Origin of the sequence: Delftia sp. WSY_16 (genome assembly GCF_043104415.1) — a bacterium.
In the GTDB taxonomy this organism is placed as follows: Bacteria; Pseudomonadota; Gammaproteobacteria; order Burkholderiales; family Burkholderiaceae_C; genus Comamonas; species Comamonas tsuruhatensis.
Genome location: NZ_JBICKS010000040.1, coordinates 678247 through 734051, shown reverse-complemented (window position 1 = coordinate 734051; position 55805 = coordinate 678247). Strand labels below are relative to the sequence as shown.

The window sequence follows — 55805 nt, the reverse complement described above, 5'->3', positions numbered from 1 at the left end:
GATCGCACCGGTACCCGCGCAGACCTGGCGCATACCGGACTGCCAGGATGCAAAAACCGCCCGCACAAAGAAAATGCCGCCAGGGCAGGGAGCGCTGGCGGCATGCCTTGTCACCCAGCGCAGGGCCAGGTGGCTGGGGTGGCGGTCAGACCACCTTGGCGATCGACTGGCAGACGTAGTCGATATTCTTACTGTTGAGCGCGGCCACGCACATGCGGCCCGTGTCCGTGCCGTAGACGCCGAACTCGGTGCGCAGGCGCACCATCTGGTCCTTGCTCAGGCCGGAGTAGCTGAACATGCCGATCTGCGTGGTGATGAAGCTCATGTCCTGCTGGACGCCGGCAGCCTTCAGGCCATCCACCAGCTTCTGGCGCATGGCCTTGATGCGCACGCGCATCTCGCCCAGTTCCTTTTCCCACAGTGCGCGCAGCTCGGGGTTGTTCAGCACGGCCGCCACCACGGCGCCACCATGGGTGGGTGGGTTGGAATAGTTGGTGCGGATCACGATCTTGAGCTGGCTCAGCACGCGGGCCGCCTCTTCCTTGTCGTTGGCGACCACCGACAGTGCGCCCACGCGCTCGCCGTACAGGCTGAAGCTCTTGGAGAACGAGGTCGAGACGAAGATGTTCAGGCCGGCGGCCACGAACTTGCCGATCACGGCGCCGTCTTCGGCAATGCCGTGGCCAAAGCCCTGGTAGGCCATGTCAAGGAAGGCCACCAGGCCCTTGGCCTTGACGGCGGCAATCACTTGGTCCCACTGCTCGGCCGTGATGTCGTAGCCGGTCGGGTTATGGCAGCAGGCGTGCAGCACCACGATGGTGCCAGGGGCCGCTGCGTTCAGGTCGGCCAGCATGCCTTCGAAGTTCACCTTGCGGTTGACGGCGTCGTAGTAGGCATAGGTGCCCACCTCGAAACCGGCGTTCGTGAAGATGGCCTTGTGGTTTTCCCAGCTCGGGTCGGAGATCAGCACCTTGGCAGCGGGGCTGATCTTCTTGAGGAAGTCGGCGCCGATCTTCAGGCCGCCGGTGCCGCCGATGGCCTGCACCGTGGACACGCGGCCGGACTTGACGACGTCGGACTCGGCGCCGAACACCAGGCCCTTGACTGCGGCATCATAGGCAGCGATGCCGTCGATGGGCAGGTAGCCGCGGGCCGTGGGCTTGTCCATCATCGCCTTCTCGGCGGCCTGCACGCACTCGAGCAGGGGCAACTTGCCGTTGTCGTCGAAGTACACGCCCACGCCCAGATTCACCTTGCTGGGGTTGGTGTCGGCAGCGAACTGCTCGTTCAGACCCAGGATGGGGTCGCGGGGGGCCATTTCGACGGCGGTAAACAGAGACATGAAGCGTCCTTGGGATGTCTTGGGAGGTGGAAAAAACGCGGCTAGCCCCAAGCTGCGGTAGGCTTTCGGGTTAACCCATGAATTCTAGCGATCTCGCCGGCCGATACCCACTTTTGCGAACCCACGTCATGCACGAAGTCTCTGATTCCTCTCCAGCACCTGCGGCCTCGGGCCAGTTCGTGCATTTCGCGGACTCCCCCTTCGAGCTGTTCCAGCCCTATCCACCGGCTGGCGACCAGCCCGCCGCCATTGAGAAGCTGGTCGAGGGCATCCAGGACGGTGAATCCTTTCAGACCCTGCTGGGCGTGACGGGCTCGGGCAAGACCTTCACCATGGCCAACGTGATCGCCCGCCTGGGTCGTCCGGCCATCGTCTTCGCACCCAACAAGACACTGGCCGCACAGCTGTACAGCGAGTTCCGCGAGTTCTTTCCCAAGAACTCCGTCGAGTACTTCGTCAGCTACTACGACTACTACCAGCCCGAGGCCTACGTGCCCCAGCGCGACCTTTTCATCGAAAAGGACAGCGCCATCAACGAGCACATCGAGCAGATGCGGCTTTCGTGCACCAAAAGTCTCATGGAGCGGCGCGACGTGGTCATCGTGGCCACGGTCTCGGCCATCTACGGCATCGGCGAACCCGAAAGCTACCACCGCATGATCATGACGCTGCGTACCGGCGACCGCATCAACCAGCGCGACGTCATCGCGCAGTTGATCCGCATGCAGTACCAGCGCAACGACCAGGACTTCAGCCGCGGCAAGTTCCGCGTGCGCGGCGACACCATCGATGTCTTCCCCGCCGAGCATTCCGAGCTGGCCATCCGCATCGAACTCTTCGACGACGAGGTTGAAAGCCTGCAACTGTTCGACCCGCTCACGGGCCGCGTGCGCCAGAGCATTCCGCGCTTCACTGTCTACCCCAGCAGCCACTACGTCACGCCGCGCGACAAGGTGCTGGCCGCCGTGGAAACCATCAAGCTGGAACTGGCCGAGCGGCTCAAGCAACTGGTGGGTGACGGCAAGCTGGTCGAGGCCCAGCGCCTGGAGCAGCGCACGCGCTTCGACCTTGAAATGCTCACCGAGGTCGGCCACTGCAAGGGCATCGAGAACTACACGCGCCACCTCTCCGGCGCAGCCCCGGGCGAGCCCCCCAGCACATTGACCGACTACCTGCCCAACGACGCGCTCATGTTCCTGGACGAGAGCCACCAGATGATCGGTCAGCTCAACGCCATGTACAGCGGCGATCGCTCGCGCAAGACCACGCTCGTGGAGTACGGCTTTCGGCTGCCGTCGGCGCTGGACAACCGGCCGCTGAAATTCGAGGAATTCGAGCGGCGCATGCGCCAGGTCATCTTTGTCTCGGCCACGCCGGCAGACTACGAAAAAACCCACTCAGGTCAGATCGTGGACCAGGTTGTGCGCCCGACGGGGCTGATCGACCCCGAAATCGAAGTGCGCCCAGCCACCAATCAGGTGGATGACGTGCTGCAGGAAATCCGCCTGCGCGTCGAGCGCGGGGAGCGTGTTCTCATCACCACGCTCACCAAGCGCATGGCCGAGCAGCTCACCGACTACCTGAGCGAAAACGGGGTCAAGGTGCGCTATCTGCACTCCGACGTGGAGACTGTGGAGCGCGTGGAGATCATTCGTGACCTGCGTCTGGGCGTCTTCGACGTTCTCGTGGGCATCAACCTGCTGCGAGAGGGCTTGGACATCCCTGAAGTCTCGCTGGTCGCCATCCTCGATGCCGACAAGGAAGGCTTTCTTCGCGCCGAGCGAAGTCTCATCCAGACCATCGGCCGCGCAGCACGCAACCTGCACGGCAAGGCCATCCTCTACGCGGACAGGATCACGGAGTCGATGAAGAAGGCCATCGGCGAGACCGAGCGCCGCCGCGCCAGGCAAATGGCGTTCAACGAGGAAAACGGCATTGAGCCCAAGCAGATTGTCAAGCGGGTGAAAGACCTGATTGATGGTGTCTACAGCGAAAAAAGCGGCAAGGAAGCGGAACGTCTGGAGGCCAATCAGCTCGAAAGAGCGCGTGTCGAGGACATGTCCGAAAAAGATGTGGCCAAGGAAATCAAGCGTCTGGAGAAGCAGATGCTCGAACATGCGCGCAGCCTGGAGTTCGAGCAGGCGGCGCGGGTGCGCGATCAGCTGGCACTGCTCAAGGAGCAACTGTTCGGAGGCTCTTCCGCGCAGGTTTCCTGAGGCGGTGCCTTGTCTGAAGCCTGTTGGCTCTTGTTACCCGACAAAATTGATGGGGAATGTGGTACACTCAGGGTCAACACTCAACAACAACAAAAACTTCGATGAAAAGAAGGGCTCTGAACCTTTTGAACAGGACGGAGTAAGGGCGGAGACTGTGCCCAACTCCAGTCAAATCGCTGGAGCGGGTGTTTCTGTAACGTACAAGCCTGACTGAAGGAGCTCGTAATGCGTCTCACCACCAAAGGCCGTTTTGCGGTCACTGCCATGATCGATCTGGCCCTGCGCCAGAACAATGGCCCTGTTACGCTGGCTGCCATCAGCCAGCGACAGCAGATTTCCCTGTCGTATCTCGAACAGCTGTTCGGCAAGCTGCGCCGCCATGAACTCGTCGAGTCCACCCGTGGACCCGGTGGCGGCTACACGCTGGCCCGCAAGGCTGGCGACATCACCGTGGCCGACATCATCGTCTCCGTGGACGAGCCCATTGACGCCACCCAATGCGGCGGCAAGGAAAATTGTCTGGGCGAAGCAGGCCGCTGCATGACGCATGAACTGTGGGCGGCATTGAATCAGCGCATGGTCGAGTTCCTCGATTCCGTGACGCTGCAAAAGCTCGTCGACGAACAATTGGCCAAGGGCATCCAGATCGAGGACAAGCCCGTAGTGCGTCGTGCAATTTCCACGGCTCCCGTGGTCAAGCCCATCCGCGTGAATGCACCGAACTCGGTATTCGCGCTGGGCAACGCCTTCGCCAAGTCCTGATCGACTTTTGACACCCTGAGGGCAGGGCGCCGCTGCGCATGGCTGTGTGGCGCGGTGCTGCCCGCCCGGATGGATTCACCGGAGTTCATCGCCTTCCCGATTTTTGCCAGCCGGAACTTTGATAAGAGCCAGTCATGGACATGACCCCGCATTTCCCCATCTATCTCGACTATGGCGCGACCACTCCCGTGGACCCTCGCGTGGTGGACGCCATGATTCCATGGTTGCGTGAGCACTTCGGCAACGCTGCATCGCGCAGCCATGCCTGGGGTTGGGAGGCCGAAGAGGCCATCGAGAAGGCCCGCGGCCAGGTGGCGGATCTGATTGGCGCGGATCCCCGTGAAATTGTGTGGACCAGTGGCGCGACCGAGTCCATCAATCTTGCCATCAAGGGTGCGGCGCACTTCTATCAAGGCAAGGGCAAGCATCTGATCACGCTCAAGACCGAGCACAAGGCCGTGCTCGACACCATGCGTGAACTCGAGCGCCAGGGGTTTGAAGTGACCTATATGGACGTGCAGCCTGATGGTCTGCTCGACATTGAGGCCTTCAAGGCCGCGCTGCGTCCCGATACCATCTTGGTGAGCGTGCTCTTCGTGAACAACGAAATCGGCGTCATCCAGGACATTCCCACGATTGGCGCGCTGTGCCGCGAGAAGGGCATCCTGTTCCATGTGGATGCCGCGCAGGCAACGGGCCGCGTGGAGATCGACATGTCCAAGCTGCCGGTGGACCTGATGAGCATGACCGCGCACAAGACCTATGGCCCCAAGGGCGTGGGTGCCCTGTATGTGCGCCGCAAGCCACGTGTGCGTCTGGAAGCTCAGATCCACGGTGGCGGCCATGAGCGCGGCATGCGCTCGGGCACGCTGCCTACGCACCAGATTGTCGGCATGGGCGAGGCCTTCCGCATCGCCAAGGAAGAGATGGTCGAGAGCAATGCCAAGGCCTATGCGCTGCAGCAGCGCCTGCTCAACGGTTTGAAGGATCTGGAACAGGTCTTCATCAACGGCAGCATGGAGCACCGTGTGCCTCAGAACCTGAACATGAGCTTCAACTTCGTCGAAGGCGAGTCGCTCATCATGGGCATCAAGGGGCTGGCAGTGTCGTCGGGCTCCGCTTGCACTTCGGCCAGCCTGGAGCCCAGCTATGTGCTGCGTGCCCTTGGCCGCAGTGACGAGCTGGCGCACAGCAGCCTGCGCATGACCATCGGCCGTTTCACGACCGAGGAAGAAATCGACTACGCGATCAGCACCATCCGCACCAATGTGGTCAAGCTGCGCGAACTCAGCCCGCTGTGGGAGATGTACAAGGACGGCATCGACCTCAGCACCATCCAGTGGGCGGCGCACTGAGCGTCGGCCGGCACGCGAATCAAGTATTGAAGAGGTAGACATCATGGCTTATTCCGACAAAGTGGTAGACCACTACGAAAACCCCCGCAACGTGGGTTCGTTCGACAAGAGCGACGAATCGGTGGGCACCGGCATGGTCGGCGCGCCTGCCTGTGGCGACGTGATGAAGCTGCAGATCAAGGTCAACCCCGAAACCGGCGTCATTGAAGATGCCCGTTTCAAGACCTATGGCTGTGGTTCGGCAATCGCCTCGTCTTCGCTGGTGACCGAGTGGGTCAAGGGAAAGACGCTGGATGAAGCGGCTGCGCTGAAGAACAGCCAGATCGCCGAAGAACTGGCCCTGCCTCCCGTCAAGGTGCACTGCTCCATCCTGGCCGAAGACGCCATCAAGGCCGCAGTGGACGACTACCGTGCCAAGCGCACTGCGGTGGTGGCCGCCTGATATGGCGATCTCGCTGACCGAGTCCGCGGCCCGCCATGTGAGCCGCTACCTGTCGCGCCGCGGCAAGGGCATCGGCGTGCGCCTTGGGGTCAAGACCACGGGCTGCTCCGGCCTGGCCTACAAGCTGGAGTATGTGGACGAACAGTTGCCCGAGGATGTGATCTTCGAGGACCACGGCATCAAGGTGCTGGTCGACCCCAAGAGCCTGGCCTATATCGATGGCACGGAACTGGACTTCGTGCGTGAAGGCTTGAACGAAGGCTTCAAGTTCCACAACCCCAACGAGCGCGATCGCTGCGGCTGCGGCGAGAGCTTTCGCATCTGACCGGCATTTGCCGGGGGGGCCAGGCTCTGGTGGCCTGGCGGCATGCCCGGCAGGCCCTGACTTTTCTACTCCCTCAAGAGGCCGCCATCGCTTCGGTGCTGGCGGCTTTTTATCGACATGAACCTGCAATCGGACGATTTCGAGCTGTTTGCGCTGCCGCGCCAATTTGCGCAGGAGCGCAGCACCATTGACGCGCGCTGGAAGGAGTTGCAGCGCGAGGCCCATCCTGACCGCTTTGCCTCGCAGGGCGCAGCTGCGCAGCGTGTGGCCATGCAATGGTCGGTACGCATCAACGAGGCCTATCAACGGCTGAAAGAGCCGCTCAGGCGAGCAGCCTATCTTTGCGAATTGCTGGGTGCACCCGTGCGTGCCGAGGACAACACCTCCATGCCCACCGCCTTTTTGATGCAGCAGATGGAATGGCGCGAGGCGCTGGACGATGCGCAGGACGAGGCCGCCTTGGATGCGCTGGACGGCGAAGTGTCGCAGGCCAGAAAGAGCATGCTGGCCGAATGCGGCCGCCAGCTCGATGAACTGCACGATGCCCAGGCGGCCGTGCAGCAGGTCAGAGCCCTCATGTTTGTTGCGCGATTTGCGCAGGACATAGAGCGTCGCCGCGATCAACTGGGACAATAGTCCGCGACCCGAACCTCCCACGAGAGTCCCTCATTCACAAGGCAGGCCGGCCGGCCCGGACCTGCAATTTCCCCGAGTATTTCCATGGCGCTTTTGCAGATTTCCGAACCCGGTCAGTCCCCCGATCCCCACCAGCGACGCATTGCCGTGGGTATCGACCTGGGCACCACCCATTCGCTGGTCGCCGCAGTCCGCAATGGCGTGGCCGAATGCCTGCCGGATGATCAGGGCCAGGTACTGCTGCCTTCCGTCGTGCGCTATCTGCCCCAGGGACGCCGCGAGATCGGCTACGCCGCGCAGGCGGCGCTGTCCACCGATGCGGGCAACACCATCGCCTCGGCCAAGCGCTTCATGGGCCGTACGCTGGCGGACATCGACGCGCCGGAGAAGCTGCCTTACCGCTTTGCTGAGCAAGAAGCCGGTCGTGGCGTGATCGGGATCGAGACCATCGATGGCACGAAGACCCCCGTGGAAGTCAGCGCCGAGATCCTGGCCACGCTGCGCTTTCGCGCCGAGGACACCTTCAACGACGACATCCATGGCGCGGTCATCACCGTGCCAGCCTACTTTGACGACGCGCAGCGCCAGGCCACCAAGGATGCGGCCAAGCTCGCCGGCATCAACCTGCTGCGCCTGATCAACGAGCCCACGGCTGCCGCCATTGCCTATGGCCTGGACAACGGCTCCGAAGGTGTTTACGCCGTCTACGATCTGGGTGGCGGCACTTTCGATATTTCGGTCCTGCGCCTGTCCCAGGGTGTGTTCGAGGTCGTCTCCACGGGGGGGGACTCGGCCTTGGGTGGCGATGACTACGATGCGGCACTGGCTGAGTGGGTGGCCCAGCAGACCGGCGTGGTTCCGCAGACCGCCGAGGACAAGGCCCGCTGGCGCATGGCGGCACGCCTTTGCAAGCAGGCATTGACGGATGCTCAGGCCGCCACGTTCACGGCAGAGCTGTCCACCGGCACTGTGCATTTCGATGTCAAGCGTGGCGACTTCGATGCGAGCACGGCCCATCTGACGGCGCGCTCGCTGGCGGCGGTGCGCCGCGCACTCAAGGACGCTGGCCTGACGCGCGACGAGGTGCAGGGCGTGGTCCTGGTCGGTGGTTCCACCCGCATGCCCCAGGTGCGCGAGGCAGTGGCCCAGTTCTTTGGCCGCGATCCTCTCGTCAACCTCAATCCCGATGAAGTCGTGGCGTTGGGCGCTGCCATTCAGGCCAATCAACTCGCGGGCAACAGTTCCAGCGGCGACATGCTGCTGCTGGATGTGATTCCCCTGTCGCTGGGTGTGGAGACCATGGGCGGTCTGGTGGAGCGCATCATCACGCGCAACGAGACCATTCCCACGGCCCGCGCCCAGGACTTCACCACCTACAAGGATGGGCAGACGGCCCTGGCCATTCATGTGGTGCAGGGTGAGCGCGATCTTGTGGCGGACTGCCGCAGCCTGGCGCGTTTCGAACTGCGCGGCATCCCGCCCATGGCAGCCGGCGCGGCGCGCATCCGCGTGACCTTCACCGTGGATGCCGACGGCCTGCTGTCGGTGGGTGCCAAGGAGCAGATCAGCGGCGTCGAGGCGCATATCCATGTCAAACCCTCGTACGGCCTCTCGGACGACGAGGTCGCCCGCATGCTGCAGGACGGCTTTGCCACGGCCCAGCAGGACATTCAGGCGCGCGCGCTGGTGGAGGCGCGTGTCGATGCCGACCGCATGCTCATGGCCACGGAGAGCGCGCTGCAGGCCGATGGCGATGTGCTGGCTGCAGACCAGCGCGCAGCCATCGACGCTCTGGTCGACGCCCTGCGCGCCAGCGTGGGCTCCGAGGATGCCGCCGTCATCGAGGCCGCAACACAGGCGCTGGCCAAGGGCACGGAGTCCTTTGCCGCCGAGCGCATGAACCGCAGCATCCAGCAGGCCCTGGCCGGCAAGAGCGTGCAATCCCTTTCCTGATTTCTGATCCGAACGCAGATCCGCCATGCCCGTTATCAAAATACTTCCCCACGCCGAATACTGTCCTCAGGGTGCCGAAATCGAGGCGCCTGCCGGCACCTCCATCTGCGAGGCACTGCTGGACAACAACATCAAGATCGAGCACGCCTGCGACATGAGCTGTGCATGCACCACCTGCCACGTGGTGGTCAAGGCCGGCTACAACTCGTTGAACGAGGCCGAGGAAGAGGAAGAAGACCTGCTGGACCGCGCATGGGGCCTGCAGCCGCAGTCCCGCCTGTCCTGCCAGGCCATCCTGGCGCGCGAGGACGTGACCATCGAGATTCCCAAGTACTCGCTCAACCACGCCAAGGAAAACCACTGAGGACCCAGCACATGTCGCGTCAAATCATTCTCGACACGGAAACCACGGGCCTGTCCGCCGACAACGGCGACCGGCTCATCGAGCTGGGGTGCGTGGAGATGGTCAACCGCAAGCTGACCGGCAACAACCTGCATCTGTACTTCAATGCGGGGCGCGACAGCCATCCGGACGCGCTGCGCGTGCACGGCATCACCACCGAGTTCCTCAAGGACAAGCCTCGCTTCGAGCAAAAGGTCGATGAGATCTGGGAGTATCTGCAAGGCGCTGAACTCATCATTCACAACGCGCCTTTCGATCTGGGATTCCTGAACAAGGAGCTGGAGCTTGCCAACCGCCCGCCGATCAGGCAGTGCGTGAGCGGCGTCATCGACACCCTGGTCATGGCCAAGGAAATGTTCCCAGGCAAGCGCAACTCGCTGGACTCGCTGTGCGACCGTCTGGAAGTGGACAACTCCGGGCGCACGCTGCACGGCGCCTTGCTGGATGCGGAACTGCTGGCCGATGTCTACATCAACCTCACGCGAGGCCAGGAGGCCCTGCTGATGGTGGAGGAGCCGGCCCAGTCCGAGGGCGGCCTGGTGGTCGCGCAGGTCGATCTGCGCAGCTTCAGGCTGCGCGTGGTGAGCGCCAATGATCAGGAGCTGGCCGCGCACGAGGACGTGATGGTGCAAATGGATAAATCGAGCGGCGGCAAGACAATTTGGCGCAGCTTCGAAAATCAGTCCTAGAAGTTATGACATAATCTAAGTCTTGTCGCGGTAACGACATATGGGTGATTAGCTCAGCGGTAGAGCACTGCCTTCACACGGCAGGGGTCACATGTTCGATCCATGTATCACCCACCATTTTTTCCAGGGAAGCGGGCCTCACAGCCGGCTTCATGGGTGATTAGCTCAGCGGTAGAGCACTGCCTTCACACGGCAGGGGTCACATGTTCGATCCATGTATCACCCACCAGTTTTTTCCAAGGAAGCATGGCCTCGCAGCCATGCTTCACGGGTGATTAGCTCAGCGGTAGAGCACTGCCTTCACACGGCAGGGGTCACATGTTCGATCCATGTATCACCCACCAATTTTTTCCAAGGAAGCACGGCCTCGCAGCCGTGCTTCACGGGTGATTAGCTCAGCGGTAGAGCACTGCCTTCACACGGCAGGGGTCACATGTTCGATCCATGTATCACCCACCATTCAAGCCCTCCTGAAACTTGTTCAGGAGGGCTTTTCCGTTTTGGTTGCTCCCATTTGTTCCAGGTCCTGGATATTCCAGTGCAGCCCGGTGATCTGCGGCGTATTCGTATCTGGCGCGGTCTGATAATCAGTGGCTGAACGACGAAAGGGCAGGCAGGATGAGCGAGCAGGTCGATTGCGTGGTGGTGGGGGCGGGCGTCGTGGGGTTGGCCGTGGCCAGGGCCCTGGCGTTGCAGGGCAGGGAAGTCATGGTGCTGGAGGCAGCTGAAGCCATTGGTACGGGTACCAGTTCGCGCAACAGCGAGGTCATCCATGCCGGCATCTACTATCCCCAGGGTTCGCTGAAGGCCCGGTTTTGCGTCGAAGGCCGCCAGCGTCTCTATGCCTATTGCGAGGAACGCGGCGTTGCCCACCAGCGCTGCGGCAAGCTCATCGTGGCAACGGATGAGGCGCAGCGCGGCCAGCTCCAGGCCATTGCGCGCAAGGCCGAGGCCAATGGCGTCAATGACCTGCGCTGGCTGGATGGCCCCGAAGCACGGGCCTTGGAGCCTGCGCTGCAGTGTGTGGCGGCAATGCATTCGCCCAGCACCGGCATCATCGACAGCCACGGCCTGATGCTGGCTCTGCAGGGCGATCTCGAAAACGCAGGCGGCATGGTGGTCTGCCATGCCGAGGTGCAGGAGGCCGCCGCAACGTCTGGCGGCGTGTGGCTGCGCACCGCCGACGGCACGCAGCTGCAGGCGCGTAGCCTGGTCAACGCGGCAGGCCTGAATGCCCCGTTGCTGGCGGCGCGCCTGCAAGGCTTTCCGCAGCAGTTGGTTCCACGCGCCTTCTATGCCAAGGGCAACTATTTCACACTGTCCGGGCGCGCGCCGTTCTCGCGCCTCATCTATCCCGTGCCCGAGGCTGCAGGTCTGGGCGTTCATCTCACGCTGGACATGGGTGGACAGGCCAAGTTCGGCCCCGATGTGCAGTGGGTGGAAAGCGCAAGCGATCTGCAGGTCGATCCAGCGCGCGCCGACGCCTTCTATGCAGAGATCCGCCGGTACTGGCCGGCCCTGGCCGATGGCGCGCTGGTGCCCGGCTACGCTGGCATCCGTCCCAAGATCAGCGGTCCTGGCGAGGCGGCGGCAGACTTCACGATCCAGGGACCGCAGGTCCATGGCGTTGCGGGCGTGGTGCAGTTGCTGGGCATCGAATCGCCGGGTCTGACCAGCTGCCTGGCCATCGGCGCACATGTGGCGAAGCTGCTGGCCTGATGGTCTGCCGGTCCACGACACACGGCCACGGCAGGCCTTGTCTGACAAGGCTCAGGCCCCCTCGCTTCCCGGAAGCCAGGGAACAATTGGATAAGATGCTTGCATGTAACAAGGGCCTGCCCATGTTGCGTGACAGGTATCGGGCGACATGATTGCCTGCTCCCCGCTGTATTTGTTTTCACCTCAATAGAAAGGCTCATCATGACGAAGTCGATCACTGAAACCGTCTCCACCGCGCAAGCCGATCTTGAAAAACTGGTCAGCGACCTGCGTGGCCTGCTGTCTGCCAAGGAGCTGGATGCCGTGCCGGAAATCCACATGCTGCGCCAGCGCATCGATGACGGCATGTCCAATGTGCGTGACTCGGCTGTGCGCGCCGCGCAGGAAGCGGCCCGCCAAGCCAAGGATGCCGCCTATGCGGCGGATCGCTATGCCCACGACGAGCCGTGGCGTGTGGCTGGCGCGGCCCTGGCTGTGGGCGCCTTGCTGGGCTTCATGCTGGGCCGTCGCTGATCAACGGCATGCCTGACCAGAAAAGGATGCCTGTGAACTGGATTTCCCTTCTGGGTTTGGATGCCTGGGTGGCGCGCTGGCGTGCTGCCGTGATCGAGCTGGCCATTGCCGCCGAGGACCGTACCGACCTGGCTCGGCTTGAATGGGTTCAGCACAAGCGCAGCATGCAGACCGTGGTCGTGCTGCTGATCGCGCTGGCCGGACTCAGCGTCGTGGTCATGCTCATGCTGTCCGTGGCGGTGCTGGTGCAGTTCTGGGACACGGAGCACCGCGTGATGGTGGCCTGGCTGCTGTTTGGCGGCTGGCTGGCTATCCTTGCAATTGCCTTGTGGCAGTTGCTTGCGGCCGTACGACGCCTGGCACGCCCTTTCATCCTCACCCGCAACGAGCTGAGCCAGGACTGGCAGGCGCTGAAGAAGAGGCTGTAACCATGGTCAATGCTTCCAATGCTTCCCAGTCCCGCGACGAGGTTGCGCCGCCCAGGCCCACGGGCCCCAATGCGGCGCTGTGGCCCACTTCCACCGTGGAGCAGCAGCAGGTGATGCAGCGCATTGCCCAGCAGCGCGAGCGCCTCAGGGCGCGCTCGGCGGCCGTGGCCCAGGCCCGGGCGCTGAGCCGTGCCGCCACACACGTGCGCCCGGATGCACCGCTGATCGAGCGCGTCGCAACGTTTGCGCGTCTGCACCCCGTGGCCGTGGGCGTGGCGGCTGCCGCTGCCTTGGTCATGGGGCCGCGCAAACTGATCCGCATCGGCACCACACTCATGCCTTTGCTGGTACGCCTTCAGCAGCGCAGGGGCTGAGATAAGGCCTTGCAAGGCTTCTTGCACAACAAACGCCCGGCATGCCGGGCGTTTTCTTTGGTCAGCACGCGGATAACGCGGCAGTCAACGCAGTTGCGCGATGGCCCGTGCGGCCTCTGGTACCAGGCAGGGGCCCCGATAGATCAGGCCGCTGTAGATCTGGACCACATCGGCGCCCGCCCGGATCTTGCTGACCGCATCTTCGCCGCTGAGAATGCCTCCCACGCCGATGATGGGGTAGCGGCTTCCCAGCGCAGAGCGCAGTTGGCGGATGACCTGGTTGCTGGCCTCCAGCACCGGCGCGCCGGAAAGGCCGCCCGTTTCCTCGGCGTGGGGCAGGCCCTTGACGGCATCCCGGCTGATCGTGGTGTTGGTGGCGATCACGCCGTCCATGCTGTGGCGCTGCAGCGTGGTGGCGATGACGCCGACCTGCTCCTCATCCAGGTCGGGTGCGATCTTCACGAACACCGGCGCCCGCTTGCCGTGCTGCGTGGCCAGTTGCTCGCGCCGCTCGGCAATCGCTCCCAGCAAGGCATCCAGCGCTTCGTCGCTTTGCAGGGCACGCAGATTCTTGGTGTTGGGCGAGCTGATGTTCACCGTCACGTAGTCGGCATGCGGGTAGACGCCATCGAGCGCCTTGAGGTAGTCGCTGGTGGCTTCTTCGATGGGCGTGCTGGCGTTCTTGCCGATGTTCAGCCCCAGCAGCATGGGCTTGCCCATGGCGCGGGCCTGTGAGCGCTTGACGTTGCTCAGGAAGGCATCGAGGCCTTCGTTGTTGAAGCCCAGTCGGTTGATCAGCGCATTGCGTTCGGGGATGCGGAACATGCGCGGCTTGGGGTTGCCGGGCTGCGCGCGCGGAGTCACGGTGCCCACCTCGACGAAGCCGAAGCCCATGGCGGCCAGCGCATCGATACAGCGTGCGTTCTTGTCCAGGCCTGCAGCCATGCCGACGCGATTGGGGAACCTGAGTCCGGCAAGCTCGACGGGATCACTCACCATGGGTTGGGCCCAGGCCTGCTGCAGGAGCGTGTTCTGCCCCTTTGCCATCAGGTTCATCGTGAGATCGTGGGCGGATTCGGGGTCCATGCCGAAGAGAAAGGGACGGGTCAGGGCGTAGGGGATCAAAGACATGGGGATAATCGAAGGATTACCTGGATTTTCCCTCATGACGACATCTGCTGCCTCTTTTTCCCAAGATGAACTCAAAGCCCTGGTCGGGCAAGCCGCTCTTGCCTACGTAGTGCCCGGCGAAATCGTCGGCGTCGGCACGGGCTCGACGGTCAACAAGTTCATCGATGCGCTGGCCACCATCAAGGACCAGATCCCTGGGGCCGTGTCCAGCTCCGTGGCCAGCACCGAGCGCCTGAAGGCGCTGGGCATCAAGGTGCTGGATGCCAACGAGGTGGACCGCCTGTCGGTATACATCGATGGCGCCGACGAGATCGACGGCCGGGGCTACATGGTCAAGGGCGGGGGCGCGGCACTGACGCGCGAGAAAATCGTTGCGGCGCTGGCCGAGCGCTTTGTCTGCATCGCCGATGCCTCCAAGCGCGTCGAGGTGCTGGGAGACTTTCCGCTGCCGGTGGAGGTGATTCCCATGGCTGCTGCCCAGATTGCCCGGCGTTTCGAGGCCAGGGGTGGCCGGGCCGAGATCCGCATGAAGGACGGTGCTCCTTTGGTGACGGACAACGGCCAGCACATTCTTGATGTGCGCGGCCTGAAGATTGCTGAGCCGCTGGCCTTTGAGTCCGAGGTCAACCAGTGGCCCGGCGTGGTCACCGTGGGCGTTTTTGCGCACCAGAAGGCATCGGTCTGCCTGCTGGGCACGCCTGAAGGCGTGCAGACGCTCGACTATTGAGGCAGGAACCCGGTCCTGGCCTCTCGGCTGCTAGCCGATGCTCTCGAACACCGCAGCGCCTGCGGTCCAGACGAGCAGGGCCATGCCACCGAGACACAGCGCGCGCAATGAAGCTTGCGTGCGCTGCTTTTTGATGCGCTGAATGAGCCAGGTGACGGCCGCCAGCCCGGCGTAGATGGCAAAGAAGCCAGCCGTCGTCATGTAGTAGGCCAGGCGGTTGAGACCGTTGCCCAGGCCTCCGTCATGCATGAACCACAGCGTGATCAGGCAGGGCACCAGCACCAGGCAGGTTAGCCGCAACGGCTCTCGCCACGAAGGCCTTGCCACCAGTACCCACCCGATGAGCGCAGGCAGGCCCACAAGAATGCCCAGCCTGGCCAAGGTCCAGGCCACGTCGGACAGCATGGAATCCACGGCCGGGCTCCTGACGGCGGCAGTGTCTGCCTAGAAGCTCAGGCCTGCGGGGTTGTCGCTGGTGCGTGCACCAGGCGCGGGGGCGGGTATGGGGGCGCGCCTGTTTGCCTGCTCCTCGGCGGTGGGTGCTGCGGCGGGCGCTGATGCGGTCGGTGCGGCAGGCTTGGGTGTGGTCAGGGGCTGCGCGGGTGGCTGCTTGTACTGGGCAGACAGCTGGGAGCTTGCGGGGTAGCCTGCGGCATCCAGGTACTGCGTCCATTCGCTGGAGGAGAAGCCGGTCAGAAACTGCTTGCCGATGGTGGCAAACGGCAGTCCGGTCTGCCCGCTGAGCTTGTTCAGGGCTGCCGCGTCCGCCTCGGTCTGCACCAGGCGCTCGGCATAGGGGATGCCCCGGGACTGCAGCAACTGACGAGCGCTATCGCAGGGCGTGCAATCGGACGAGGAGTACAGCGTCACTGGAAAGCGGCTCGCAATCTGGCGCAGCGCATAGGGCAGGCCTGCGTTGCTGTCCGGGGCGCCCGCCACTGCCTGGGCGGCGGGCGCTGCCTGCTGCTGTGCGCTTTGGGCGGGGCGGTCCGAGAAGGTGACTTTTCCGTCCGGCCCAACGATACGGTAGACCTGCTGTGCGGCGGCTGGCAGCGCGGCGGCAAGGCAGGCGAGGGCGAGGCATGGCATCAGGTGGCGCAGGGCGCCGTGGCCAAGGCTGGGAGAAGACTGCATGGACGATCTCGGTTTCGGAAGAAGGGTTTCGTGCCGGGGCGGCGACCACTCGCCGGATGGATGCCCGCACAGGAGTGCCTGCAAGCATAGCGTGCCATTCATCCTGGGCCATCTTCTGGAGTCGCAGGATGTGGCTGCGCGCATCCGGTGGAGTTGCCGGGCCAGGAAAAAGCGCCCCATCGGGGCGCTGCAGACCGGGTTGCCAGGCTCAGGCCTCGGCCATGCCCTGGTGGCGCAATAGCGCGTCCAGCTGGGGTTCGCGGCCACGGAAGGCCTTGAACGACTCCATCGCCGGGCGGGATCCACCGGCTTCAAGAATGGCCTCGCGGTAGCGGCGGCCTGTCTCGGGGTTGGGGGTTCCATCGGCCAGCATGGTTTCCTCGAAGGCCGCATAGGCATCCGCCGAGAGGACTTCGGCCCACTTGTAGCTGTAGTAGCCCGCTGCGTAGCCGCCTGCAAAGATGTGGCTGAAGGTATGGGCCGAGCGGCTGTAGGCGGGCGAGGGCAGCACGGCCACTTCGGCGCGAACCTGGGCCAGCAGCGGCATGATGTCGGCCTTCGGATCGTGCTCGGTGTGCAGCAGCATGTCGAACAGCGAGAACTCGATCTGGCGCAGCGTCTGCATGCCAGACTGGAAGTTCTTGGCCGCGATCATCTTGTCGTACAGTGCGCGCGGCAGTGGCTCGCCCGTGTCCACGTGGGCGGTCATGTGCTTGAGCACTTCCCACTCCCAGCAGAAGTTTTCCATGAACTGGCTCGGCAGTTCCACCGCGTCCCATTCCACGCCCGCGATGCCCGAGACATCGCGCTCGTTGACCTGGGTCAGCATGTGGTGCAGGCCATGGCCTGTCTCATGGAACAGCGTGATCACGTCATCGTGCGTGAGCAGGGCCGGCTTGCCGTCAACGCCGGTGGCAAAGTTGCAGACCAGGTGCGCGACCGGCGTCTGCAGCTTGTGGCTGTCGGGGCGCAGCCAGCGGGTGCGTACATCGTCCATCCAGGCGCCGCCGCGCTTGCCCGAACGTGCGGGCTGATCCAGGTAGAACTGGCCGACCAGTTGGGGGCCTTGCGGCGTGCTGCGCTCGATGCGATAGAACTCGACAGCGGGATGCCACACCGGCGCCACGTCGCGGCGGATGGCCACGTCGAACAGCGTCTCCACGATCTTGAACAGGCCGGCCAGCACCTTGGGGGCGGGGAAGTATTGCTTGACCTCTTGCTCGCTGAAGGCATAGCGCGCTTCCTTGAGCTTTTCCGAGATATAGGCCCAGTCCCAGGGCTGGGGATCGGCCAGGCCCAGTTCCTTGCGTGCGAAGCTGCGCAGGTCGGCGACATCCTTTTCGGCATAGGGGCGGGCGCGGTGCGCGAGGTCACGCAGGAAGTCGATCACCTGCTGCGGCGAATGCGCCATCTTGGGAACCAGCGAGATCTCGCCGAAGTTGCGGTAGCCCAGCAGCTGCGCCTCTTCCTTGCGCAGGGCAAGTATTTCGGAAATGTTGGCCGTGTTGTCGAAGCGGCGGGCATCGCCCTCTGCCTGGTCGGAGGCGCGTGTCACATAGGCGCGGTAGAGCTTCTCGCGCAGCGCGCTGCTGGTGGCGAACTGCATCACGGGCAGGTAGCAGGGCATCTTCAGCGTGAGCTTGAAGCCTTGCTTGCCTTCGGCTTCGGCGGCGGCACGGGCGGCCTGGCACACGTCCTGGGGCACACCGTCCAACTCATCGGCCGTGGCGTAGTAGGCAAAGGCATCGGTGGCATCCAGCGCGTTCTCGCTGAACTTCTGCGTGAGTTCGGCCGAGCGTTCCTGAATCTTGGCAAAGCGCAGCTTGGCTTCACCCTGCAGCTCCGCGCCAGACAGCACGAAATTGCGCATGGCATGGTCCCATGCGGCGCGCTGCTCCACGTTGAGCGTGGCAGGGTCGATGGCCTTGTACTTGGCGTACAGCCGCTCGTCGGCGCCCAGGCGCGTCCAGAACTCGGTGACCTTGGGCAGGGATTCGTTGTAGGCAGCGCGCAGCTCGGGTGTATCGGCCACGCTGTTGAGGTGGCTGACGGCGCCCCAGGCGGTCCCCAGCTTCTCGGTGGCGACATCGAGCACGGCGGAGATCGAATCCCAGCGCGCGGGGAAGTCAGGTGCCGTGACGGTCTCCAGGGCCTCGCAGGCCCCGGTCAGAAGATGGTCGATGGCCGGGCCGACGTCGGCGGGGCGGATGCGATCGAACAGGGGCAGGTCGGAGGATTCGAGGAGGGGATTGCTCATGCGTGTCAGATGCCGTCGGGTGCATTGAAATCAAGCGGCTCCCCGGGGAGCTGCCCGATGCTTGTCAGCTCCTGGTCAGCCGGCGGCGCGCTCGGCCGCCTCCATGGTGTTGACCAGCAGCATGGTAATCGTCATGGGGCCGACGCCGCCCGGCACGGGGGTGATGAAGCCGGCCACTTCCTTGACACCGTCAAAGTCCACGTCGCCGCAGAGCTTGCCTTCGTCGTTGCGGTTCATGCCCACGTCGATGACCACGGCGCCAGGCTTGCACATGTCTGCGGTCAGCACATTGCGCTTGCCCACGGCGGCGACCACGATGTCGGCCTGGCGCGTCATGGCGGCCAGGTCCGCCGTGCCGCTGTGGCAGATGGTGACGGTGGCATTGGCGGCCAGCAGCATCATGGCCATGGGCTTGCCGACGATGTTGGAGCGGCCGATGACCACGGCGTGCTTGCCGCGCAGGTCCTTCATGCCGATGGATTCGAGCATCTTCATGCAGCCATAGGGCGTGCAGGCCTTGAAGCCGACTTCACCCACCATCAGCGCGCCGGCGCTGGCTACGTGAAAGCCATCCACATCCTTGAGCGGCGAGATGGTCTCGATGACCTTGTGGTCGTCGATGTGGGCGGGCAGCGGCAGCTGGACCAGGATGCCGTGGATGTCGGGGTCGTTGTTCAGCGCCTCGACGCGGGCCAGCAGTTCGGCTTCTGTCATCGAGGCGTCGTACTTCTCCAGCACGGAATGAAAGCCTGCGTCCTCGCAGGCCTTGACCTTGTTGCGCACATAGACCTGGGAGGCCGGGTTGTCGCCGACCAGGACCACGGCCAGGCCGGGCGTGGTCCCTCGGGCCTTTAGGGCAGTGGCGCGCTGTGCGACTTCGGCACGCAGTTGGCGGGAGAGGGCGTTGCCGTCGATGAGTTGGGCTGTCATTGCAGTGGATACCAAAATAAAAATGCTGCTAGGGCTTGTTGGTCAAGCGCTAGCAGCCCTTTGAAAAAAGCAGGGGAGGCGTCGGTGCTTATCCTGCGACGGCCGCCTTGGCCGCCGCAGCGGTCTGGCCCTGGCCCAGGGCGATCTTGAGCAGGTCGGCCACGGTGTTGGCGTTGAGCTTTTCCATGATGTTGGCGCGGTGCGCCTCCACGGTCTTGATGCTGATGCCCAGGTCGTCGGCGATCTGCTTGTTCAGGCGGCCGGCGACGATGCGCTCGAGCACCTGGGCTTCGCGGCTGGTCAGCTTGGCCAGCAGGGCGTCGCGGCTGGCGGCCTGCTGGTGGCCGGCAAAGGCTTCGCGGGCATGGTCCAGCATGCGCTCGACCAGGTTCAGCAGTTCTTCCTCGTTGAACGGCTTCTGGATGAAGTCCAGTGCGCCCTTCTTCATGGTGTTCACCGCCATGGGCACGTCGCCGTGGCCGGTGATGAAGACGATGGGCAGGGGAGACTTGCGTTCGATCAGTCGGTCCTGCAGTTCCAGGCCGGTCATGCCGCCCATGCGGATGTCGACGATGAGGCAGGCGATTTCGCGTGGGTCGTAGCGCGAGAGGAAGGTCTCGGCCGAGTCGAAGCAGCGCACACGATAGTCCTTGCCCTCCAACAACCATTGCAGCGAATCACGAACCGCTTCGTCGTCATCAACTACGTACACAGTGCCTTTTTTGGGGATCAAGCTCATGCAATCGTCCTTGTTGTGGGTTCAATGGTCGCTGCCGGCGTTGTCGCGTCGCCCGGCGGGGCCAGCGGCAGCCAGAATGAAAATCGGCAGCCGACAACCTCGGAACCATTGTAGAGGTTCTCGGCACGCATACGGCCCTGGTGGGACTCGACAATGCTGCGGCACAGATTCAGGCCCATGCCCATGCCTTCGCTCTTGGTGGTGAAGAAGGCCTCGAAGAGGCGCTCCAGCACCTCGGGCGGCAAGCCCTTGCCGGTGTCCTGCACGTTGAATTCGATGACGCGCTGGTCCTCGATGGTGCGCGGCACCACGCGCAGTTCCACGTTGCGCTGGTGGCTGGGTCGGCCCGATTGCTCGATGGATTCGGCGCCGTTCTTCATGAGGTTGACCAGCACCTGCTCGATGAGGATGGTGTCGGCCATGATGGCCGGCATGCGCTCGGCCACGTGGTAGGTCAGCTGTACGTTGCGGCGGCGCAGCTCGATGCCGGCCAGCTCCACCGCCTCGCTGACCATGTCGGTGACCTGGGCCAGGGTGCGGTTGGGTTCGCTGCGCTTGACGAAGGAGCGTATGCGCAAAATGATCTGGCCCGCGCGCTGCGCCTGGTGGGCGGTCTTCTCCAGCGCGAACTTCATCTGCTCCTCGGTCAGCGTGCCTTTTTCGAGGCGCGTGAGCATGCCGCTGCAGTAGTTGCTGATGGCGGTCAGCGGCTGGTTGAGTTCGTGGGCCACGCTGGAGGCCATCTCGCCCATGGTGATCAGGCGGCTGACGGACTGGGCGTGCTCGGCCTGGCGATCGGCCTGCTCCTCGGCCAGGCGGCGCGGCGTGATGTCGGTGGCGATCACCATCTGCGCCAGGCGTCCGTCCACCCAGCTCAGGTAGCGCGAGCGCACTTCCAGCCACTTGCCCAGTTCGGGCAGATAGATCTCGGCGTTCTCGCTGCGTGCGCTGGTCAGCGAGTCGGTGGGCAGGCCCATCAGGCCATCCTCATCGTCCATGCCCTGCGGCTGAGAGCGCACGGGCAGCACGCCGGCCTGGGCGACGAGCTGCAGATGGCCATCGGTCTGCGAGCCGAACCATTGCCGGTACAGCTTGTTGGCGAACAGCAGCTCGGCGCTGCCAAGCGGGGCGACGGACACCGAGGCGTCCAGCGCCTCCAGCACGATGGTGAAGCGCTCGTAGGAGGCCGACAACTGCTCGCGGATGCGGTTGGGCTCGGTGATGTCGGTCATGGACGACATCCAGCCCGTGTGCTGGCCGTGGGCGTCGATCAGCGGCGAGACATACAGGCGCGCGTCGAACTGCGTGCCGTTCTTGCGCTGCACGCGCACCTGAAAGCCCCCGACGATGGTCTTGCCCGACAGCTCCTCGCGCAGCTTGGAGTGCAGGTTGTCGTAGTCGTTGTCGGGCCAGTAGGAATAGGGCGGCATCTGGCCGACGAGTTCGGATTCGCTCCATCCCGTCATCTGGCAGAAGGCGGCGTTCACGTAGGTGATGCGGCCTTGCAGGTCCAGCGCGCGCATGCCGGTGAGCACCGAGTTCTCCATGGCGCGGCGGAAATTGGTTTCGGCAACCAGGGCTTCCTGCGCGCGCTGGCGGCGTCGCGTGTGGCGCCAGGTGGCCAGCAGCAGCCATGCCGTCATCGCGCTGAGCGTGCCCACCAGCCAGAACAGGCCGCTGCCCACCACGCCCAGCGAGGTGCGGTAGGCCTGTGCGCGCAGCACCAGACTGTTGCCCACGGGGGCGACCGGAGCCTCGTCCTCATTGGCCACCGTGCGCCAGCGCAGCAGGTCGGTGGCATTTTGCTTGCGCGGCGTCAGCGGTGTGCCGGCCAGAACCTGGCCCCGGCTGTCGAGCATGGTCATGGCATAGCGGGCCATGATTTCGGTGGGCGTGCCGTAGCGCAGCAGGCTGTCCACGGAATACTCGCCCAGCAGCTCGCCGATGTAGCGGCCGTCCTGCGCCAGCGGCACATGCAGCTGCAGCAGCGGCGCGGCCTCGCCCTTGTGGGCCAGGCCTTGCACATAGATGGGCTGCTGCATCTCGCGCGCGAGCTGGTAGGCCTCCAGGGCGTCACCGGCGCGCAGGACCTCGCGGGGGATGCGCAACTGGTCGCTGCTCACGGTGGGGGCGGACTGGCTGGCCAGAATGCGGCGTTGGGAGTCGATCCAGGTGATGGACTGCAGTTCGGGATACTGGCTGATGAGCGCTTCGGCGCGGCTGGCGAAATCGGACTCGGCCAGATCGTGGTTGCTGATGTCGCGCGCCATGCGCATCAGTTGCTCCTGGCGCTCCAGCAGGCGCAGGCGCACGCGCTGCTGGGCATATTCCACGTCGCGGTGCAACGCTTCCTTCTCGCGGTCGATCTCCTCCATGCGCAGATACCAGAACGACGCGACGATGGCGGCCATGAACATCAGTACGGCGGCCAGCGGGGCGAGTGCCGCAAAGCGGTCCTGGCGCGTGGGGGAAAGACTGCGCCACCAGCTGCGCCACCAGCGCACTGGCGCGGCCACGCCTGCCATGGGGGCAGGGCTGTGCGTGCCGTGCTCGGAAGGGGAGGATTGCATGCGCCCAGTGTAGGGGAGAGTCTGACTGTTTTTAAGGAGTATTGGAGTCGCCACGCAGGCGCTTCGGCGACGTTCTTTGGGGTCTTCACTGTATGTGCGTTTGCAGCAAAATTTCAAATTATGAAATCAAAAAGCACCATTTGAAATTCGAAAAAAGTATGCGACACTCGCCGAGCATTGAGGCAGTGAATCGGTATCTTCAAGTTCGCCAGACAGGGTCTGTGCCGCGCAAGGCGTGGTGAACTACCCGCCTGCGATGGCGCGCTGCGCCGCTCACTGGTTCGACCCCAAGACGCTACCTTCTGCAAGGAGACATTCCCATGACAGCTCAGACTGACCCGCAAGGCAATGCAGGCGTTCCCGCCGGCCTGGACCAACAAGAATCGCGCGAATGGATGGACGCACTGTCGGCCGTCATCGACCGTGAAGGCGCCGAATATGCGCACAAGCTGATCGAGGACCTGCTCGAACATGCACGCCAGAACAGCGTGGACATGCCCTTCTCGGCCAACACCGGCTACGTGAACACCATCGAGGCCTCGCAGGAAGCGCGCTGTCCCGGCAACCTGGAAATCGAAGGCCGCCTGCGCGCCTACATGCGCTGGAACGCCATGGCCATGGTGGTCAAGGCCAACCGCCTGCACCCACCCGAAGGCGGTGACCTGGGTGGCCACATCGGCTCCTTCGCTTCGCTGGCCAACATGTTTGCGGCCGGCTTCAACCACTTCTGGCACGCCGAAAACGAAAACCACGGTGGCGACTGCCTGTACATCCAGGGCCACGTCTCGCCCGGCATCTATGCCCGCGCCTATCTGGAAGGCCGCATCTCCGAAGAGCAGCTGCTGAACTTCCGCCAGGAAGTGGACGGCAAGGGCCTGTCCAGCTACCCGCACCCCAAGCTGATGCCCGAGTTCTGGCAGTTCCCCACGGTGTCCATGGGCCTGGGCCCGCTGATGGCCATCTACCAGGCGCGCTTCCTCAAGTACCTGCACGCCCGCGGCATTGCCGACACCGAAAACCGCAAGGTCTGGGTCTTCTGCGGCGACGGGGAAATGGACGAGGTCGAGTCGCTGGGTGCGATCTCCCTGGCCGCCCGCGAAAAGCTGGACAACCTGATCTTCGTGATCAACTGCAACCTGCAGCGCCTGGACGGTCCGGTGCGCGGCAACGGCAAGATCATCCAGGAACTCGAGGGCGAGTTCCGCGGCTCCGGCTGGAACGTCATCAAGCTGCTGTGGGGCAAGGGCTGGGACGAGCTGCTGGCCAAGGACAAGGACGGCGTGCTCAAGAAGATCATGGCCGAGTGCAACGACGGCGACTACCAGTCGTTCAAAGCCAATGACGGCGCCTACGTGCGCAAGAACTTCTTCGGCCGCGATCCGCGCGCGCTGAAGATGGTCGAGCACATGAGCGACGACGAGATCTGGAACCTGCGCCGCGGCGGCCACGATTCGCAGAAGGTCTATGCGGCCTTCCATGCGGCCAATTCGCACAAGGGCCAGCCCACCGTGCTGCTGGTCAAGACCGTCAAGGGCTTCGGCATGGGCAAGATCGGTGAAGGCAAGAACACCGTTCACCAGACCAAGAAGCTGGGCGACGAGGACATCAAGGCCTTCCGCGACCGCTTCAACATCCCGATTCCCGACAGCCAGATCGCCGACCTGCCTTTCTACAAGCCGGCTGACGACACGCCGGAAATGCGCTACCTGCACGAGCGCCGCAAGGCCCTGGGCGGCTACCTGCCGCACCGCCGCGTCAAGGCCAGCGAGCAGTTCACGGCGCCTGCGCTGGACACCTTCAAGGCCATCCTCGAAGCCACGCCCGAAGGCCGTGAGATCTCGACCACGCAGGCCTATGTGCGTTTCCTGACGCAGCTGCTGCGCGACAAGGAAATCGGCCCGCGTGTCGTGCCCATCCTGGTGGACGAGGCACGTACCTTCGGCATGGAAGGCCTGTTCCGCCAGATCGGCATCTACAACCCCGCTGGACAGCAGTACACCCCGGTCGACAAGGACCAGGTGATGTACTACCGCGAGGACAAGGCCGGCCAGATCCTGCAGGAAGGCATCAACGAAGCCGGCGGCATGAGCAGCTGGATCGCGGCAGCCACGAGCTACAGCACGAGCAACCGGATCATGATCCCGTTCTATGTGTACTACTCGATGTTCGGCTTCCAGCGCATCGGTGACCTGGCCTGGGCGGCCGGCGACATGCAGGCGCGCGGCTTCCTGCTGGGCGGCACCTCGGGCCGCACCACGCTGAACGGCGAAGGCCTGCAGCACGAAGACGGCCACAGCCACATCCTGGCCAACACCATTCCCAACTGCGTGAGCTACGACCCGACCTTCGCCCACGAAGTCGCCGTGATCATGCAGGACGGCCTGCGCCGCATGGTGCAGGAGCAGGAAAACGTCTTCTACTACATCACGCTGCTCAACGAGAACTACGCCATGCCCGGCCTCACGCCCGGCACCGAGCAGCAGATCATCAAGGGCATGTACCTGTGCAAGCCCGGCCAGAAGGTGCCGGAAAGCGGCCTGCGCGTGCAGCTGCTGGGATCGGGCACCATCCTGCGCGAATCCTTCTTCGCCCAGGAACTGCTGCTGGCCGACTGGGGCATTGCCGCCGACGTGTGGAGCTGCCCCAGCTTCAACGAACTCACCCGCGACGGCCAGGAAGCCGACCGCTGGAACCTGCTGCATCCGCTGGAAACGCAGAAGGTGCCCTTCGTCACGCAGCAGCTGCAGTCGCACAATGGTCCGGTGATCGCATCCACCGACTACATGAAGGCCTACGCCGAGCAGATCCGCCCCTACATGCCCAAGGGCCGCACCTACAAGGTGCTGGGCACCGACGGCTTCGGCCGTTCGGACTTCCGCCGCAAGCTGCGCGAGCACTTCGAGGTGGACCGCCACTACATCGTGGTCGCCGCACTGCGCGCGCTGGCCGAAGAAGGCAAGATCAACGCCACCACCGTGGCCGAGGCGATCGCCAAGTACGGCATCAAGGCCGACAAGATCAACCCGCTGCACGCCTGAGTAAGAACGGGAGACACCTATGGCATTGGTAGACATTCAAGTTCCGGACATCGGCGATTTCGATGAAGTCGGTGTGATCGAAGTGCTGGTCAAGGCCGGCGACCAGATCAAGGCCGAGCAATCGCTGATCACCGTCGAGTCCGACAAGGCATCGATGGAGATTCCGTCCAGCCACGCCGGCGTGCTCAAGGAGCTGCGCGTGAACCTGGGCGACAAGGTCAAGCAAGGCAGCATCATTGCCGTGATCGAGACCGCAGACGCTGCGGCACCGGCACCGGCAGCTGCTGCCCCGGCTCCCGTGGCTGCGCCTGCATCTGCTGCGCCTGCATCTGCGCCTGCGCCGGCCGCTGCTCCCGCTGCCGCGCCTGCGGCCTCGGGCGCCGCCACGCAGATCGATATCAAGATTCCCGACATCGGCGACTTCAAGGACGTGGCCGTGATCGAGATGCTGGTCAAGGTCGGCGACACCGTGACGGCAGAGCAATCGCTGTTCACCGTCGAATCCGACAAGGCCTCGATGGAGATCCCCTCGCCCGCAGCGGGCACCATCACGGCGCTGACGCTCAAGATCGGCGACACGGTCAATGTGGGCGACGTGGTCGGCCAGATGAGCGTGCAGGGCGCTGCCGCGCCTGCAGCCCAGGCTGCGGCCCCGGCACCTGCTGCTGCAGCCCCTGCACCGGCAACTGCTGCCCCGGCCGCTGCAGCTCCGGTGGCTGCCGCTGCAGCATCGGCTCCTGCCGCTGCACCTGCACACAACCCCACCGTGGCGCCCACCGGCAAGCTGCCCCATGCATCGCCCTCCGTGCGCAAGTTCGCCCGCGAACTGGGTGTGCCGCTGGACGAGGTCAAGGGCTCGGGCAACAAGGGCCGCATCACGGCCGACGACATCCAGGCTTTCACCAAGTCCGTCATGGCCGGTGCCGTGCAGACCAAGGCCCAGGCTGCGGCGGCTCCCAAGGGCGGCTCCGGCGGCGGCGCCGGCCTGGACCTGCTGCCCTGGCCCAAGGTGGACTTCGCCAAGTTCGGCCCGGTCGAGCGCAAGGACCTGTCGCGCATCAAGAAGATCAGCGGCGCCAACCTGTCGCGCAACTGGGTCATGATCCCCCACGTCACCAACAACGACGAGGCCGACATCACCGACCTGGAAGCTTTCCGCGTCTCCACCAACAAGGAGAACGAGAAGAGCGGCGTCAAGGTGACCATGCTGGCCTTCGTGATCAAGGCGGTGGTCGCGGCGCTCAAGAAGTTCCCGGAGTTCAACGCCTCGCTGGACGGCGACACCCTGGTCTACAAGCAGTACTTCCACATCGGCTTCGCGGCAGACACGCCCAATGGCCTGGTGGTGCCCGTGCTGCGCGATGCCGACAAGAAGGGCATCCTGCAGATCAGCCAGGAAATGGGCGAGCTGGCCAAGAAGGCCCGCGACGGCAAGCTCGGCGCTGCCGACATGCAGGGCGGCTGCTTCTCGATCTCGTCGCTGGGCGGCATCGGCGGCACGAACTTCACCCCCATCATCAACGCCCCGGAAGTGGCCATCCTCGGCCTGTCCAAGGGCCAGATGAAGCCCGTGTGGGACGGCAAGCAGTTCGTGCCGCGCCTGACGCTGCCGCTGTCGCTGTCCTATGACCACCGCGTCATCGACGGTGCCTCGGCCGCGCGCTTCAACGCCTACCTGGGTCAGGTGCTGGCGGACTACCGCCGCATCCTGCTGTAAACGGAGGCCCGACACATGGCAATCATCGACATCAAGGTGCCCGACATCGGCGACTTCGCCGAAGTGGGCGTGATCGAACTGCTGGTCCAGCCCGGTGACACCGTCGCCAAGGATCAGTCTCTGATCACCGTGGAGTCCGACAAGGCCTCCATGGAGATTCCTTCCAGCCATGCCGGCGTGGTCAAGGAACTCAAGGTGCAGCTCGGCGACAAGGTCGCCGAGGGCTCCGTGGTCCTGACGCTGGAGGCTGCCGGCGAGGCGGCCACTGCGCCCCAGGCTGCCGCTGCGGCTCCTGCAGCCGCCAGCGCCGCGGCACCTGCCGTGCCGGCTCCAGCGGCCCCGGTCCCCGCTCCTGCGGCAGCAAGCTACGCTGGTGGCGCGGCCGACTATGACTGCGACGTGGTCGTGCTCGGCGGTGGCCCTGGCGGCTACTCTGCCGCCTTCCGCGCAGCCGACCTGGGCCTGAACGTGGTCATCGTCGAGCGCTACAAGACCCTCGGCGGCGTCTGCCTGAACGTGGGCTGCATTCCCTCGAAGGCGCTGCTGCACGTGGCGGCCGTCGTGGACGAGGTCAAGCACCTGGAAGTGGCAGGCGTCAAGTTCGGCGCGCCCGAGGTCAACATCGACCAGTTGCGCGGACACAAGGACAAGGTCATCGGCAAGCTGACCGGCGGCCTGGGCCAGATGGCCAAGATGCGCAAGGTCACCGTGGTGCGCGGCTACGGCAACTTCGTCGGTGCCAATCACCTTGAGGTGGAAGAGACCACGGGCGACGGCCAGGAAAAGACCGGCAGCAAGAAGATCGTGCAGTTCAAGCGCGCCATCATTGCCGCCGGCAGCCAGGCCGTGCACCTGCCCTTCATGCCCAAGGACCCGCGTGTGGTGGACTCCACCGGCGCGCTGGACCTGGCCAGCGTGCCCAAACGCATGCTGATCCTGGGTGGCGGCATCATCGGCCTGGAAATGGGCACCGTCTACTCCACGCTGGGCGCACGCCTGGACGTGGTGGAGATGATGGACGGCCTCATGCAGGGCGCCGACCGCGACCTGGTCAAGGTCTGGCAGAAGATGAACGCGCCGCGCTTCGACAACATCATGGTCAACACCAAGACCGTGGGTGCCGAAGCCACGCCCGAAGGCATCAAGGTCAGCTTCGCGCCCGCCAAGGACGGCATCACCGTGCCCGAGCCTCAGGTCTACGACCTGGTGCTGCAGGCCGTGGGCCGCACGCCCAACGGCAAGAAGATCGCCGCCGAGAAGGCCGGCGTGGCCGTCACGGACCGCGGTTTCATCGAAGTCGACATCCAGATGCGCACCAACGTGCCCCACATCTTCGCCATCGGCGACGTGGTGGGCCAGCCCATGCTGGCGCACAAGGCCGTGCACGAGGCCCATGTGGCCGCCGAAGTCATCGCCGGTGAACTGCAGGGCAACAAGGAGCTGGCCGCCAGCGCCTTCAATGCCCGCGTGATCCCCAGCGTGGCCTACACCGACCCGGAAGTGGCGTGGGTGGGCCTGACCGAGGACCAGGCCAAGGCCCAGGGCATCAAGGTCAAGAAGGGGGTCTTCCCCTGGACGGCATCGGGCCGCGCCATTGCCAATGGCCGCGACGAAGGCGTCACCAAGCTGCTGTTCGACGACAGCCCCGAGGCGCATGGCCATGGCCGCATCCTGGGCGGCGGCATCGTCGGCACGCATGCGGGCGACATGATCGGCGAGATCGCGCTGGCCATTGAAATGGGTGCCGACGCCGTGGACATCGGCAAGACCATCCATCCTCACCCCACGCTGGGCGAGAGCCTGGGCATGGCGGCCGAGGTGGCGCACGGCTCCTGCACGGACCTGCCGCCGCAGCGCAAGTAAGCGCAACGCCCGGCCTTCGGAACGGGCAAGGACACAAAGGCAGCTTCGGCTGCCTTTGTGCTTTGGGGGGTAGTACGGGTCGCAGGCCGGCTCAGGCCTGGGAGCGCAGCCACTGCAGTAACTGCGCGTGCACGCCATTCGGTGCAGGCGGGGCAGGGGACAGCAGGCAATAGCGCGATCCATCCTCCACAAAGCCCATGGGCGCCGCCAGCACGCCGCTGGCAATGTCGTCGCGCACCAGTTGCCAGGGGCCTATGGCCACGCCCATTCCGGCCACGGCAGCCTGGAGCGTGAAATAGAAATGTTCGAACTGCAGCTGCGGTCCCGAGGGCTGGGGCTGGCCGCTGTACTCGGCCCAGGTGGCCCAGGCGCCGGGGCGCGTGCGGCTTTGCAGCAAGGGCGCATCGGCGCGCAGCCTGGGCGTGTGCTCTTGCGCGGGGCGGTCGCACCATTGCGCCAGGCGATCGGGCCGGCAGACCGGGCCTATGCGCTCTGCGAACAGCGTTTCGGCATGGCAGCCTGCGGGAAGGGCGAAATCGTCGCGCCGTATGGCCAGGTCGATCCCGTCCGCAAACGAGAACGGGCCGCCGCCGGCCACCAGGTGCAGTTGCAGCTCGGGATGCATTTGCTGGAACTGTGGCCAGCGCGGAATCAGCCAGCGCATCAGCAAGGTGGGTTCGCAGGACAGCACCCAGCGGCGCGCATGCCGCGCGCGTGCGCGCAACTCCTGCGTCGCCTGGCGCATGCGCTCCAGGCCTTCATGCACGGCCTGTGCGAGATGGCGCCCAGCGTCGGTCAGGAAGACGCGGCGGCTGCGGCGGTCAAACAGGGTCACGCCCAGATCGTCTTCCAGCAGGCGCACGGCCCGGCTGATGGCGCCGTGGGTCAGATGCAACTCTTCAGCCGCCTTGCTGAAGTTCTCCCGTCGGGCGGCTGCTTCGAAGCAGCGCAGGGCCTGCAACGACGGCAGCCGCTTGCTGGGAGTCTGTGAATTGAGTTCACTAACTGTGTCAGAAAACATCGTTATGTATTTTTATGGAAGGCCAATACTATCCCGCGTTGCACTGAGTCGAACGGAGAATGCATGACCGAATGGATAGCTGTAGTCACCATTACCTTGCTGGCCGTGATCAGCCCCGGGGCGGATTTCGCCATGGTCACGCGCAACAGCCTGCTGCGCTCGCGCCGCGCGGGCATGCTCACGGCGCTGGGCATAGGCCTGGGCGTGCTGGTCCATGTCAGCTATACCTTGCTTGGGGTGGGGTTGCTGATGCAGCAGGCCACCTGGCTGTTCGATGTGGTCAAGCTGCTGGGTGCAGCCTATCTGATCTATCTGGGCGTGACCATGCTGCGCAGCCGGCCGGACGGAGAAATGGCCAGCCACCCGGCTGCCGTACTGTCCGACATGGCGGCGCTGCGCACGGGCTTTCTGACGAATGCGCTCAATCCCAAGACCACGGTGTTTGTGGTGAGCCTGTTCCTGCAGATCGTGGGGCAGGACACATCGCTGGCCACGCAACTGGCGTACGGCGGGTTCATCTCGCTGGCCCATGTGGGTTGGTTTTGCATCGTGGCGCTGTGCTTTTCCGCGCAGCGGGTTCGTGCCCGGCTGCTGGCCGTACGGCACTGGATAGACCGGGCCTTTGGCGGCATGTTGGTGGGCTTCGGTGTGTTGCTGGCCAGTGCCAAGCTGAGGCTGTGATGCCATGAAGGCCTGACAGGAATCGGTGGGGGAGGACGGGCGAAAGGCCGCAGCGCATGCGGCCTCTGCCCGGCATGCAAGGCCTGCGAGGTGCCATGGGGTGCCTCGCAGGCCAAGCTGTTTCTGGGGCAGCGGAAATGCCTGGCCGCGCAGCTGGAGCGCCTCACCTGGGCGTTCCAGTGCCACGGGCTATGTCGAATGCGCTGCCGATGCCCGCTGCCGCAAGCCGGTTGGTGGGCAGATGCCAGGGGCGCTGCTTGCGGGCGCCGCTTGGCCTATGCTTTCGATACTTCACACATCACCCACAGGGCGCACGGCATGTGCCCCCAGGAAACCGCATCCAATGGAAACAACAAGGCAGGGGGTGCATCCCTCATGGATCGTCGTGATGGCCGGCGTCAGCGCGGCCCTGCATGTAGGCAAGCTGCCGCCGGCCGTGCCGGTGCTGCAGCAGCAGCTGGGCGTGTCCCTGCTGCAGGCCGGCTTTCTGCTTTCCACCGTGCAGGTGGCCGGCATGCTGCTGGGCCTGGTGGTGGGCCTGGGGGCTGACCGCTGGGGACTGCGGCGCAGCATGCTGGCGGGCCTGCTGTTGATGGCGGGTGCCAGCGCCCTGGGCGCCATCGCCACGGGTTTTGCACCGTTGCTGGCCCTGCGCGCCGTGGAAGGACTGGGCTTTCTGCTGGTCGCCATGCCGGGGCCAGGCCTGATTCGCCGCTGCGTGGCGCCGCACGATCTGAGCGCGCGCATGGGCTGGTGGGGCACCTACATGCCGCTGGGCAGTGCCATCGGCTTGCTGCTGGGTCCCTGGGTGATGGCCTGGGCTTCCTGGCCGCTGTGGTGGCTGCTTCTGGGGCTGGTCTCTGCCCTGGCTTGCGCCGCCGTGTGGTACGGCGTGCCGGCAGACGGCCCGAAGGCACCCGTTGGCACCTCGGCGGCTGGCGGGGGGTGGCGTCCGCGCCTGGCGCTGACTTTGCGCAGCCCTGGCCCCTGGTGCGTGGCGCTGGGCTTTGCCGTGTATTCGGGACAGTGGATGGCCGTCATCGGCTTTCTTCCCACGGTCTATGCCGAGGCGGGCCTGGGAGCGGCGTTGTCGGGCACGCTGACGGCCGTGGTGGCGCTGGCCAACATGGTGGGCAATGTGGCATCGGGCCGTCTGCTGCAAGGCGGCTGGAGCGCATCGCGGGCGCTGCGCCTGGGCTTCGGCTGCATGGCGTTGTGCGCGCTGCTGGCCTATGTGCAATGGCAAGGCCAGCCGTTGGCACCTTTGTGGCTGCGATTTGCTGCGGTAGTTGTGTTCTCGGCAGCGGGGGGACTGATTCCGGGCACGCTGTTTTCCATGGCCGTGCGGCTTGCCCCCGATGAGTCCACTGTTTCGACCACGGTGGGCTTCATGCAGCAATGGTCCAGCGTGGGCCAGTTTGCAGGGCCGCCTCTGGTGGCGGCCGTGGCAGTGCAGGCGGGCGGATGGCAGTGGACCTGGGTGGTGACGGCGGCCATGTGCGCCATCGGCTGGTGGCTGGCCGGCGCCATTGCGCGCATCAGCGCGGCGCCTGCAAGGCAGCGCGAACGCGCTGCCGCCTGATCACGCGTCGCGCGAACCTGTGAGCGCCTTCAGGGCCTCTTCCATCTGTCGTGCGTGGTCCAGCGCGGGCAGCCAGGCCTCAGGCAGCGGTTGGGTGGGCGCCTGGGGGGCCGAGGCGGCCAACCTGGCCAGGGCGTCGTCGGGCTGCAGGGCCACCACGTTGCCATTGGCGGCCAGTTGCCGGCAGGCTTCGATCAGCCATTCACAGTGCAGGACGATGGCGCGCGGCATGAGGCCGCTGTCATGCGACATTCCGCGCACCAGGCTTTCGCCCAGCAGCAGCGCGCTGGCGTACAGGCGCACGGCATGGCGGTCGTAGCGCGCCGTGACGGTCTGCAGTGCCGCGCCACCCAGGCGTCCGCGCACGGACCAGCGGCTGGCGCTTTGCGCCTCCGCCATGGCGGTGCGCAGCGCGCTCAGCGCATCGCTGCTGCGCGTGAGCTGGCCCAGTGCCACGGTGGCGTCGGGTGTGTCGTGGGTGGCGGTGGCACGCAGCGTGGCGTCCAGCCCGTCGGCCAGCTGGCCCAGCAACGCGCTTGCCGAACGTGATACGGCACGCAGCGGATTGGCCGTGAAGATGACCTGGCTGAACATCAGGCCCACGCCTGCGCCGACCAGCACGTCGACCAGCCGGGTTTCGCCCGCCGCGCTGGGCCCCATGCTGAGGACCAGCACCACGGAAACGCCGGCCTGTATCGGAACCACAGGCGGCTGCCCCAGCATGGCGGCCAGCGACAGCGCGACCAGCGAGGCCAGGCTCAGCCGCAGCAGGGGAATGGTGTCGGGCAGCAGCCAGGCCAGTTCGCCGACGATGATGCCGATGGCGCAGCCCAGCACCAGGCCCCAGGTTTGCTTGAGATGGCTGGGCAGGCCGGGCGCCAGGCAGACCAGGGCGGTGACGGCGGCAAAGACGGGTCTGGGGTGGCCCAGCAGGTAGTGGGACAGTTCCCAGGCCAGCATGGCGCCCAGCGAGGCGGCGATGGCATCGCGCAGCGCCAGCCGCAGGCGGCCTGGCGCCGCGGCCATGCCGCTCTTGAGTGGTCCAGTGGTTGTTTTTGCTTTTGATTTTCGCCAGCGCACGAAGATGGTCCCTCCAGCTTGCGAAATCCAGGTTCGCAAATGCCCAAAAGCATAGCGGCCGATGCAGGGCAGGAGTGCAGGAAAGAGGCTTCTTGCTTGTAAGAAAGCAGCCCGTGCGAGGCGTGTTCAGCCGTGCCTGAGCAGGCCTTCGATGAAGCTCCATTCCTCGGGCGTGACCGGCGTGATCGACAGCCGATTGCCCTTTTGCAGCACACGCATCTGCGCCAGTTCAGGATGCGCGCGCAGCTCGGCAATCTGCAGCGTGCGTGTCTTGCGCAGCGCCTGCACGTCCAGCGTGAGCCAGCGCGGCTTGTCGGGAGAAGAATTGGGGTCGTAGTACGGGCTGGCCGGGTCGAACTGCGAGGCGTCGGTGCGCAGGTTGCCTGCAATGCGGGCGATGCCGTAGATGCCGGGCTCGGCGCAGCTGGAATGCCAGTACAGCACCCCGTCGCCGACCTGCATGGCATCGCGCATGAAGTTGCGCGCCTGGTAGTTGCGCACCCCGTCCCAGGCAATGGTGGCCTGTGGCGCGGCCAGCGCATGATCTATGGAGTATTCGTCGGGCTCGTTCTTCATGAGCCAGAACTGGCGGGCGGAGGGTGTGGGGGCTGCAGTCATGCAACGATTGTGGCAAATCCCCGGACGCCGTGGCGGCGTTCTGCGCGCGGCGGCAGGAGTGTGTCAGGGGCTGGACAATGGCCTTCAGCCGGGCGCCTTTCCCATGCCCGCGAACCACAGGAATCCTGCATGTCCGACCGCTCCACCTATGTCCCGCCCGCCGTATGGCAGCCTGCGCCCTCGGGCGGCACCTTCGCCAACATCAACCGCCCGGTCGCCGGGCCGACCCACGACAAGACACTGCCGGTGGGGCAGCAGCCTCTGCAGCTGTATTCGCTGGCCACGCCCAACGGCGTGAAGGTCACCATCATGCTGGAGGAGCTGCTGGCGCTGGGCCATGGCGGCGCCGAGTACGACGCCTGGCTGATCCGCATCAGCGATGGCGACCAGTTCTCCAGTGGCTTTGTCGAGGTCAACCCCAATTCCAAGATTCCCGCGCTGGTGGACCGCAGCGTGGAGCCGCCGGTGCGCGTGTTCGAGTCGGGCTCTATCCTGCTGTACCTGGCCGAGAAGTTTGGCGCGCTGCTGCCTGCCGAACCCGCTGCACGCACCGAGACGCTGAACTGGCTGTTCTGGCAGATGGGATCGGCGCCTTACCTGGGCGGCGGCTTCGGTCATTTCTATGCCTATGCTCCCGAAAAATTCGAGTACCCGATCAACCGGTTCACCATGGAAACCAAGCGCCAGCTGGACGTGCTCAATCGCCAGCTGGCCGAGCACGCCTTCATTGCGGGAGAGCACTACAGCATTGCCGACATCGCCATCTGGCCCTGGTATGGCGCACTGGTGCTCAACGAGGTGTACGGCGCGGCCGAGTTCCTGGCGGCCCATGAGTACACGCATGTGATGCGCTGGGCCCGCGAGATTGCCCAACGGCCGGCGGTGGTGCGCGGCCGCCGCGTCAATCGCACCTGGGGAGACGAGGCCACCCAGGTGCCGGAGCGCCACCGCGCCTCGGACCTGGGCTGATCGCCATTTACTGGGAGCGGCCCCAGGGGCCGCGGTCCGGCTGGCGCCAAAAGCGCGGGCGCTTGCCGGATGGCTCGGCCCCGGGCTCGCCCTCGCCCTTGCTTTTGCCGTGCTCATGCAATTGCTTGTCGGTCTGCTCGACCTTGCGGGCCGTGCGTTCCAGCTGCGTGGGCAGATGCGAGGGAATGTCGAGCTCCGCCTGCTCGACCACGCGAATGCAGTCCTGGATGTGGCGCTCTCCCAGGTAGCGCAGCGTGGCGTAACCCAGCGCGGCCGCTGCAGCCTGGCCGGCCAGCGGCACGTACTTTGCCGCTTGGGTTGCCGTCATGCGCATGCCGGCAGCGCGTGCCAGGCGCACCACCATGTCGCGCGTGATCAGCTTGCCGATCAGTACCGAGCCGACCATGGCCACGGCCTTTTGCACCTGCTCGCGCTTGCCGGGGTCCAGCCTGTCCAGCTGTTCGGGCGTGAGGCCGAACTCACGGTTGATGCGCGGCAGCAGGCGCGCCAGCAGGGCTGCGTCAACCAGCCAGTCCAGCCCCGGGATCGGCAGGCTGCTGGCTGCGGCTCCCACCAGCGCACGCCGGTGCAACAGCTTGCGCGCGCTCTCTGCGGCCTGCGCCACATCGTGGCGCGGTGGTGGAGGGGGAGGGGTCTTGTCCGATGTGCGAAAGATCATGCGTGCCAGTGGGTCCGGGGCAGATGTCGATCAGGAGAATGCGCCAGCCGGAGGAGGCGGCTGGCGCCGGTGCGGTCAGCGTGCGCTCTTGCTGCGCACCAGGCTGTAGATGAAGAGGATGACGATGGCGCCAACGATGGAGGCGATCCAGCCAGCGGGCTGCCCGGCTTCATACCAGCCCATGGCGACACCGACATAGCTGGCAAGAAACGATCCTGCCACACCAAGCAGGATGGTCATGATCCAGCCAAGGCTGTCGTCGCCGGGTTTGAGTGCGCGCGCCAGCAGGCCAACGACCAGGCCAACGATGAGGGTGCCAATCAAGGACATCATGCTTTTCTCCGAACTGAAGCTTCCATGCCGCGACTCTAGGGCCCGGCGCATGCCGGCCCTGTCGGACAGCGTCTCAACCTGGGACGAAGGCAGTGCAGTGCCCTGAAAAACAAAACGCCTGCATCTGCAGGCGCCTGGACTGGGGGAGGGCAGACAGCCCGCCGTGGTTACTGCAGCTGGCTTGCCTGCATCTGCATGGCCAAGGCAGCCTTGCTGGCATCCAGGCCCAGGCCGTCGGAGTCCTGCACGCGACGGGCGCCATCGAAGCGGCGGGCCCAGTAGGCGCTTTGCATGCTTTCCACGCGCACCTGTGCACCGGTGCGGGGGGCATGAATGAAGTTGCCGTCGCCGACATAGATGCCGACGTGGCTGAAGGCGCGGCGCATGGTGTTGAAGAACACCAGATCGCCGGGCTTGAGTTCGTTCTTGTCGATTTTTTCCGTGGCCTGTGCCTGCTGGTCAGCGCGACGCGGCAGGACCTTGCCCAGGGTCTCGGAGTAGATGGCACGGACAAAGCCGCTGCAGTCGAAGCCGGTCTCGGCGCTGTTGCCGCCGCGACGGTAGGGAACGCCGATGAAGCCCATGGCGGTCACGACCAGATCGGAGGTCTTTTCGGCGACGCTCTGTCGTGCTTCCTTGACGAAGTCGGAAGTGCGCTCCGCCATGTGGTGGCGGGCTTCGCGCAGCTGCGAGATGAGGCTGCGGTTGACCAGCAGCTGGTTCATATCGTCGTCACGCAGCTCGGGCGGAGCCGCGTGTGCAGTGGCGCTGACGAACAGGAGTGCGATAAGCCATCGGGACATGGGGCGCGAGATTACCACGCAAAAACGTAGGACAAATTCGATAAGACCCCCGAAGGCCCGGGTTTTTGAGCCACCTCAGGAATCGCCGGCGCCCGGCGGTGATGGCCCCCAAGCTGCGACAATAGCGGGCTGTCCTGTTTTCCGATAAGAAGGGCGGCCCGCGCCGCCTCGTATTCCAAGAAAGATCCGCCATGCTGCTTGAAGCCTCCGACTCCCAGCTTGTACTCGTCGATTACCAGGAGCGCCTGATGCCGGCCATCTTCGAGGGCCCGGCAGTCCTGGCCAATGCCGTGAAACTGGCTCGTCTGGCGCATCTGGTGGAAGTGCCGGTGTTCGGCACCGAACAGAACCCCTCGCGCCTGGGTGCCAACGATGCCCAACTGCGCGCGCTGTGCGACAGGACACTGTCCAAGATGCATTTCAGCGCCGTGTCCGAAGGACTGGGCGAGTGGCTGCGTCCGCCTGCACGTCCCCAGGGCGGCAATGCGCGCAGCCTGCCCAAGCACCTGCAAAAGCCCCAGCAGCAGGCGCCCGAGCGCAGCATGGTGGTGATTGCCGGCTGCGAAGCCCATGTCTGCCTGCTGCAGACGGCGCTGGAACTGCTGGAAGACGAGTTCGACGTCTGGGTCGTCACCGATGCCTGCAGCTCGCGCACCGAGCGCAACCGCGATGCTGCCTTCGATCGCCTGGCCGGCGCGGGTGCCGAACTGGTGACCACGGAGATGGTGGCCTTCGAGTGGCTGCGCAGCTGCGAGCACCCGGCCTTCAAGGATCTGCTGGCCCTGGTCAAGTAAGCGGCTGAAGCGATGGTTTTCCGTCGAGGCGCCTGCACGGCGCCTTTTTTTACGCCCGTCGCAAGGCGGGGCCATGAAAGACGAATGGGACGGAGGGGGCCGGCCCGGGTCGCTGTGCAGGATTTGTCAGCTTTGGGCAAGCGCATTATGAATAATTATGAATTCAGAAGCCGCCAATCCATGACAACGACAGGAGACAGACAATGGCCCCGCGTTTCGACGATTTCCACCGCCGCTCCATCCAGGAGCGCGATGCCTTCTGGGCCGAGCAGGCCGGCCGCATCGACTGGCATGTGCCGCCCCAGCGCATCTGCGACTATGACAACCCGCCGTTCGCCAGGTGGTTCGTGGGCGGCCAGACCAATCTTTGCCACAACGCCGTGGACCGGCACCTGGCCGAGCGCGCCGACCAGAATGCGCTGATCGCCATCTCCACCGAGACCGGCACCGAGAAGGTCTATACCTACCGCGAACTGCATGCCGAGGTGCAGCGCATGGCCGCCGTGCTGCAGTCGCTGGGCGTGCAAAAGGGCGACCGCGTCCAGATCTACATGCCCATGATTGCCGAGGCGGCCTTTGCCATGCTGGCCTGTGCGCGGCTGGGTGCCATCCATTCGGTGGTGTTCGGCGGCTTTGCGTCGGCGGCGCTGGCCTCGCGCATCGACGATGCCGAGCCCAAGGTCATCATCAGTGCCGACGCGGGCTCGCGCGGCGGGCGCGTCGTGGCCTACAAGCCTTTGCTGGACGAGGCCCTGCAACTGGCCAGCCACAAGCCAGCGGCCGTGCTCATCGTGGACCGTGGCCTGGCGCCTGCGCCCATGCGCGCCGGCCGCGACCACGACTGGACCAGCCTGCGTGCGCTGCACGCCGACGCCCAGGTCGCCTGCACCTGGGTGGAATCCACCGACCCCAGCTACACGCTCTACACCAGCGGCACCACGGGGCGCCCCAAGGGCGTGCAGCGCGACACGGGCGGCTACACGGTGGCGCTTGCCGCCAGCATGCCGCTGATCTTCGGGGCCGAGGCGGGCCAGACCTTTTTCTGCACCAGCGACATCGGCTGGGTCGTGGGGCACAGCTACATCATCTATGGGCCCCTGATCGCGGGCATGGCCACCGTGCTCTACGAGGGCCTGCCCATACGCCCCGACGCGGGCATCTGGTGGAGCATCGTGGAGAAGTACCGGGTCACCCACATGTTCTCGGCGCCCACGGCCATCCGCGTGCTCAAGAAGCACGATGCCGAGTACCTGCACCGCCACGATATCTCCAGCCTCAAGGCGCTGTGGCTGGCCGGCGAGCCGCTGGACGAGCCCACGGCGCAGTGGATCAGCCAGGCCCTGGGCAAGCCCATCATCGACAACTACTGGCAGACCGAGACCGGCTGGCCCATCCTCACGCTGTGCAACGGCGTGGAGCAGCAGACCACGCGCTTCGGCAGTCCCGGCAAGGCCGTCTATGGCTATGACGTGAAACTGATCGACGAGGCCACGGGCGAAGAACTGCTCGGCGCCGGGCAAAAGGGCGTGCTGGCCATCGAGGGACCGCTGCCGCCGGGCTGCATGCAGACCGTCTGGCGTGACGATCAGCGCTTCGTCAACACCTACTGGAAGAGCATTCCGGGCCGCATGGTCTACAGCACCTTCGATTGGGGCATTCGCGACGAGGACGGCTACTTCTTCATCCTGGGCCGCACGGACGACGTGATCAACGTGGCCGGCCACCGCCTTGGCACGCGCGAGATCGAGGAATGCATCTCCGCCCACCCCCAGGTGGCCGAAGTCGCCGTGGTCGGCGTGGCCGATACGCTCAAGGGCCAGGTGGCGCTGGCCTTTGCCGTGCCGCGCACGGCGCTGGAGGGCGAGGCCGAGCGCGCGGCTCTGCAGGCCGATGTGATGAAGCTGGTCGATGCGCGGCTGGGCGCCGTGGCCCGGCCCTCGCGCGTGGTCTTCGTCAGTGCGTTGCCCAAGACGCGCAGCGGCAAGCTGCTGCGCCGCGCCATGCAGGCCGTGGCTGAGGGGCGCGACCCGGGCGACCTCAGCACCATGGAAGACCCGGCTGCGCTGGCCCAGGTGCAGCAGCAGCTGTGAGGCAGGGCACGCGCCGCAACCGCTTGCAGCCGGGGTGATGTGCGCCGGCGCCCATGCCTGCCGCGCCTACAAGCCTGCCGCGCCTACAATCGCGCCTTGGGCCGCAGCCGGGCCAGGTCCCCAGGCTGCGGCGCCCTGTTTTCAACCGACGAGAAAGCGTTTTCGACGTGCAGGTCGCATCTTCCATCTTCAAAGCCTATGACATCCGCGGCATCGTGCCGTCCACGCTCAACGAGGAGGTCGCGCTCGGCGTGGGCCGCGCCTTCGGCATGGCGGCCCTGGCGGCCGGCGAGACCGTGGTGGCCGTGGGACGCGATGGCCGCCTGTCGGGACCCTCGCTGTCCGCGGCGCTGATCGCCGGGCTGACCGAGGTCGGCATCGAGGTGATCGACATCGGCCTGGCCACCACGCCCATGCTGTACTACGCAGCCAGCACGCTGGCGCGCTCGGGCATCCAGGTCACGGGCAGCCACAACCCCAAGGACTACAACGGTTTCAAGATGGTGCTGGCCGGCCGCGCCATCTACGGCGAGGAAATCCAGGCCCTGCGCCGCCGCGTCGAAAGCGATGACTGGACGATCACGGGCACCGGCAGCGTGCGCCGCGCCGATGTGCAGGCCGACTACCAGGCGCGCATCGTGGGTGATGTGAAGCTGGCGCGCCCCATCAAGATCGTGGTGGACTGCGGCAACGGCGTGGCCGGTGCCTCGGCGCCCGGCATCTTCCGCGCCCTGGGTTGCGAGGTGATCGAGCTGTTCTCCGAAGTGGACGGTGAATTCCCCAACCACCATCCCGACCCCAGCAAGCCCGAGAACCTGCGCGACGTGATCGAGGCGCTGCGCACCTCGGACGCCGAACTGGGCCTGGCCTTCGACGGTGACGGCGACCGCCTGGGCATCGTCACCAAGGACGGCCAGAACATCTTCCCCGACCGCCAGATGATGCTGTTCGCCAAGGACGTGCTCTCGCGCGTGCCGGGCGGCAGCATCGTCTACGACGTGAAATGCACGCAGCGCCTGGCGCCCGCCATCCGCGAGGCCGGGGGCGAGCCCGTGATGTTCAAGACCGGGCACTCCCTGGTCAAGGCCCGCATGAAGGAACTGGACGCGCCGCTGGGCGGCGAGATGAGCGGCCACATCTTCTTCAAGGAGCGCTGGTATGGCTTCGATGACGGCACCTACGCGGGCTGCCGCCTGCTGGAGATCGTCAGCCGCGAGGCCGACCCCAGCGCCTTGCTCAACGCGCTGCCCACCAGCTTTTCCACCCCGGAACTGAATGTGGCCTGCGCCGAGGGCGAGCCCCATCGCCTGGCCGCCGAACTGCAGGCCCTGGCCGCCGAGACCTTTGCCGCACCGGCCCAGGTCAGCACCATCGACGGCCTGCGCGTGGACTGGGCCGACGGCTTCGGCCTGATCCGCGCCAGCAACACCACGCCCGTGCTGGTGCTGCGCTTCGAGGGCCAGACCCAGGAGGCGCTGTCGCGCATCGAGACGCAGATGCTGGCGCTGCTGGAGCGCGTCAAGCCCGGCGCGCAGGTTGGCGGTGCCGCGCACTGATTTGCGCGCCAGGCGATGACTTCCCGCTCTCCCACGTCCTGGGCGCGCGCGCTGTACAGCGCTGTGACCTGGGCGGCGCAGCCGCTGCTGCGACGCAAGCTGCTGCGCCGCGCCGAGGCCGAGCCCGTCTATGCCGAGCACATTCCCGAGCGCTTTGGCCGCTACCAGCCGGCCACGCTGGGGCAGGACGGACGCGGCCTGTGGATCTGGATTCATGCCGTATCGCTGGGTGAGACGCGCGCTGCCGCCATCTTGCTGACCGCGCTGCGCGAGCGCCTGCCCGGCATGCGCCTGCTGCTGACCCATGGCACGGCCACAGGCCGCACAGAAGGCCGCCGGCTGCTGCAGTCCGGCGACCTGCAGGTCTGGCAGCCCTGGGATACGCCGGCGGCCGTGCGCCGCTTCGTGCAGCAGTTCAGGCCCGCAGTCGGCGTGCTCATGGAAACCGAGGTCTGGCCCAACCTGGTCGCCATCTGCCGCGAAGAGGGCGTGCCGCTGGCGCTGGCCAATGCGCGGCTCAGCGACAAATCGCTGGGCCAGGCACTGCGCGTGGCGCCGCTGGCGCGGCCCACCTATGCCGCCCTGGCCGCCGCCTGGGCGCAGACCGAGGACGATGCGCAGCGCCTGCGCCTGCTGGGTGCGCCCGTGCGCGGCGTGCTCGGCAACCTGAAATTCGATGCGCGTCCGGACGCTGCGCTGCTGGAGCGCGCCCGGCAATGGAAGTCCGGCCTGTCCCGCCCTGTGGTGCTGCTGGCCAGCAGCCGGGAGGGCGAGGAGGCCATGCTGCTGTCCGCCCTGCGCACGCTGGGGCCTGTGGGCCGGGCCGTGCAATGGCTGGTCGTGCCGCGCCATCCGCAGCGCTTTGACGAAGTGGCGGCGCTGCTGGCTGGCGGCGGCCTGCATGTCTCGCGCCGCAGCCAGTGGGTGGGTGGTCCGCCCTGCGGAGCTGCGGCGGATGACATCGACATCTGGCTGGGTGATTCGCTGGGCGAGATGGCCCTGTACTACGGCCTGGCCGACGCCACGCTCATGGGCGGCAGCTTTGCGCCGCTGGGTGGCCAGAACCTCATCGAGGCCCTGGCCTGCGACTGCCCCGTGGTGCTGGGGCCGCACACCTTCAACTTCAGCGAGGCCTCGGACCTGGCCTGCGAGGCCGGCGCCGCGCTGCGCGCACCCGACCTGGAGCACGGGCTGCGCCTGGCCGTGGACCTGGCCGGGGACCGCCAGTCCCACGCCCATGCCGTGGCCCAGGCGCGCAGCTTCCTGGACCAGCACCGCGGTGCAGCTCAGGCGACGGCACAGGCGGTGGCCGGGCTGTTGCAGTCCCAACCGTTGCGCTGAGCACTGGGTTTTCGGCTGGCGGTATCCGCAGGCCGGATCAGCCGGCGTCCTGCAGCACGGGCAGGCTCACACTCGCCAGCAGCCCTCCATCCTCCGCACTGAGCAGCTCGATGCTGCCGCCGTGCCGCTCGGTCACGGTCCTGGCGATGGCCAGGCCCAGGCCGCTGCCGCTTTGGCTCTGGTCGGGTACGCGGAAGAAGCGGTCGAAGACACGCTGGCGCCAGGCCTCGGCAATGCCCGGGCCACGGTCGCGCACCTGGAGCACGGCCTGGTCGCCCTGGCGCTGCAGGCGCACGCTGATGGTGGCGTGGGCGGGGCTGTATTTGATGGCGTTGTCCACGAGGTTGTCGATCAGCGAGACCAGGCCTTCGCGTTCGCCCATCACGCTCAGTGGCTCGCTGGCTTCCAGGGCCAGTTCCACCGGGCGGCGGCAGGCCAGGGCGTCGAGTGCGGCGAGCCGGTCTTCCAGCAGCAGGTCCAGGCGCAGCGGCTGCATGGCCATGCCGGGCGCTTCGGTCTCGCTGCGCATGAGCTGCAGCAGCTGGGCCACCATGCGGCTGGCGCGCTGGTTGCTGCGCAGCAGGCTGTCCATGAGTTCCTGCTGGCGCGGTTCGCTGCCAAGGCGCAGCAGGGCCTCGACGTTGACGTGCATGGCTGCCAGCGGCGTGCGCAGTTCGTGGGCTGCATCGGCGATGAGGTTGCGCTCGCGCTCGCTGCTGGAGCGCACGCGGGCCAGCAGGGCGTTGATGTCCTGCACCAGCGGCCGCAGCTCGGCGTGTGGCGGCGCATAGGTGAGCGCGCTGAGGTCGTCGGGGCCGCGTGTGGCCAGCTCGTCGCCCACGCGGCGCAGCGGGCGCAGCGCCGCGCGCACCGACCACCAGGCCGGAAAGGCCAGGAAGGGCAGGCTGATCAGCAGCGGCAGCAGGTAATAGCTGCGGGTGTTGAGGGTGATCAGCAGTTCCTTGAAGGACGGCAGCATCAGCGTGACTTCGGTCTGGCCCGAGGCCGAGCGCAGCGTGCTCATGCGCCAGGTCTGCCCTTCGAAATCTATGTCCTCGACCGTGTCCAGCACGCGGTTGCGCAGGGTGGGTGCCGGCGTGGGCGAGCGGTACAGGAGCTGGCCGCGCTGCCAGACCAGCAGCGTGGGCGTGAAGCGGATGTCGTCGTCTCCATCGCTGTATTCATGGCGCAGGGCCGTGTCCAGCGCGGCCAGGCTGTGCTGCTGGCGGTCCGGAAGGTCGGCCAGGTCCTCGGCCACTGCCATGACAAGTTCGTAGACAGGCTTGCTGACCAGCAATTCATTGTGGAAGTGGGCCATGTAGATGGCTGCCACCAGCAACGCGGTCCAGATCGCGGTGAGCACGCCCATCTGGGCCAGCAGCATCCGCCGGCCCAGTGTGGGCCGCAGCCAGCGGCGCCATCTCGGGCTGGCCTGTTGCCCCTGCACGGTCTGCGATGTCATGGTCAGGACAGGGGAGCCATCGGCTGCGAGTCGATGACATAGCCAATGCCGCGCACCGTGCGTATGAAGCCCGGCCCGATCTTGCGGCGCAGGTTGGAGACATGGACCTCCAGCGCATTGCTGCCGTTGGCGCTGCCTCCCGGGATGACTTCCTCCTCGATGCCGCTGCGCGTGACCACGCGGTCCATGCGCCGCAGCAGCAGGGCCAGCAGGTCGAATTCGCAGCGGGACAGCTCGACGTTCTGGCCTGCAACGCTGACACGGCGCGTGGGCTCGTGCAGCGACAGGCCGCGCAGATGCAGCGTTCCGTCGCCCTGCCCATAGCTGCGGCGCGCCAGGGCGCGCACGCGTGACACCAGTTCGGCAAGGGCAAAGGGTTTGACCAGATAGTCATCGGCGCCGCTGTCCAGGCCGTGCAGCCGGTCATGCAGGCTGTCGCGTGCGCTCAGGATCAGCACGGGCAGGCGGCGCCATTCGCGGCGCAGGCGCGCCAGCAGGCTGATGCCGTCGCCATCGGGCAGGCCCAGGTCCAGCAGCACCATCTCGAAGCTTTGCTGCTCCAGCGTGCGCAGCGCATCGGACAGGCGGCGCACCCAGACCACGTCCATGGCGTGATCGCCCAATGCGATGCGCACGCCATTGCCCAGATCCAGATCGTCCTCCACCAGCAGCAGTCTCATCGTGTGTTTCCTGTGCCGCTCCCATGCCGCGGACCGGCGCCTGCGGGAGGGCTGCCGCGAGTATCGGTCAAGGCGGGGACGATGCGCTTCAGCATCCCTTCAGGAAAGCCGGGGCAGGTCTTCAGGCGGGTTTGCCACAGTGGCCCGCTCGACAACTCCGAAGAAGGCAAGGCGCGCATGCCAAGACTCTCCCGCTGTTCCTTGCTGAGCCGCCTGGCGGTGCTGTGCGCGCTGGCTGCCTGGATTCTGGTCGTGGCGGGTTTGCGTGCCTCGGCTTTGCCAGAGCACAGGGCTGCGGCGCCAGGCGCGCGGCCCGCGGCGGCCGGGCATCAGCCCGGGGCACTGCCGGCCGTGCGGGCGCTTCAGGGATTCAAGGGGCTGGCGCGCGGAGCGACAGCGCATCGATGGCGCGCAGGTCGTCGTCGCTGAGCGTGCCGGCGGCCTGGCGCAGCTTGAGCTGGCCCAGCAGCACCTGGTAGCGCGCCAGGGCCAGGTCGCGCTGGGTCTGGTAGAGCTGGCTCTGTGCGTTGAGCACGTCGATGTTGATGCGCACGCCGACCTCGTAGCCAAGCTTGTTGGCGTCCAGCGCGCTCTGGCTGGACGCCAGCGCGGCCTCTAGCGCCTTGACCTGGGCCTGGCCCGACTGCACGCCGAAGAAGGCCGTGCGCGTGCTCTGCTCCACGTTGCGCTGGGCGTCGTCCAGCTGTGCCCGCGCCTTGTCTTCCAGCGCCAGGGTTTCCTTGATGCGGTTTTGCACGGCAAAGCCGGCGAACAGCGGCAGGTTCATGACCACGCCCACGCTGGCGGCATTGGTGCGGTAACTGGTGCCGATCTGCGGGGTGACCGAACCGTTGGGATAGCGGTTGACCACGTAGCCGGCCTGCAGGTCCACGGTGGGCTTGTGGCCGGCCTCGGCTTTCTTCGTTTCCAGCTGGGCGATGTCCAGCGCCAGGCGGGCCTGGCGCAGCTGGGGCTGGCCTTGCAGGGCGGTGTCCACCCAGGCCTGGGCATCGGCGGGCATCAGGGCCGGCAACTGCAGCGGCTGGGCCAGCGGGCGGGGCACGGTGCCCACGGCGCCGACGATCTGGTCCAGCACCAGGCGCTTGACGCGCAGGTCGTTCTCGGCGGCGATTTCCTGGGCACCGGCCAGGTCGAACCGGGCCTGGGCTTCGCGCGAGTCGGTGATGGTGGCCGTGCCGACCTCGAAGTTGCGCTTGGCGAATTCCAGCTGCTGTGCAATGGCTGCCTTCTGTGCCTTGACCACGGCCAGGCTGTCCTGGGCACCGAGGACATCGAAGTAGGCCTGGGCCACGCGAACCAGCAGGTTCTGCTCGCCGCTGTCCAACTGGGCGCGCGCCACGTCCACGCCGCGCTGGCCCTGGTCGTAGGCGATCTTGTTGGCCGGGCGGTACAGCGGCTGCTGGGCGCTGAGCTGCAGGTTCTGCTGGGGCGAGCGAAAGCTCCCCGGCAGCACGCTGACTTCCACATGCGATGTGTTGGCGCCCGCCTGCAGGCCCACGCTGGGCAGAAGGCCCGAGCGCGCCTGCTCGGCACGGCTGGCGGCGGCCTGGGCGTCGGCCTGCTGGGCCTGCCACTGGGCGTCGTAGCCGCGTGCCTTGGCGACCAACTCCGACAGGCTCTGGCCCGTGGCCGATGAGGCTGTCACGGCGGGCAAGCCCGATGCCGGGGCGGCAGGGACGGTGGACTGGGCCAGAGCGGTCCCCATGCCGCAGGCACACAGCAGCAAGGCAATCGGGCGAAGGGGCCAGGCGTGTGGGCGGGGCGGGGCGTAAGCGACAGGGGCAAGGGGCCGAAGCAGGGGCATAGAGGTCCTCGAATCAAAACACAGTCGTCACGAAGCACCGGGGACGGCGGGTTGGCCGTGTCCCGGGCTTCTTTTGCGTCTTGCCGCTCAGTAGCGCGGCACGCCTGGGTCGCGCTCGCGCGACCAGGCATCGATGCCTCCGCTGATATTGGCCACGGTCTCGAAGCCGTTGTTCATCAGGAAGGCAGCGACATGCATGCTGCGTGCGCCGTGATGGCACAGGCAGGCTGTGGGGTGATCCGGATCGAGTTCCTGCAGGCGCGAGGGAATCTCGCCCATGGGGATGCAGCGCAGCTCGAAGCCCTCGGGGCGTACGCTGGCCTGGGCCACTTCCCAGGGCTCGCGCACGTCCAGCACCAGGGGCAGGGCATCGGAGCCGCTGGAGTGCTGGGTCAGCCAATCGTTGAGTTGCGCGGGAGGCACTTGGGGAAGCATCGGAAAGATCCTTGCGGAATGGAATGGGGTTGCGGCAGCGGCCATGGTCCTGCGGGCATCGGCCGCTGCAGCGGGTTTCAGAATGTGAAGCGCGAAGGCTCTTCGAAATTGGCCAGGCGGGCGGTCACCACGTCCCAGGGCTGGCTCGTCTCGAACTGGTGGCCGTTCTTGCGCACCAGCGTGAAACGCATCATGGGCAGCTGGCCGACGATGGCCGCCAGGCGGCCGCCGTCGTTGAGCTGGGCCAGCAGGGCCTGCGGTACCTGGGCCACCGAGCCGCTGAGCACGATGGCGTCGAACTGGCCCAGGGCAGCCGCTGCCGTGGCGCCATCGGCCAGCTTGACCTCGGCATTGGTGATGCCGGCGCCCAGCAGGTTTTCGCGGGCCATCTCGGCCAGCTCGGGCACGATTTCCAGCGTCACGACTTCCTTGGCCTGGGCGGCCAGCAGGGCGGCCATGTAGCCCGAGCCGGCGCCGATTTCCAGCACGCGGTCGGTGGGCTTGATCTTCAGGTCCTGCAGCATGCGCGCCTCGATGCGCGGAGCCAGCATGCACCAGCCCTTGGCGGCGGCTTCCTCGGCCGGGGCGACCAGGGGGATTTCCAGGTCCATGAAGGCCAGGCCGGCATGCTCGGGCGGCACAAAATTCTCGCGGTGCACCTTGCCCAGCAGCGCCAGCACTTCTTCATCAAGCACGTTCCAGGGGCGGATCTGTTGCTCGATCATGTTGTAGCGCGCGTGCGCTTGGGCGCTGTGGTGTTCGGGCAGGCTGTTCAGGGGCAGGCTCATGGGGTATCTCCGGAGAAAGACTTGTCAGGACAAACCTTTGATTCTACGAGTCTCGCGGCAGGGTGGGGGCGCTGGCGGCGCCTTGGCCGGGGGCCGCATCGTGCTGGTTGCCGTTCCACAGACGCCGCAGCCACTGGGAGAAGTCGTCGAGGTAGCAATAGACCACGGGCACGACCACCAGGGTCAGCAGGGAGGAAGTCACCACGCCGCCGATCACCGACTGGCCCATGGGCGCACGCTGCTCGGAACCCTCGCTGAGCGCGAAGGCCAGGGGCACCATGCCGAAGATCATGGCCAGCGTGGTCATCAGGATGGGGCGCAGCCGCACGCGCGCCGCCAGCAGCAGGGCCTGCTCGCGCGGCAGGCCGTCGCGGATCTGGCCGGTGTCCGGGTCGCTGTGCGGCCCGCGCGCACGGATGGCGAAGTCCACCAGCAAGATGGCGTTCTTGGTGACCAGTCCCATGAGCATGACCACGCCGATGATGGAGAACATGGACAGGGCCGAGCCGAACATCATCAGCGCCAGCACCACGCCGATCAGCGTCAGCGGCAGCGAGGTCATCAGCGCCAGCGGCTGCAGGAAGCTCTTGAACTGGCTGGCCAGGATCATGTAGATGAAGATGATGGCCAGCGCCAGGGCGGACACGGCATAGCCGAAGGACTCGTTCATGCTCTTGGTGGCGCCGCTGAACTGCGTGCGGTAGCCGGGCGGCAGGGCGATGTCGGCCAGGGCCTTGCGGATGTCGGCCGAGACCTCGCCGCTGGAGCGCAGGTAGACGTTGCCGCTGAAGGCGACCTCGCGCGTCATGTCGCGGCGGTTGATCTGGCTGGGGCCGGTGCCGGGCGTGACGGTGGCCACCTGGTTCAGCCGCACGATGCGCATGTTGCCGTCGCCGGAGGTGGAGGGCAGGGCGAAGGGCAGGCGCTCCAGGTCCTGGGGCGTGCTGCGTGATTCGGGCGCCAGGCGTACCTTGACGTCATAGGTCTGGTCGTCGCTGGCGCGCCAGTTGCCCACGGTCTGGCCGGCCACCCAGGTGCGCAGCGCGGCGGCCATGGAGCCTACCGACAGGCCCAGGTCGGCGGCCGCATCGCGCCGCACGGTGATGTCGATCACGGGCTTGTCGGGCTTGAGGCTGCTGTCCAGGTCCACCAGTCCGGGAATGCCGCGCAGGCGTTCCATCACCACGCGGTTCAGGCGCTCCAGTTCGCCCAGGTCCGGGCCCTGCAGCGAGAATTCGACCTGTTTTTGCCCGCCCACGGGCTCGCGCTGGCCCACATGGGTGACGGTGATGCCGGGCACGCTTTGCAACTGCTCGCGCAGCACGCCCGACAGTTCGTCACCGCTGCGCTGGCGCAAATGGCGGTCCAGCAGGCGGATGTAGATGCTGGCGTATATCTTGCCCTGGGCCGTGCCGGTGTTGATGGTGGCCAGCGTGTAGCGGACCTCGGGCAGGGCGCGGATGATGGCATCGACCTGGCGTGCCTTGGCCTCGGTGGCCTCGATGGACGAGCCCACGGGCGTGTTGAAGCTCACCGTGGTCTCGGAGAAATCGGCCTTGGGCACGAATTCCGTGCCCAGCAGCGGCACCAGGAAGATGCTGGCCACGAAGATGGCCAGCGCCGCCGCCAGCGTGGCGATCTTGTGGCGCAGCGCCCAGCCCAGCACATCCTGGTAGAAGTGGGACAGCGAGTCGGTGGCGCGCTCGAACCAGGCCGTGACCCGGCCCAGCGTGCGGTCGTAGAGGCTGCGGCCGCGCTGCTCGCCATGGGCGTGGATGGTCGGGTCGTGCCAGACGCTGGACAGCATGGGGTCCAGCGTGAAGCTCACGAACATGGAGATCATCACGGCCGCCACGATGGTGATGCCGAATTCGTGGAAGAACTTGCCGATGATGCCGCCCATGAAGCCGATGGGCAGGAACACCGCCACGATGGACAGCGTGGTGGCCAGCACGGCCAGGCCGATCTCCTGCGTGCCGTCCAGCGCGGCTGCATGCGCGTCCTTGCCCATCTGCACGTGGCGCACGATGTTCTCGCGCACCACGATGGCGTCGTCGATCAGCAGGCCCACGCACAGCGACAGCGCCATCAGCGTGATCATGTTGATCGAGAAGCCGAACCAGTACATGAACAAAAAGGTGCCGATCAGCGCAATGGGCAGCGTCAGCCCCGTGATCACCGTGGAGCGCCAGGAGTTCAGGAACAGGAAGACGATGAGCACCGTCAGTGCCGCGCCCTCGATCAGCGTCTGGCGCACGTTGTTGACGGCCACGCGGATGGGGCGGGCGCTGTCGGCAATCGGCTCCAGCCGCACGCCGGCCGGCACTTCGGCGGCGATCTCGCGCAGCGTGGCGTTCAGGCCGTCCACGACTTCGATGGTGTTCTCGTCCTGGGCCTTCTGCACGGACAGCAGCAGGGTGCGGCTGCTGTTGTACAGGGCCACGGTCTCCAGCTCGCCCGCGCCATCCTGCACGCGGGCCAGCTGGCCCAGCCTCACGGGCGCGCCGCCGCGCTGGGCGACGATGATGCGCTCGAAGTCCTGCGGGCGCTTCATGCGCGCGTCGATCTGCACCACGCGCTCCTGCTCGCGCGAGCGGATGGCGCCCAGCGGCAGGTCCTGGTTCTCGCTGCGCACGGCGTTCACGATCTGGTCGGGCGTGATGGCATAGGCTTCCAGCGCCTCGGGCTGCAGGTAGATGTTGATTTCGCGCGGCGTGGCGCCCACCAGGTTGACGGCGCCCACGCCGCGCACGTTCTCCAGCCGCTTCTTGAGGACCTGGTCGGCCCAGCTGGTCAGCGCGACGGCATCGGGCGCCTTGGCGCCGGCATCGGCCTGGGGCAGCACGGCCACGGACCAGATGGGCGAGCTGGCCGGATCGAAGCGCAGCACGCGCGGCTCCTTGACCTCGTCGCGCAGGGTGGGGCGCACCGAGGCCACCTTCTCGCGCACGTCTTCGGCAGCGCGGCGGCCATCGACATGCAACTGGAATTCGATGATGACGACGCTGGTGCTCTCATAGCTGCGCGAGGTCAGCGCGTTGATGCCGGCAATGGAGTTGACGCCTTCCTCGATCTTCTTGGTGACCTCGGACTCCACGATCTCGGGCGAGGCGCCCGGATAGTCCACCGTGACCACGACCACGGGGAAGTCCACATTCGGGAACTGGTCCACCTTGAGTCGCTGGTAGGAAAACACACCCAGCACCATGAGGGCCAGCATGAGCATGGTGGCGAACACAGGGTTGGCCAGGCTGACGCGCGTGAACCACATGGTCAGCGGGCTCCGGGGGCTGGCGCAGCCTGGGGCTGCGGGGCCTGCTGCATTTGCTGCATCTGCACCGCCGTGCCTGCGCGCAGGCCGCCCACACTGCCGGCCAGCACCCTGTCACCGGCCTGCAGGCCGGTGGACACGGCAATCCAGGTGGCCCCATCCTGCGCGCTCTGGCTGCCCAGCGTGACCGGGCGGTGCTGCACGCGCAGCAGGGTTTTGTCCGGTTCGGACTCGCCCGCAGGCTGCAGCAACTGCACATAGGGCTGGGGCTGGTCGGTGCGCACGGCGGTCAGGGGCACGGCCAGCTGTTCGGTCTGCCCCGTGACGATGCTGCCCTGCAGGTACAGGCCCGGGCGCACGATGGGGATGGATCTGCCGGCGGCGCCTGCGTTGACCGGTGCAGCCTGCACACGCAGATAGACGGCCACGCTGCGCGAACCTGCCTGGGCGCTGGGGTTGATGCGTACCACGCGCGCGGGCACGGCGGCCACATCGTCGCCCGCGCCCTGGACCTGCAACAGGGCCTGCTGGCCGACCTGCACACGCACCGAATCGGCGGGCGCGAGCTGGGCCACCACCTCGAGCTCGGAGGGATCGACGATCTCCAGCACCCGCGTTTCCACGCCCACGCGCTCGCCGTCCTGCACCAGACGCTGGGCGACCTGCCCGTCCATTGGGCTGCGCAGCACGCTGTCGGTCACGCTCTTGCGTGCCACATCGGCGGCGGCCTGGGCGGCGGCCAGGTTGGCGCGGGCGGCGTCAAGATTGGATTGGGACGTGGCCAGTGCCGTGGTCGAGATGAAGCCCTGGGTGACCAGGGCCTGGTTGTTGTCGTGCTGGCGCTGGGCCAGCTGCAGCTGCGCCTGGGCCGCGTCGGCCTGCTGGCGGGCCTGGCGCCAGCGGGCCTCGACCTCGGTGGCGTCCACGCGGGCCAGTTCCTGGCCCTTGCGCACGCTGTCGCCCTCGCGCACCTGCAGGCCGCGCAGCTCGCCGGCCACATAGGCCTTGACCACGGCGCTGCGCACGGCCTGCACCACGCCGCTGACGGGCACGGTCAATTGCAACTGGCGCGGCTGCAGCTGCACCACCTCCTGCGGGCCCACGCGCACCGGCATCTCGCGCGGCTGGGTGGCCGCGGCAATGGCGGCCTGCTTGCTGTGCCGGGTGGATGCGGCGCGCCATGCGCTGGCGCCGATGGCGATCAGTAAGGCCAGGCCGATCAGCCAGCCGGTGCGACGCTTCATGGTGTGGGCGGGGAGGAGGGTGGTGTGGTGGCTGCAAGGGGCTGGCACATGCCATGCAGCAGGTAGTCGATCTGGGATTCCAGAAACCGCTCGGGATCGAAGTCGCCGTGCGGCAGGCAGCCGCCCAGCGAATGCTTCCAGATCATCAGGAACATCATCGGGGCGACCACGCAGTGCACGGACAGGTCCAGATCCATGGGCCGGAACTCGCCGCGCTCCACGCCGCGCTGCAGGATGCGCCGGATCAGTTCATGGCCTGGAAGAACCACCTCCTGGTGATAGAACTGCGACAGCTCGGGAAAATTACCCGCCTCGCTGAGCATGAGCTTGGTGATGCCCGACGCCTTGGTGCTGCCGATGCGTTCCCACCAGGACTTGAAGCAGTAGCGCAGCAGATCGGTTGAAGGCGCGCAGTAGTTGTCGAGCTCTTCGCTCCACTCGCCGAAGCGGCCCGCGATGCTGTGGCGCACCACGGCCTTGAAAAGCTCCTGCTTGCTCGCGAAATAGAGGAACAGCGTGCCCTTGGAAACCCCGGCCCGGGCGGCGACCTCTTCGACGCGGGTGGCGGCGTAGCCCTTTTCCACGAAGAGGTCGAGCGCGGCTTCCAGCAGCTCGCCCGGACGCTCGTGCTTGCGGCGGCTGCGCTTTCCGGAAGGCTCGGCGGGGGCGGGTGAAGAGGCGGGGGAGTCGGTCACGGAAAATTAATGACTGATGGGTTAGTTATCGTAACCGCAGAACCGTTCGTCGTCACCTGGCTTGTGCATGGGCTAACCTGTAGGCGCAACGGCCTGCATGCATTGCGTGTGGTCATTTTTTCGATTTCTCACAGAAAAGGCGCATATGACGACTGAAACCATTTATCTGGGCGGCGGCTGTTTCTGGTGCACCGAAGCCGTTTTCGACCGCGTGCGCGGCGTGAGCGACGTGCAAAGCGGCTACGCCAATGGCGATCTGGACGATCCCAGCTACGAAGACATCTGCACCGGGCAGACCGGCCATGCCGAGGTCATCCGCGTGCAGTTCGACCCTGCTGTGATTCCGCTGCGCGACCTGTTGACCGTGTTCTTCGGCACGCACGATCCGACCACGCTCAACCGCCAGGGCAACGACGTGGGCACGCAGTACCGCAGCGCGATCTACACCACGAATGACCATCAGGCGGAGGTCGCACGTACGCTGATCTCCGAGCTGGCCCAGGCGGGCGCGTATGACGCTCCCATCGTGACCGAGGTCCAGCCCCTGGCCAGCTACTGGCCCGCAGAGGACTATCACCAGGACTACTTCCTGAACCATCCCAGCCAGGGCTACTGCGCCTTCGTGGTGGGGCCCAAGGTGCAGAAATTCCGGGGTGCCTTTGCGCGCTGGGTCAAGCAATGAGTCCAGGTGCGCGGGCTGTGTAAGCGGTTGTGATTTGCGGGCATAATGCAACCCGGTTGCGATAACGGTGTCCTGTCGCGCTCTGCAGCCCGCTCTTGCATTGCCCATGTCATCGCCGACTCCCTCCCCCTTGCTCTTGCCTTGCGGCATGCGTTCGACCCGCGCCACGCGGGCCGTGCTGGCGCTGTGGGAGGCGCGCGCCGATGCGTTGTTGAGCGAGGCGGAGGTGGAAGCCGCCCTGCATGCCCAGGGCGTGCAGGTCAACCGCGTCACCGTCTACCGGCTGCTGGACCGGCTGGCCGCAGCCGGCGTGTTGCGCCGCAGCGTGGATGCGGCACGCGTGGCCCGGTACGGCAGGCCCCTGCAGGGCGCGGCCTGCGAAGGCGACGCCGCTGCGCACTTCGAGTGTGCGGATTGCCACAGCGCCTTTCGTCTGGGCGGCGAGGCAGGCGGGGGCGGTGAGCAACTGCAGGCCGCCTTGCTGCAATTGCGGCAGGCGCTGGCAGCCAGCGGCCTGCAGGGCCAGGCCATCGATGTGTCGGTGACGGGGCGGTGCCAGGTCTGCAGCGGCACCGGGCACTCCCGGAATGATCCGTCCGTGTGAGGTGGCCGTCTTCCCCTTTTTCTCTTGCATAGCCCTTCAGGATCTCGCATGACTTTTTCCCCCTTCCGTTCCGTTTCCCTGATCCTGGCCGCTGTCTTTCTGGCCGCTGCGGCCCAGGCGCACGATCACGGCCAAGACCATGACCATGCCAAGACCCCGGCGGACGCCAAGGCACAGGGTGGCTCGGTGCAACTGGATGCCCATACCCGTGCCGACATGGAGCGCCACCGCTCGATGGCCAAGGCCCACGAGGCCGCCGCACAGTGTCTGGCGGCAGGGCGTGACCATGCGCAATGCCACAAGCAGCTGCAGGCCGACTGCAAGGGCCTGGCGCTGGGCAAGTTCTGCGGCATGCGCCATGCGCATTGAGCGCGGCATTGCCCGCCGTGCACTGCTGTGAGCAGTCGCCCGTTTTTGTGACGGGATGCTGGAACCTGCCCCGCCAATTGGCGCATACACTCTGCGCTGCCTGACCCGCTTCTGATTCATCCATGCCCTTCAAACTCCCGAGTCGCCACTCGCCTGCGCCCGCCTCACGGCTTGCGTTGCGCGGTGCCGTGCCGAATCGGGGTTGGCTTTTGGCCTGGTTGCTGGTCTGGTCCATCGCACTGGCGCCGTTGTTGGGCCAGATGCACCGTGTGGTGCATGCTGGCGGCCTGGCCTCGGCCACGGCCCATGGCCCGGTCGAGGTGGTGGCCACCTCCTGCGCTGCACCCGTCGACTGGGTGCATGCGCTGTTCTCGGGCCACGGCCCGGCGGACTGCCAACTGCTGGACCAGTTGCACGAAGGCATGGCGGGGCCACCGCCCGCCGTGGCGCTGCCGCCTTTCTGGGGCGAACAGGCCGAGCCTGCCCAGCCGCCCATCGTGCGCGATGGCCGCGTGCTGGCGGCTTTCTTCGATGCGCGTGGTCCCCCGCATCCCATCACTGCCCGCCTGGCGGCTTGAACCTTGGGCGGCGGCGCTGCATGCGCCCGCCCATTGAAGCTGTTTGCGCGCGCCTTCCTGCATTGCACGCAAGAGGCGCTGTGCCCAGGTTGGACAGATCCTGAATGCATATCCGATCGGATGGCTGCGTGCGCCTGCATGGCGCACCCCGGTTGTCCGTTTCCGACGCCATTTTTTGCAGCGCCCGCATTCCCACGTCCCCGGGGCCGTGGCCGGCCGCTGCCGGGAAGACCAGTGATGAGAGTGACAACAAAGCAATACCACCAGGACGCCAAGGTGCAGGGGGAGAGGATGAAGCTGCGCCCGCTGCTGCAGCAACTGCTGCTGGCGGGCGTGCTCGGCCCCGCGATGGCAGGGCTGGC

At 66.0% G+C, this 55805-nt stretch carries 51 protein-coding genes and 4 tRNA genes (1 of these 55 running past the window's edge); 33 read left to right on the top strand and 22 right to left on the bottom strand.

Going from position 1 to position 55805, the window contains the following annotated elements; all coding sequences use genetic code 11:
- Positions 1-145: 145 nt before the first annotated feature.
- Complete coding sequence (locus ACF8O7_RS23000) at positions 146-1342, bottom strand: amino acid aminotransferase (protein ID WP_016447126.1); 1197 nt, start codon at positions 1340-1342, stop codon at positions 146-148.
- Positions 1343-1470: 128 nt separating this feature from the next.
- Between ACF8O7_RS23000 and uvrB the strand changes: the two genes are divergently transcribed.
- From uvrB to ACF8O7_RS22915, 17 genes are all read left to right on the top strand, one after another.
- Positions 1471-3558 carry an excinuclease ABC subunit UvrB gene (uvrB, locus tag ACF8O7_RS22995; protein WP_017403939.1) on the top strand — a complete coding sequence of 696 codons (2088 nt, stop codon included), beginning with the start codon at positions 1471-1473 and terminating at the stop codon, positions 3556-3558.
- Positions 3559-3783: 225 nt separating this feature from the next.
- On the top strand, positions 3784-4320 hold the full coding sequence (iscR, locus tag ACF8O7_RS22990; protein ID WP_012205825.1) for a Fe-S cluster assembly transcriptional regulator IscR: 537 nt from the start codon (positions 3784-3786) through the stop codon (positions 4318-4320).
- A 134-nt stretch (positions 4321-4454) separates the two neighbouring features.
- Positions 4455-5675, top strand: a complete 1221-nt coding sequence (locus ACF8O7_RS22985; protein WP_016447124.1) for an IscS subfamily cysteine desulfurase — start codon at positions 4455-4457, stop codon at positions 5673-5675.
- A gap of 43 nt (positions 5676-5718) precedes the next feature.
- A complete protein-coding gene (iscU, locus tag ACF8O7_RS22980) occupies positions 5719-6117 on the top strand; it encodes a Fe-S cluster assembly scaffold IscU (RefSeq protein ID WP_016447123.1) in 399 nt (132 codons plus the stop codon).
- Position 6118: 1 nt separating this feature from the next.
- Positions 6119-6442, top strand: a complete 324-nt coding sequence (gene iscA, locus ACF8O7_RS22975; RefSeq protein ID WP_016447122.1) for an iron-sulfur cluster assembly protein IscA — start codon at positions 6119-6121, stop codon at positions 6440-6442.
- A 117-nt stretch (positions 6443-6559) separates the two neighbouring features.
- The gene (hscB, locus tag ACF8O7_RS22970; protein ID WP_016447121.1) at positions 6560-7078 is read left to right on the top strand and encodes a Fe-S protein assembly co-chaperone HscB; all 519 of its coding nucleotides are present in this window, start codon (positions 6560-6562) and stop codon (positions 7076-7078) included.
- 84 nt (positions 7079-7162) lie between these two features.
- Positions 7163-9031 (top strand): Fe-S protein assembly chaperone HscA, encoded by a 1869-nt coding sequence (gene hscA / locus ACF8O7_RS22965; RefSeq protein WP_016451691.1) that lies wholly within the window; start codon positions 7163-7165, stop codon positions 9029-9031.
- A 25-nt stretch (positions 9032-9056) separates the two neighbouring features.
- Complete coding sequence (gene fdx, locus ACF8O7_RS22960; RefSeq protein WP_013802212.1) at positions 9057-9395, top strand: ISC system 2Fe-2S type ferredoxin; 339 nt, start codon at positions 9057-9059, stop codon at positions 9393-9395.
- Between the two features lie 11 nt (positions 9396-9406).
- Entirely contained in the window at positions 9407-10123 is a 717-nt protein-coding gene (dnaQ, locus tag ACF8O7_RS22955; protein WP_016447119.1) for a DNA polymerase III subunit epsilon, read from the top strand.
- 42 nt (positions 10124-10165) lie between these two features.
- Positions 10166-10240 (top strand) — tRNA-Val (locus ACF8O7_RS22950).
- A 37-nt stretch (positions 10241-10277) separates the two neighbouring features.
- A tRNA-Val gene (locus tag ACF8O7_RS22945) sits at positions 10278-10352 on the top strand.
- A gap of 40 nt (positions 10353-10392) precedes the next feature.
- Positions 10393-10467, top strand: a tRNA-Val gene (locus ACF8O7_RS22940).
- A 40-nt stretch (positions 10468-10507) separates the two neighbouring features.
- A tRNA-Val gene (locus ACF8O7_RS22935) sits at positions 10508-10582 on the top strand.
- A 159-nt stretch (positions 10583-10741) separates the two neighbouring features.
- The gene (locus ACF8O7_RS22930) at positions 10742-11842 is read left to right on the top strand and encodes an NAD(P)/FAD-dependent oxidoreductase (protein WP_016451692.1); all 1101 of its coding nucleotides are present in this window, start codon (positions 10742-10744) and stop codon (positions 11840-11842) included.
- A gap of 201 nt (positions 11843-12043) precedes the next feature.
- Positions 12044-12355: a DUF883 domain-containing protein gene (locus tag ACF8O7_RS22925; protein WP_016447117.1), complete on the top strand. Its 312-nt coding sequence runs from the start codon at positions 12044-12046 to the stop codon at positions 12353-12355.
- 8 nt (positions 12356-12363) lie between these two features.
- Positions 12364-12783, top strand: coding sequence for a phage holin family protein (locus ACF8O7_RS22920; protein WP_016447116.1), 420 nt, complete (start codon positions 12364-12366; stop codon positions 12781-12783).
- Positions 12784-12785: 2 nt separating this feature from the next.
- Positions 12786-13157, top strand: coding sequence for a hypothetical protein (locus tag ACF8O7_RS22915; protein WP_126311424.1), 372 nt, complete (start codon positions 12786-12788; stop codon positions 13155-13157).
- 84 nt (positions 13158-13241) lie between these two features.
- Here the strand turns inward: ACF8O7_RS22915 and ACF8O7_RS22910 are convergent, their stop codons facing one another.
- Complete coding sequence (locus ACF8O7_RS22910) at positions 13242-14288, bottom strand: quinone-dependent dihydroorotate dehydrogenase (protein WP_126311423.1); 1047 nt, start codon at positions 14286-14288, stop codon at positions 13242-13244.
- A 34-nt stretch (positions 14289-14322) separates the two neighbouring features.
- On the opposite strand from ACF8O7_RS22910, the gene rpiA reads away from it, so the two are divergent.
- Positions 14323-15015, top strand: coding sequence for a ribose-5-phosphate isomerase RpiA (gene rpiA, locus ACF8O7_RS22905; protein WP_026062503.1), 693 nt, complete (start codon positions 14323-14325; stop codon positions 15013-15015).
- Between the two features lie 30 nt (positions 15016-15045).
- On the opposite strand, the gene ACF8O7_RS22900 is transcribed toward rpiA, so the two are convergent.
- The 6 genes from ACF8O7_RS22900 to ACF8O7_RS22875 form a co-directional block, all read right to left on the bottom strand.
- Positions 15046-15420 (bottom strand): hypothetical protein, encoded by a 375-nt coding sequence (locus ACF8O7_RS22900; RefSeq protein WP_223275203.1) that lies wholly within the window; start codon positions 15418-15420, stop codon positions 15046-15048.
- A 39-nt stretch (positions 15421-15459) separates the two neighbouring features.
- Entirely contained in the window at positions 15460-16149 is a 690-nt protein-coding gene (locus ACF8O7_RS22895) for a glutaredoxin family protein (RefSeq protein ID WP_392444375.1), read from the bottom strand.
- A gap of 208 nt (positions 16150-16357) precedes the next feature.
- The gene (locus ACF8O7_RS22890; RefSeq protein ID WP_017405846.1) at positions 16358-18406 is read right to left on the bottom strand and encodes a M3 family metallopeptidase; all 2049 of its coding nucleotides are present in this window, start codon (positions 18404-18406) and stop codon (positions 16358-16360) included.
- Positions 18407-18481: 75 nt separating this feature from the next.
- A complete protein-coding gene (gene folD, locus ACF8O7_RS22885) occupies positions 18482-19336 on the bottom strand; it encodes a bifunctional methylenetetrahydrofolate dehydrogenase/methenyltetrahydrofolate cyclohydrolase FolD (RefSeq protein WP_016447109.1) in 855 nt (284 codons plus the stop codon).
- An 88-nt stretch (positions 19337-19424) separates the two neighbouring features.
- On the bottom strand, positions 19425-20075 hold the full coding sequence (locus ACF8O7_RS22880) for a response regulator transcription factor (protein WP_012205807.1): 651 nt from the start codon (positions 20073-20075) through the stop codon (positions 19425-19427).
- Positions 20072-22645, bottom strand: coding sequence for a PAS domain-containing sensor histidine kinase (locus ACF8O7_RS22875; protein ID WP_016447108.1), 2574 nt, complete (start codon positions 22643-22645; stop codon positions 20072-20074). Before ACF8O7_RS22875 ends, ACF8O7_RS22880 begins: the two co-directional genes overlap by 4 nt.
- A gap of 320 nt (positions 22646-22965) precedes the next feature.
- Here ACF8O7_RS22875 and aceE point away from each other — a divergent pair, with 320 nt between their 5' ends.
- Genes aceE through lpdA form a run of 3 tightly spaced genes read left to right on the top strand, consistent with a single transcriptional unit; the run spans position 22966 to position 29263 of the window.
- A complete protein-coding gene (gene aceE, locus ACF8O7_RS22870; protein ID WP_016447107.1) occupies positions 22966-25683 on the top strand; it encodes a pyruvate dehydrogenase (acetyl-transferring), homodimeric type in 2718 nt (905 codons plus the stop codon).
- A gap of 19 nt (positions 25684-25702) precedes the next feature.
- The gene (gene aceF, locus ACF8O7_RS22865) at positions 25703-27400 is read left to right on the top strand and encodes a dihydrolipoyllysine-residue acetyltransferase (protein WP_016447106.1); all 1698 of its coding nucleotides are present in this window, start codon (positions 25703-25705) and stop codon (positions 27398-27400) included.
- Positions 27401-27415: 15 nt separating this feature from the next.
- Complete coding sequence (gene lpdA, locus ACF8O7_RS22860; protein ID WP_016447105.1) at positions 27416-29263, top strand: dihydrolipoyl dehydrogenase; 1848 nt, start codon at positions 27416-27418, stop codon at positions 29261-29263.
- Positions 29264-29354: 91 nt separating this feature from the next.
- On the opposite strand, the gene ACF8O7_RS22855 is transcribed toward lpdA, so the two are convergent.
- Positions 29355-30284 (bottom strand): LysR family transcriptional regulator, encoded by a 930-nt coding sequence (locus tag ACF8O7_RS22855; RefSeq protein ID WP_016451704.1) that lies wholly within the window; start codon positions 30282-30284, stop codon positions 29355-29357.
- A gap of 63 nt (positions 30285-30347) precedes the next feature.
- Here ACF8O7_RS22855 and ACF8O7_RS22850 point away from each other — a divergent pair, with 63 nt between their 5' ends.
- Together ACF8O7_RS22850 and ACF8O7_RS22845 are read left to right on the top strand one after the other, a co-directional pair.
- Positions 30348-30965, top strand: coding sequence for a LysE family translocator (locus ACF8O7_RS22850; RefSeq protein WP_047327341.1), 618 nt, complete (start codon positions 30348-30350; stop codon positions 30963-30965).
- A 343-nt stretch (positions 30966-31308) separates the two neighbouring features.
- Complete coding sequence (locus tag ACF8O7_RS22845; RefSeq protein ID WP_016447102.1) at positions 31309-32547, top strand: CynX/NimT family MFS transporter; 1239 nt, start codon at positions 31309-31311, stop codon at positions 32545-32547.
- Here the strand turns inward: ACF8O7_RS22845 and ACF8O7_RS22840 are convergent, their stop codons facing one another.
- Entirely contained in the window at positions 32548-33573 is a 1026-nt protein-coding gene (locus ACF8O7_RS22840) for an aromatic acid exporter family protein (protein ID WP_016447101.1), read from the bottom strand.
- Positions 33574-33753: 180 nt separating this feature from the next.
- Positions 33754-34245, bottom strand: coding sequence for an EVE domain-containing protein (locus ACF8O7_RS22835; RefSeq protein ID WP_126311421.1), 492 nt, complete (start codon positions 34243-34245; stop codon positions 33754-33756).
- A 129-nt stretch (positions 34246-34374) separates the two neighbouring features.
- Here ACF8O7_RS22835 and yghU point away from each other — a divergent pair, with 129 nt between their 5' ends.
- Positions 34375-35214 carry a glutathione-dependent disulfide-bond oxidoreductase gene (yghU, locus tag ACF8O7_RS22830; RefSeq protein WP_016447099.1) on the top strand — a complete coding sequence of 280 codons (840 nt, stop codon included), beginning with the start codon at positions 34375-34377 and terminating at the stop codon, positions 35212-35214.
- Positions 35215-35221: 7 nt separating this feature from the next.
- Here yghU and ACF8O7_RS22825 read toward each other — a convergent pair whose 3' ends face one another.
- From ACF8O7_RS22825 to ACF8O7_RS22815, 3 genes are all read right to left on the bottom strand, one after another.
- Positions 35222-35893: a hypothetical protein gene (locus ACF8O7_RS22825; protein WP_034365900.1), complete on the bottom strand. Its 672-nt coding sequence runs from the start codon at positions 35891-35893 to the stop codon at positions 35222-35224.
- 75 nt (positions 35894-35968) lie between these two features.
- The gene (locus ACF8O7_RS22820; protein ID WP_012205794.1) at positions 35969-36226 is read right to left on the bottom strand and encodes a GlsB/YeaQ/YmgE family stress response membrane protein; all 258 of its coding nucleotides are present in this window, start codon (positions 36224-36226) and stop codon (positions 35969-35971) included.
- 167 nt (positions 36227-36393) lie between these two features.
- Positions 36394-37029, bottom strand: coding sequence for a C40 family peptidase (locus tag ACF8O7_RS22815; RefSeq protein ID WP_016447097.1), 636 nt, complete (start codon positions 37027-37029; stop codon positions 36394-36396).
- 191 nt (positions 37030-37220) lie between these two features.
- On the opposite strand from ACF8O7_RS22815, the gene ACF8O7_RS22810 reads away from it, so the two are divergent.
- From ACF8O7_RS22810 to ACF8O7_RS22795, 4 genes are all read left to right on the top strand, one after another.
- Positions 37221-37823: an isochorismatase family protein gene (locus ACF8O7_RS22810; protein ID WP_016447096.1), complete on the top strand. Its 603-nt coding sequence runs from the start codon at positions 37221-37223 to the stop codon at positions 37821-37823.
- A 203-nt stretch (positions 37824-38026) separates the two neighbouring features.
- The gene (locus ACF8O7_RS22805) at positions 38027-39913 is read left to right on the top strand and encodes a propionate--CoA ligase (RefSeq protein WP_016447095.1); all 1887 of its coding nucleotides are present in this window, start codon (positions 38027-38029) and stop codon (positions 39911-39913) included.
- Between the two features lie 167 nt (positions 39914-40080).
- Entirely contained in the window at positions 40081-41469 is a 1389-nt protein-coding gene (locus tag ACF8O7_RS22800) for a phosphomannomutase/phosphoglucomutase (RefSeq protein WP_016447094.1), read from the top strand.
- 15 nt (positions 41470-41484) lie between these two features.
- Positions 41485-42810: a 3-deoxy-D-manno-octulosonic acid transferase gene (locus ACF8O7_RS22795; RefSeq protein ID WP_392444373.1), complete on the top strand. Its 1326-nt coding sequence runs from the start codon at positions 41485-41487 to the stop codon at positions 42808-42810.
- Between the two features lie 37 nt (positions 42811-42847).
- Here ACF8O7_RS22795 and ACF8O7_RS22790 read toward each other — a convergent pair whose 3' ends face one another.
- The 8 genes from ACF8O7_RS22790 to ACF8O7_RS22755 form a co-directional block, all read right to left on the bottom strand.
- Positions 42848-44272, bottom strand: coding sequence for a cell wall metabolism sensor histidine kinase WalK (locus tag ACF8O7_RS22790; RefSeq protein ID WP_016447092.1), 1425 nt, complete (start codon positions 44270-44272; stop codon positions 42848-42850).
- 2 nt (positions 44273-44274) lie between these two features.
- The gene (locus ACF8O7_RS22785; RefSeq protein WP_016447091.1) at positions 44275-44952 is read right to left on the bottom strand and encodes a response regulator; all 678 of its coding nucleotides are present in this window, start codon (positions 44950-44952) and stop codon (positions 44275-44277) included.
- A gap of 370 nt (positions 44953-45322) precedes the next feature.
- Complete coding sequence (locus ACF8O7_RS22780; RefSeq protein ID WP_016447090.1) at positions 45323-46777, bottom strand: TolC family outer membrane protein; 1455 nt, start codon at positions 46775-46777, stop codon at positions 45323-45325.
- Positions 46778-46864: 87 nt separating this feature from the next.
- Complete coding sequence (locus ACF8O7_RS22775) at positions 46865-47212, bottom strand: rhodanese-like domain-containing protein (RefSeq protein WP_016447089.1); 348 nt, start codon at positions 47210-47212, stop codon at positions 46865-46867.
- 77 nt (positions 47213-47289) lie between these two features.
- Positions 47290-48000, bottom strand: a complete 711-nt coding sequence (locus ACF8O7_RS22770; protein WP_016447088.1) for a protein-L-isoaspartate O-methyltransferase — start codon at positions 47998-48000, stop codon at positions 47290-47292.
- A 43-nt stretch (positions 48001-48043) separates the two neighbouring features.
- Positions 48044-51271 carry an efflux RND transporter permease subunit gene (locus ACF8O7_RS22765; RefSeq protein ID WP_016447087.1) on the bottom strand — a complete coding sequence of 1076 codons (3228 nt, stop codon included), beginning with the start codon at positions 51269-51271 and terminating at the stop codon, positions 48044-48046.
- Between the two features lie 2 nt (positions 51272-51273).
- Entirely contained in the window at positions 51274-52515 is a 1242-nt protein-coding gene (locus ACF8O7_RS22760) for an efflux RND transporter periplasmic adaptor subunit (protein WP_250438887.1), read from the bottom strand.
- Entirely contained in the window at positions 52512-53210 is a 699-nt protein-coding gene (locus ACF8O7_RS22755) for a TetR/AcrR family transcriptional regulator (RefSeq protein ID WP_016447085.1), read from the bottom strand. Before ACF8O7_RS22755 ends, ACF8O7_RS22760 begins: the two co-directional genes overlap by 4 nt.
- A gap of 145 nt (positions 53211-53355) precedes the next feature.
- Between ACF8O7_RS22755 and msrA the strand changes: the two genes are divergently transcribed.
- From msrA to ACF8O7_RS22730, 5 genes are all read left to right on the top strand, one after another.
- Positions 53356-53892: a peptide-methionine (S)-S-oxide reductase MsrA gene (msrA, locus tag ACF8O7_RS22750; protein WP_016447084.1), complete on the top strand. Its 537-nt coding sequence runs from the start codon at positions 53356-53358 to the stop codon at positions 53890-53892.
- Positions 53893-54040: 148 nt separating this feature from the next.
- Complete coding sequence (locus ACF8O7_RS22745) at positions 54041-54496, top strand: transcriptional repressor (protein WP_280047659.1); 456 nt, start codon at positions 54041-54043, stop codon at positions 54494-54496.
- Positions 54497-54544: 48 nt separating this feature from the next.
- Positions 54545-54865 (top strand): hypothetical protein, encoded by a 321-nt coding sequence (locus ACF8O7_RS22740; RefSeq protein WP_392444369.1) that lies wholly within the window; start codon positions 54545-54547, stop codon positions 54863-54865.
- Between the two features lie 209 nt (positions 54866-55074).
- Positions 55075-55443 (top strand): hypothetical protein, encoded by a 369-nt coding sequence (locus ACF8O7_RS22735; protein ID WP_223275282.1) that lies wholly within the window; start codon positions 55075-55077, stop codon positions 55441-55443.
- Between the two features lie 237 nt (positions 55444-55680).
- Positions 55681-55805, top strand: partial view of a TonB-dependent receptor domain-containing protein gene (locus tag ACF8O7_RS22730; RefSeq protein ID WP_126311415.1) — the start only. Its footprint extends 2074 nt past the window's final position; the window shows 125 of its 2199 coding nt (coding positions 1-125); the start codon lies at positions 55681-55683; its stop codon lies off the right edge, out of view.

Excerpts from the sequence above, each read along its gene's own strand:
- ACF8O7_RS22925 (WP_016447117.1), top strand. The coding sequence starts at position 12,044 with ATGACGAAGTCGATCACTGAAACCGTCTCCACCGCGCAAGCCGATCTT.
- ACF8O7_RS22850 (WP_047327341.1), top strand. The coding sequence starts at position 30,348 with ATGACCGAATGGATAGCTGTAGTCACCATTACCTTGCTGGCCGTGATC.
- aceF (WP_016447106.1), top strand. The coding sequence starts at position 25,703 with ATGGCATTGGTAGACATTCAAGTTCCGGACATCGGCGATTTCGATGAA.
- ACF8O7_RS22890 (WP_017405846.1), bottom strand. The coding sequence starts at position 18,406 with ATGAGCAATCCCCTCCTCGAATCCTCCGACCTGCCCCTGTTCGATCGC.
- ACF8O7_RS22910 (WP_126311423.1), bottom strand. The coding sequence starts at position 14,288 with ATGTCTTTGATCCCCTACGCCCTGACCCGTCCCTTTCTCTTCGGCATG.
- iscU (WP_016447123.1), top strand. The coding sequence starts at position 5,719 with ATGGCTTATTCCGACAAAGTGGTAGACCACTACGAAAACCCCCGCAAC.
- ACF8O7_RS22875 (WP_016447108.1), bottom strand. The coding sequence starts at position 22,645 with ATGCAATCCTCCCCTTCCGAGCACGGCACGCACAGCCCTGCCCCCATG.
- ACF8O7_RS22785 (WP_016447091.1), bottom strand. The coding sequence starts at position 44,952 with ATGAGACTGCTGCTGGTGGAGGACGATCTGGATCTGGGCAATGGCGTG.
- ACF8O7_RS22930 (WP_016451692.1), top strand. The coding sequence starts at position 10,742 with ATGAGCGAGCAGGTCGATTGCGTGGTGGTGGGGGCGGGCGTCGTGGGG.
- dnaQ (WP_016447119.1), top strand. The coding sequence starts at position 9,407 with ATGTCGCGTCAAATCATTCTCGACACGGAAACCACGGGCCTGTCCGCC.
- ACF8O7_RS22745 (WP_280047659.1), top strand. The coding sequence starts at position 54,041 with ATGCGTTCGACCCGCGCCACGCGGGCCGTGCTGGCGCTGTGGGAGGCG.
- fdx (WP_013802212.1), top strand. The coding sequence starts at position 9,057 with ATGCCCGTTATCAAAATACTTCCCCACGCCGAATACTGTCCTCAGGGT.
- ACF8O7_RS22985 (WP_016447124.1), top strand. The coding sequence starts at position 4,455 with ATGGACATGACCCCGCATTTCCCCATCTATCTCGACTATGGCGCGACC.
- ACF8O7_RS22815 (WP_016447097.1), bottom strand. The coding sequence starts at position 37,029 with ATGTCCCGATGGCTTATCGCACTCCTGTTCGTCAGCGCCACTGCACAC.
- rpiA (WP_026062503.1), top strand. The coding sequence starts at position 14,323 with ATGACGACATCTGCTGCCTCTTTTTCCCAAGATGAACTCAAAGCCCTG.
- ACF8O7_RS22880 (WP_012205807.1), bottom strand. The coding sequence starts at position 20,075 with ATGAGCTTGATCCCCAAAAAAGGCACTGTGTACGTAGTTGATGACGAC.
- folD (WP_016447109.1), bottom strand. The coding sequence starts at position 19,336 with ATGACAGCCCAACTCATCGACGGCAACGCCCTCTCCCGCCAACTGCGT.
- yghU (WP_016447099.1), top strand. The coding sequence starts at position 34,375 with ATGTCCGACCGCTCCACCTATGTCCCGCCCGCCGTATGGCAGCCTGCG.
- ACF8O7_RS22805 (WP_016447095.1), top strand. The coding sequence starts at position 38,027 with ATGGCCCCGCGTTTCGACGATTTCCACCGCCGCTCCATCCAGGAGCGC.
- hscB (WP_016447121.1), top strand. The coding sequence starts at position 6,560 with ATGAACCTGCAATCGGACGATTTCGAGCTGTTTGCGCTGCCGCGCCAA.
- ACF8O7_RS22855 (WP_016451704.1), bottom strand. The coding sequence starts at position 30,284 with ATGTTTTCTGACACAGTTAGTGAACTCAATTCACAGACTCCCAGCAAG.
- ACF8O7_RS22845 (WP_016447102.1), top strand. The coding sequence starts at position 31,309 with ATGGAAACAACAAGGCAGGGGGTGCATCCCTCATGGATCGTCGTGATG.
- ACF8O7_RS22835 (WP_126311421.1), bottom strand. The coding sequence starts at position 34,245 with ATGACTGCAGCCCCCACACCCTCCGCCCGCCAGTTCTGGCTCATGAAG.
- ACF8O7_RS22825 (WP_034365900.1), bottom strand. The coding sequence starts at position 35,893 with ATGATCTTTCGCACATCGGACAAGACCCCTCCCCCTCCACCACCGCGC.
- msrA (WP_016447084.1), top strand. The coding sequence starts at position 53,356 with ATGACGACTGAAACCATTTATCTGGGCGGCGGCTGTTTCTGGTGCACC.
- ACF8O7_RS22760 (WP_250438887.1), bottom strand. The coding sequence starts at position 52,515 with ATGAAGCGTCGCACCGGCTGGCTGATCGGCCTGGCCTTACTGATCGCC.
- ACF8O7_RS22895 (WP_392444375.1), bottom strand. The coding sequence starts at position 16,149 with ATGCAGTCTTCTCCCAGCCTTGGCCACGGCGCCCTGCGCCACCTGATG.
- iscA (WP_016447122.1), top strand. The coding sequence starts at position 6,119 with ATGGCGATCTCGCTGACCGAGTCCGCGGCCCGCCATGTGAGCCGCTAC.
- aceE (WP_016447107.1), top strand. The coding sequence starts at position 22,966 with ATGACAGCTCAGACTGACCCGCAAGGCAATGCAGGCGTTCCCGCCGGC.
- ACF8O7_RS22840 (WP_016447101.1), bottom strand. The coding sequence starts at position 33,573 with ATGGCCGCGGCGCCAGGCCGCCTGCGGCTGGCGCTGCGCGATGCCATC.
- ACF8O7_RS22740 (WP_392444369.1), top strand. The coding sequence starts at position 54,545 with ATGACTTTTTCCCCCTTCCGTTCCGTTTCCCTGATCCTGGCCGCTGTC.
- hscA (WP_016451691.1), top strand. The coding sequence starts at position 7,163 with ATGGCGCTTTTGCAGATTTCCGAACCCGGTCAGTCCCCCGATCCCCAC.
- ACF8O7_RS22765 (WP_016447087.1), bottom strand. The coding sequence starts at position 51,271 with ATGTGGTTCACGCGCGTCAGCCTGGCCAACCCTGTGTTCGCCACCATG.
- ACF8O7_RS22900 (WP_223275203.1), bottom strand. The coding sequence starts at position 15,420 with ATGCTGTCCGACGTGGCCTGGACCTTGGCCAGGCTGGGCATTCTTGTG.
- lpdA (WP_016447105.1), top strand. The coding sequence starts at position 27,416 with ATGGCAATCATCGACATCAAGGTGCCCGACATCGGCGACTTCGCCGAA.
- ACF8O7_RS22920 (WP_016447116.1), top strand. The coding sequence starts at position 12,364 with ATGCCTGACCAGAAAAGGATGCCTGTGAACTGGATTTCCCTTCTGGGT.
- ACF8O7_RS22820 (WP_012205794.1), bottom strand. The coding sequence starts at position 36,226 with ATGATGTCCTTGATTGGCACCCTCATCGTTGGCCTGGTCGTTGGCCTG.
- ACF8O7_RS22915 (WP_126311424.1), top strand. The coding sequence starts at position 12,786 with ATGGTCAATGCTTCCAATGCTTCCCAGTCCCGCGACGAGGTTGCGCCG.
- ACF8O7_RS23000 (WP_016447126.1), bottom strand. The coding sequence starts at position 1,342 with ATGTCTCTGTTTACCGCCGTCGAAATGGCCCCCCGCGACCCCATCCTG.
- ACF8O7_RS22795 (WP_392444373.1), top strand. The coding sequence starts at position 41,485 with ATGACTTCCCGCTCTCCCACGTCCTGGGCGCGCGCGCTGTACAGCGCT.
- ACF8O7_RS22775 (WP_016447089.1), bottom strand. The coding sequence starts at position 47,212 with ATGCTTCCCCAAGTGCCTCCCGCGCAACTCAACGATTGGCTGACCCAG.
- ACF8O7_RS22810 (WP_016447096.1), top strand. The coding sequence starts at position 37,221 with ATGCTGCTTGAAGCCTCCGACTCCCAGCTTGTACTCGTCGATTACCAG.
- ACF8O7_RS22780 (WP_016447090.1), bottom strand. The coding sequence starts at position 46,777 with ATGCCCCTGCTTCGGCCCCTTGCCCCTGTCGCTTACGCCCCGCCCCGC.
- ACF8O7_RS22770 (WP_016447088.1), bottom strand. The coding sequence starts at position 48,000 with ATGAGCCTGCCCCTGAACAGCCTGCCCGAACACCACAGCGCCCAAGCG.
- ACF8O7_RS22790 (WP_016447092.1), bottom strand. The coding sequence starts at position 44,272 with ATGACATCGCAGACCGTGCAGGGGCAACAGGCCAGCCCGAGATGGCGC.
- iscR (WP_012205825.1), top strand. The coding sequence starts at position 3,784 with ATGCGTCTCACCACCAAAGGCCGTTTTGCGGTCACTGCCATGATCGAT.
- uvrB (WP_017403939.1), top strand. The coding sequence starts at position 1,471 with ATGCACGAAGTCTCTGATTCCTCTCCAGCACCTGCGGCCTCGGGCCAG.